The organism is Paludibacterium sp., from assembly GCF_019232825.1.
GTDB lineage: Bacteria > Pseudomonadota > Gammaproteobacteria > Burkholderiales > Chromobacteriaceae > Paludibacterium.
In genome coordinates this window covers 1-48860 of record NZ_JAFAND010000119.1, presented here as the reverse complement: position 1 = coordinate 48860, position 48860 = coordinate 1, and the positions used below count along the sequence as shown (strand labels likewise).

The window sequence follows — 48860 nt, the reverse complement described above, 5'->3', positions numbered from 1 at the left end:
TCGGCAAGTGGGTGTTCGACACCTTCGGTCTGGACGGCGTGGAAGTGACGGAAGACGTGTTCGAGTCGCCGATGGCGCTGCAGTTCGAGCAAGCGGAAAACCGCATGCACACCATCAAGGCCATCCTGGTGTCCACGCTGGGCGACTGATAAGACCTATTGTCGGATGAGACTGAGCCCCCTCGGCATGCCGAGGGGCTTTTGCTTTATGGTAAGCCTAGCGCCGCCGCGTGCTGGCTGCAGAACGCGTGGCCGGCCTCATAGCCGATGTCGTAGAGCCGGGCCAGATTGCTGTGCGACCAGGCGAGCTCCTGGGAGAAATCGTCGGCGCTCAAATAGGCTTCGTAGTTCACCCGCAGTACTTCGCTACGCTGCTTGCCGGTGGCTGGGTCGACGTTGTGCAAGGCTTCGAACAGCTTCAGGTCGTCGCGCGCCAGCTCGATGAGCGGCGTGATGATCGATTGCACCCAGGCATCGTACAGGTCGGTCGGCGGATGCAGAATGTGCTCGCAACCGAGCACGTCGAACACCACCACGCTGTCGATCGGCGCGGTGTGGCGCTGGTACAGGCTTTTGAAGTTCAGCGTGTCGAGCGCGGCGCCTTCGATGTAGTAGTCGCCGTCGAGCAAATAGGGTGGATAGATGAAGGGAAACGACAGCGCGGCGAGAAACTGCTCCTTGCCGATCTGGGCTTTGTCCCAGCATTCCATATGGTGCTTGGACAGGTTGTAGGCATTGAGATAGAACGCCGCGCTGCTCTTGCCCAGCGCGGCGAAGTCGACAATCTCCTCGATGAAGGGAACGTGGGCGCATAGGCCGGTACTTGTTGGGCTAAGATCGCTCGGGCACAGCGAGGCCAGAATCAGCTGTGTCCAATCGCTGAGAAAGCGCGCCTTCTCGCCGTCATCCTGGCGCTGGCGCAGGGCGTTGACCCAGGGGTTGGCCGCGATCAGCTGGCGCCACAGATCGGCCAGTTGCCCGGGCTTGTTGAATACCTTGTAGTTGACCGGAAAGCGGGCGTAGATGGTGTCGTCCACGCCCATGTCGATCAGGCTGCGCAGCGCCGCGCGCGGATCGCCCGATTGCGGTGCCGCGTACAGTAAGCCGATCAACGCGCCGGCGCCGGCGGTGGAGATCACTTCGAAGCGCACGTTGCGGTCGAGAAAGGCTTCGAGCGAGCCGGCCATCAGCGTGGCGTTGGGCGCGCCGCCTCCCAGGATCAACGCGACCGATTTGGTGCTGGCGGCTTTACGGGGCGATGCCATGACGCAACTCCTTGTCGCAGGGATTTACGTCGTAATGTAGCAGGCATGGGGAAAAGCACAATGGCATTTGTGCGGTTGCAGCAACGCCAGAGAGGGTAACGGTAGCCGCCTTTGAGGTGCGGGTTTTACTCCCGCCGTTAGGGTTGTGCGATCTTTACTGCGGGAGTAGTGGCAACACCTTGAAGGCGGGAGTGGCGTGTGGAACACCGCTGCCTACTCCCGCTATCTCTCACAATCCTTCGAATTCGCACACGGTGAAGAGCGGCAAGCCCTCGCGGCGAATCAATTTGCTGCCGCCCAATTCGGGCAGGTCGATGATCGCGGCGGCTTCCAGCACATCGGCGCCTAGTTTTTTCAACAGCTTATAGCCGGCAATCATCGTGCCGCCGGTGGCCACCAGGTCATCGATCAGCACGACGCGGTCGCCTTGCTTGCAAGCGTCGGTGTGCATCTCGACCGAGGCGTTGCCGTATTCCAACACATATTCCTCGGCGACCGTGGTGTAGGGCAGCTTGCCCTTCTTGCGGATCGGCACGAACCCGACATTGAGCTCGTAGGCCAGTACCGAGCCGATGATGAAACCGCGCGCGTCGAGGCCGGCGATCAGGTCGACCTGTTCGGACATGTAGCGGTGCACGAACAGATCGATCAGGACACGGAAGGATTTGGGGTTCTGCAACAACGGCGTGATGTCGCGAAACATCACGCCTTCGTGCGGCCAATCGGGAACGGTACGGATCCAGCCCTTGAGGTAGCTGGCGTAATCCAGGTTGCTTAGATTTTCCATACCGCCATTGTACTCAATCAGAACATCGCCAGCTTGAAAATCCACAGGGCGGCGATGACGAGCACGGCCGGCTTCAGATCGCGGAAACGGCCGGCCAGAATCTTGATCACGGCGTAGCTGATGAAGCCGAAGGCGATACCGTCAGCGATCGAGAAGGTGAACGGCATGGCCAGCGCGGTCATGACGGCCGGTGCCGACTCGGTCAGGTCGTGCCATTCGATCTCGGCCAGGCCGCGAGCCATCAGCACGGCGACGTAGCACAGCGCCGGCGCGGTGGCGTAAGGCGGTACGGTCTTCGCCAGCGGCGACAGCCACAGGCAGGCCAGGAACAGGATGGCGACGACGGTGGCGGTCAAGCCGGTACGGCCGCCCACCGCGGTGCCGGCGGCGGATTCGATGTAGGCGGTGGTGGACGAAGTGCCCATCACGGCGCCGACGGTGATGGCGATCGAATCGGCCAACAGCGCGCGTTGCAGGCGCGGCAGCTTGCCGTCCTTATCCAACAGGCCCGCGCGGTGCGATACGCCGATCAACGTGCCGGTGGTGTCGAACAGATCGACGAAGAAGAACACGAATACCACGCCGAGCAAGCCGATGTTGGCGGCGCCATGCAGGTCCATCTTCATCAGCGTCGGGGCCATGCTCGGTACCGGCGCGACGATGCCTTCGAATTTCGACAGGCCAAGCAGGATCGACAACGCGGTCACCACCAGGATGCCGATGATGATCGAGCCGTGAATGCGGCGGTATTCCAGCGCCACGATCAGGAAGAAGCCGAGAATGGCCAACAGCGTGGTCGGGTTGTGCACATCGCCCAGGGTCAGGTAGGTGACCGGATGCGAGGTGATGACGCCGGCGTTCTTCAGCGCGATGATCGCCAGGAACATACCGACACCGGCGGAGATCGAGAACTTCAGCGACTGCGGGATGGCGTTGACGATCGCCTCGCGCACCTTCAGCAGGCTCACGGCCAGGAACACCAGACCGGAAATGAATACCGCGCCCAGCGCCACTTGCCAGTGCACGCCCATGCCTTTGACCACGGTGAAGGTGAAGTAGGCGTTAAGCCCCATGCCCGGCGCCAGCGCCATCGGGTAGTTGGCGACCAGGCCCATGATGGCGGTCCCCAGCGCGGCGGCGAGACAGGTGGCGACGAACACGGCGTTCAAATCCATGCCGGTGGACGACAGGATCAGCGGGTTGACCAGAACGATGTAGGCCATCGTCAGGAAGGTGGTGAAGCCGGCCAAAACTTCGGTCTTGACCGTCGTATGATGTTCTTTCAGCTTAAAAAAACTGTCTAGTAGCTGCATTGTTTTTCGCTCCCTCAACAACGTGGCATTGCAACAAAACCGGGGATTCTAATCACTAAGCTGGTGATTTTCCTAAACTTTGATGTGAAAATATTTACCCCGATTCCATCAACTCTGACAGTGTGGTATCCTGAAAAATTATATTTTTAGAGTGTATAGCACATCATGACTCAGCCACGCGGTACGATCTTCATCGTCGTGGCGCCCTCCGGCGCCGGCAAGACGTCGTTGGTGGCGGCCCTGCTGGATGCGGAGCCTACGGTCTGCCTGTCGGTGTCCTATACCACCCGTCCGCCGCGCGAAGGCGAAGTCGACGGCAAGCACTACCACTTCGTCTCGCGCGAGGTATTCGAGGCGATGATCCGGCAGGGGGATTTCCTCGAATATGCCGAGGTCTACGGCAACTATTACGGCACGAGCCAAGCTTGGATCCGCGCGCAGCAGGCCGAGGGCCGCGATGTGCTGCTGGAAATCGACTGGCAGGGCGCGCGCCAGGTGCGCCAGGTCTTCCCCGACGCGGTGGGTATCTTTATCGTGCCGCCTTCGATCGAAGAGCTGGAACGCCGCTTGCGCGGCCGCGCCACGGACACGCCCGAGGTGATCGCGCGCCGGCTGGCGTCGGCGCGGCAGGAAATCGACATGATCCCCGAGTACGACTACATGGTGGTCAACGACCAGTTCGAGCACGCGCGGCTGGATCTGATCAGCATCGTGCGCGCTCGGCGTCTGCATACCGAGGCGCAGCGCCAACGCTATGCCGACCGGCTGGCGTACATGGGCACCCGGCATTGAGCCAATTGGTTTGCCGCTGAAATTTCGCTATAGTTTCCCCTTAATCTCTGCTCAGAAAGAATCGACATGGCCCGTATTACCGTAGATGACTGCCTGGATCGCATCACCAACCGTTTCGACCTGACGCTGGCCGCGGCCTATCGCGCCCGCCAAGTGGCCTCCGGCGCCGCCGCCTTTGTCGAAGCTGGCCGTCATAAACCGACTGTCGTTGCCCTGCGTGAAATTGCCGCCGGCCATGTCGGTAAGGAAGTTTTGACCCGCAGCCGCAACTGATCCGGCCCGGTAGCACGCCTCCATGAATGCCGACGCAGTCTCGCCCATTGATTACCAGGCCATCATTGAACGCGACGCAGAGGCTTTTTTTGCCGCGGCGGCGCGCTACCTCAAGCCCGATGACATCAAGCTGCTGCAGCAGGCGTTCGCGCTAAGCCGCGAGGCGCACGAAGGCCAAACCCGCAAAAGCGGCGAACCGTACATCACCCATCCGCTGGCGGTGGCGACCATGCTTACCGACTGGCGCATCGACGCCCAGGGACTCGCGGCGGCATTGTTGCACGACGTCCTGGAAGATACCGGTGTCACCAAGCCCACGCTGAGCGAAAAATTCGGGCGCACCATCGCCGACCTGGTCGATGGTCTGTCCAAGCTCGAGCGCCTCGAATACCAAACGCGCGAAACCGCTCAGGCGGAAAACTTCCGCAAGATGGTGCTGGCGATGGCGCGCGACATCCGCGTGATCATCGTCAAGCTGGCCGACCGGCTGCACAACATGCGCACGCTGGACTCGATGCGCGAGGACAAGCGCAAGCGCATCGCGCTGGAAACCCTGGAGATCTACGCGCCGGTCGCCAACCGCATCGGGCTTAACCGCGTTTACCGCGAACTGCAGGATCTGGCGTTCAAGCATCTGCACTATCATCGCTACAACGTGCTCAACAAGGCGGTGCGGGCGGCGCGCGGCAACCGGCGCGAGGTGGTCAACAAGATTCTGCAGTCGGTCAGTCAAAAACTCGTCAGCTGCAACATCGAGGCGATCATCAAGGGGCGGGAGAAAAATCTCTATAGCATCTATAAGAAGATGCAGGAGAAGCACCTGTCGTTTTCCGAGGTGCTGGACATCTACGGCTTCCGCGTCGTGGTCAACGACATTCCCAGTTGCTATCTGGCGCTGGGCGCGCTGCACAGCTTGTACAAGCCAATTCCGGGCAAATTCAAGGATTACATCGCCATTCCCAAGGGCAATGGCTATCAGAGCCTGCATACCACGCTGTTCGGACCCTACGGTACGCCGGTGGAAATGCAGATCCGCACGCGCGACATGAATCGCGTGGCCGAGGCCGGCGTGGCCTCGCACTGGATGTACAAGAGCGGCGACGCCAGCATGGATACCGCGCAGCAGCGCACCCACCAGTGGCTGCAAAGCATTCTCGACATTCAGGCCGAGAGCGACGATCCGGTCGAGTTTTTCGAACACATCAAGATCGACCTGTTTCCGGACGAGGTCTACGTCTTTACGCCCAAGGGCCGCATTCTGGTGTTGCCGCAGGGGTCGACGCCGGTCGACTTTGCCTACGCGGTGCATACCGACGTGGGGCACCGTTGCATCGCGGCACGCGTCAATCACGCATTGGTGCCGCTGCGCACCGTGCTGCGCAACGGCGACACCGTCGAGGTCATCACCTCGACCCAGGCCAAGCCCAACCCGTCATGGCTCAGTTTCGTGCAGAGCGGCCGCGCGCGCTCCTGCATCCGCAGTTATCTGAAGAGCATGCAGCGCAGCGACGCGGCCCAGTTGGGCGAGAAGATGCTGCGCCAGGCGGTGGGCGCGCTGGCGGCCTCGCCGCTGCAAATCGACGACGCACTGCGCGAGGCGTACCTGCGCGTGCATGGCGACAAGCTCGACAGCTTCCAGGATTTGATGGTGGAAATCGGCGTCGGCAAGCTGTTGCCGGTGGTGGCGGCGCGGCGGCTGATCGAATTGGCCGGCGAACGGCTGGGCGAGGACGTGCACTTGGCGCCGGTCGCCATTCGCGGCAATGAGGGCGGCTCGGTGCAATTGTCCGCCTGCTGCAATCCGATTCCCGGCGACGGCATCGTCGGCGTCATCACCAAGGGGCAGGGGCTGGTCATTCACCGCGCCGATTGCCCGAACGCCAAGCGCGCCGATGCCGACAAGATGCTGGCGGTGACCTGGGAGGCGCAAAAGGACCGCATGTTCGGCGCCACCCTCAGCGTGCTGGCGCGCAAGGAGCGCGGTGCGCTGGCCGAGATCGCCACCGCCATTTCCATGGCCTCGGCCAATATCGAAGGCGTCGACACGCTCGACACCCATATGGGCGACGACTTCCTGCACATTCACTTCCGCGTGCAGGTCGAGGGTCTTGCCCACCTTGAGCGGGTGCTGACCGAAATCCGCCAAGTCGGCTTCGTTCAGCGCGCCGAAAGAAAATAACCATGCTGCAATTGACGATTAATGGCGAGGCGCGCCAGTTCGACGACGTTGTCACGGTGGCCGACCTGATCCGCGTTTTGGCGCTGACGGGGAAGCGGGTAGCCGTCGAGCGCAATGGCGCGATCGTGCCGCGTAGCCGGCACGGCGAGACGCCGTTGAGGGATTGCGACACGCTGGAAATTGTCGTGGCTGTCGGCGGCGGTTGATTCGGGAGGAGTGCAAAGTGTTGCAAAATGACCAATTGGTGATTGCCGGCAAAAGCTACGGTTCCCGCCTGCTGGTGGGGACGGGCAAATACCGCGATTTTCAGCAAACCGCGGACGCTCTGGCGGTTTCCGGTTGCGAGATCGTCACGGTCGCCATCCGCCGCGTCAACTTGGGGCAACATGCCGGCGAGCCAAATTTGCTCGACTTCCTACCGAAAAACCGGTATACATTGCTCCCCAACACGGCGGGCTGCTACAGCGCGGACGACGCGGTGCGAACCCTGCGCCTGGCGCGAGAGCTGCTCGACGATCACCGTTTGGTCAAGTTGGAAGTCCTCGGGGACGCTACCTCGCTGTATCCCAATGTACGCGAAACGCTGAAGGCGGCCGAAACGCTGGTGAGCGAAGGTTTCGACGTGATGGTGTATACCTCCGACGATCCGATCGTGGCGCGCGAGCTGGAAGCCATCGGCTGCTGCGCCATCATGCCGCTGGCGAGCCTGATCGGTTCCGGGATGGGGATCGTCAACCCGTGGAATTTGCGGTTGATTATTGAATCGGCCTCTGTGCCGGTGCTGGTGGATGCCGGCGTCGGCACCGCGTCGGATGCGGCCATTGCGATGGAGCTTGGCTGCGACGGCGTACTGATGAATACCGCGATCGCGGCAGCAAGCGATCCGGTCCTCATGGCGCATGCCATGAAGCTGGCTGTTGAGGCGGGCCGCGCTGCCTATAAGGCGGAGCGGATGCCTAAACGTTTTTATAGTGCTACACCAAGTTCGCCGAGTCTGGGGGTGATTTCGACCCGCAAGGCCTGATCTTGCCTTGCTCTGTCGTCACGGACTTTCCTAAAGTCCGTCAATTGGTTACAATATTGGATTAGTTTGAGCGTCAAGCTCTTCAAGTTATTAAGGATGATGGTTAATGCCTCATATTCGTGTTAAAGAGAATGAGCCGTTTGAAGTCGCCATGCGCCGCTTCAAGCGTTCGGTAGAAAAGACTGGTCTGCTGACCGAACTGCGCGCCCGCGAGTTCTACGAGAAGCCGACCACCGAACGCAAGCGCAAGCATGCCGCTGCCGTAAAGCGCCACTACAAGCGCATCCGCAGCCAGATGCTGCCGCCGAAGCTGTTCTAATCGCTTCGCCATTCGGCAGTCACGCAGGACCGCAGGTTTAGCCTGCGGTTTTGCCGTTTGTACGATCGGTTTTTCGATCCCCCTCTTTTGGACACTCAAGCATGAGCCTCAAAGCCCGTATCCAGGAAGACATGAAGACCGCCATGAAGGCGCGGGAAACCGATCGTCTGGCGGCCATTCGCTTGTTGATGGCTGCGATGAAGCAGAAGGAAGTCGACGAGCGTATCGAGCTCGACGACGCCGGCGTCACGGCGGTGATCGACAAGATGATCAAGCAGCGCCGCGATTCGATCTCGCAGTACGAACAGGCGCAGCGCATGGATCTGGCTGACAAGGAACGCTTCGAGGTCGATACGCTGACCGCGTACTTGCCGCAGCCGCTGACCGATGCCGAGATCGATGCCTTGGTCGACGACGCCGTGCGGCAATCGGGTGCCGCCTCGATGCAGGACATGGGCAAGGTCATGGGCTTGTTGAAGCCGCAGATGGCCGGCCGCGCCGACATGGGCGCGGTGTCCGCCCGCATCAAGGCCCGGCTCGCGCGCTAAGCGCGGCGTGTCGCCGTGATTCCGCAGGATTTCGTCGATCAACTGTTGTCGCGCGTCGACATCGTCGACGTGGTGGATCGTTACGTTCCACTGAAGAAGGGCGGGCAGAACTACCTGGCGTGCTGTCCGTTTCACAAGGAAAAATCGCCGTCGTTTACCGTCAGTCCGTCCAAGCAGTTCTACCACTGCTTCGGTTGCGGCGCGCACGGTTCGGCCATCGGCTTTGTCATGGAGTATCAGGGGCTCGGCTTTGTCGACGCCGTCAAACTCCTGGCCGAAAACGTCGGCATGACGGTACCGCAAGCGGTGCGAAGCGCCGATCCGGTCGCCGAGCAGGCGGCGAGAACACGCCGGATGTCGCTGGAGGAGCTGCTGCAGCAGGCCGCCGGCTACTACAAGCAGCAGTTGAAGTCGTCGCCCAACGCGGTGGCGTATTGCAAGCGCCGCGGGTTATCCGGCGAGATCGCCGCCCGCTATGGACTGGGGTATGCGCCGGATGGCTGGCAGAACCTGGACCAGGTCGTCACCGATTATCAGGATGACCGCCTGATCGAGTCCGGGCTCGTGATTCAGCACGAGGAAGGGCGCCGCTACGATCGCTTCCGCGACCGGCTGATGTTTCCGATCCGCAATCAGCGCGGCGGCATCATCGGTTTTGGCGGCCGCGTGTTGGGCCAGGGCGAGCCGAAGTACTTGAACTCGCCGGAAACGCCGCTATTTGAGAAAGGTCGGGAGCTCTACGGCCTGTATGAAGCCCGGCAGGGCATCCGTGCCCAAAACCGGGTGCTGGTGGTCGAAGGTTATATGGACGTGGTGGCTCTGGCGCAGTTCGGCGTCGATTACGCCGTCGCGACGCTCGGTACCGCCACCACCGGCGAACATGTGCGCAAGCTGATGCGTCACGCCGACCACGTGTATTTCTGTTTCGACGGCGACCGCGCCGGGCAGAAAGCCGCTTGGCGCGCGTTGGAAAACAGCCTGCCGCAATTGCAAGACGGCAAGTCGCTGCATTTTCTCTTCTTGCCGGAAGAGCACGACCCGGACTCCTTTGTCCGCGAAGCCGGCCGCGAGCGTTTCGAGGTGCTGCTCGAGGAGCAGAGCCTGCCGCTCTCGGCCTACTTCACGCGCGAACTCACCACGCGCGTCGATATGAATTCGCCGGAAGGGCGCGCCGACTTGATTCGTCAGGCGATGCCGCTTCTGGCCCAGATTGCGGCTCCGGCCCTGGGACTCATCATTAAAAAGCGGCTAGCGGAACTCGCTGGCATAGATGTCGACGAATTCGACATGCTGATGGGGCAAAAAAAGCCGGAGCGCAAAGGCAAGCGCGAATATCGCCTGCCGACCGGATCGGTCAGACTGATCCAGCCGTCCATCGTTCGGCGCCAGTTGAAATGGCTGCTGATGAACCCGAGTTGGGCCGGGGACGTGCAACTACCGGACAGTCTGACGCTTTCCGATGAATTGGCCTGTTTTGCCATGTTGGCCGAACGCGCCCGCGAGCATGAGGATGAACCCACCACGGCGCAACTGATCGAATCGATCCGTGGCACGCCGTGGGAGTCGCTGGTGGATAGCGTGCTGCAACAGGCCATGCAAGACCCGGAGGAATTCGCCTCTCCTGACGACGATGATCGTATGCAATTTCGCGACGGTAACGAACGGTTGCTGGAACAATTGCGCGACGCCGAATTGGATCGGCTGATACTGAAGTCGAAGAGTGAGCGTTTGACAACGGAAGAATCGAAACTGATGCTTGAATTGTTGAGTCGAAAGACTTGAATACAATCCATCGGTGCTATACTCAACTGTTTTTTTCGGCTTTTTCAAGCAGGAAGCGAAATGGCGGCCTCTCCCGAAAATCAAAAGGAAGTACAGGAACAGGCGATGAGCCTCGAAGAACAGCGTAAACGGCTACGTCAGCTGATTGCGCTGGGCAAAGAGCGCGGTTACCTGACCTATGCGGAAATCAACGACCATCTGCCTGAAGATGTGTCCGACGCCGAACAGATCGAAAACATCGTGACCATGATCGGCGGTCTCGGTATCCAGGTGTATGACGAAGCCCCGGATGCCGACACGCTGCTCATGTCCGACGCGGCCCCTGCCGTGGCCGACGAGGATGCCGTCGAGGAAGCGGAAGCGGCGTTGTCGTCTGTCGACTCCGAATTCGGCCGCACCACCGACCCGGTGCGCATGTACATGCGCGAGATGGGTTCGGTCGAACTCTTGACGCGTGAGGGCGAAATCGAAATCGCCAAGCGTATCGAGGACGGCCTCAAGTTCATGATTCAAGCCATCTCGGCCTGCCCCGGCACCATCTCCGAAGTGCTTGAGCTGATCGAGCGCGTTCAGCGCGAAGAAATTCGCGTCGACGAAGTGGTCGACGGCTTTATCGACCCGAACGCCGAAGACACCGAAGAGGTGCCGTTCGCCGAGCCGGTCGTGGAAGACGACGAGCTGCTCGACGGCGAGGAAGAGGAAGAAGGCGACGAAGAGGGCGATGTCGACTCGAACGCCGGCGCCAATCTGGAAGAACTGAAGCTGCAGGCGCTGGAGCATTTCCAGGCCGTGCGCGCCCTGTTCGACCAGATGGTCAAGGAACTGGCCAAGAACGGCTCGCATAGCGCGGCCTACCTGCAACTGCAGGAAGCGATCTCCGCCGAGTTCATGAATGTCCGCTTCGCTACGCGTCAGATCGAAAGCCTGTGCGAATCGCTGCGCCGCCGCGTCAACGAAATCCGCACCTTCGAACGCGACATCCAGGACATCTGCGTCACCCGCGTACGCATGGAACGGGCGCACTTCATCAAGTGCTTCCCGGGCAACGAATGCAACCTCGACTGGGTGGAGAACGAGATCAACGCCGGCCATGCCTGGTCCGAGTCGCTGACCCGCTTCAAGTACGCGATCATCGAGAAGCAGACCAAACTGGCCGAGCTGCAGGAAAAGGCCATGCTGCCGATCAAGGAGCTGAAGGAAATCAACCGGCAGATGTCGTCGGGCGAATCCAAGGCCCGGCGCGCCAAGAAGGAAATGATCGAGGCCAACTTGCGTCTGGTGATCTCGATTGCCAAGAAGTACACCAACCGTGGTCTGCAGTTCCTCGACCTGATTCAGGAAGGCAACATCGGCCTGATGAAGGCGGTGGACAAGTTCGAATACCGCCGCGGCTACAAGTTCTCGACCTATGCCACCTGGTGGATCCGCCAGGCGATCACCCGCTCGATCGCCGACCAGGCGCGCACCATCCGTATTCCGGTGCACATGATCGAGACCATCAACAAGATGAACCGCATCAGCCGTCAGATTCTGCAGGAAACCGGTCGCGAGCCCGATCCGGCGGAATTGGCCGAGCGCATGGAAATGCCCGAGGAGAAGATCCGCAAGATCATGAAGATCTCCAAGGAGCCGATCTCCATGGAAACGCCGATCGGCGACGACGACGACAGCCACCTGGGCGACTTCATCGAGGACTCGGTGACCTTGGCGCCGTCGGAAGCGGTGATGTATTCGAGCCTGAAGGACGCCACCAAGGAAGTGCTCGACACGCTGACGCCGCGCGAGGCCAAGGTGCTGCGCATGCGCTTCGGTATCGACATGAACACCGACCACACGCTGGAAGAGGTCGGCAAGCAGTTCGACGTTACCCGCGAGCGGATTCGCCAGATCGAAGCCAAGGCACTGCGCAAGCTGCGTCACCCGACCCGTTCGGAACGCCTGCGCAGCTTCCTCGACAACGAACCGGGCAATCAGTAAAGGTCTGGAACCGGGTGGCGGATTTGGTATAATCCCGCCTCCCACGGGCCTTTAGCTCAGTTGGTTAGAGCAGAGGACTCATAATCCTTTGGTCGCGGGTTCGAGCCCCGCAGGGCCCACCAAACGCCTAGACGGCCTGCAGAGAGATCTGCAGGCCGTTTTTCATTCTGTCGGCCACGCTCCCTTGTCATCTCCGCATTTGCCCGATAGGGTTGGCGTTGCGGCGCCAAGCCGCAAAGGGCGCGGGCCTGGGGTCTTGCACACCCCGGGCCCGCTGACCAAACCAACTCCTAACACCTTAAGACAGGAGAAGTTGATATGGCTGTTTACCATCGTACTGTAAACCCCACCACCGCTTCAAACCGCGACCTCCAACAACTGCCGCTGTTCGCTCTGATCTCGGAGCTATGCGCGCCGCGCGCGGGCAAAGCCGATCCCGACGTTTGCCGGCTGATCGTCGACAGCCGCTTGGCGTGGGCGGCGTTGCGCGTCGATTCGGAGCGTTCTTGGATGTATTTGCCGGAGGGGGTTCGAGCCCGGCAGGTGGCGGGATGCATGATCTTAACCGCCGCATAAGGCGCTAACCGGAGGCGGGGCCCCGCCGTGGGCCCCGAACCGGGCGTGATAGAGGACTCTGTCGATCCGCCTGTTCTAAGCGACCGTTCGCTTCAGTGGCGAAGCTGGTCGATTTCTTGAGCGGTTAAGCCGGTGAATTGCATGATGGTTTTGTGGTCGATGCCGCTCGCCAGCATATTGCTGGCCACGCGTAGCACACCTTTTTCGATTCCTTCTGCAATACCTTTCTCGATACCCTTTTTAATGCCTTCCTGGATGCCCTTCTGTCGGGCTTCTTCTCGAAGTCTTTCCGCAATCGTCATGACAACCTCCTCGTACGGCGCTGGGGCCAAGTAGGGCGCAGTCGCGCAGCACTGCGCCAAGCGTCGACTGTTGCGGCGTATTGCCTTCGGCGAATACGCCCTACCGCCCTAGCTACAGTGTTGTGAGAGCACTGGGCGGAGAGAAATGGGCGATGATAGTCGCCCTCACCTCGGATGGCACGTCAGCGTGGTTTGCGCCAAGCACACGTCCGTCACCTCTTTATACAAATGACATATATTGGATATATTGCATGGGGAGCACCCGCGCGCCGACAGGGCGTAGACGGAGATAGCCAAGAAAAAAGGAGGAGACCATGACGTGGACCGCGCAGCAGAAGCAAACCGTGCTGGCCTGCTATCTGGGCTGGACGTTGGACGCCTTCGATTTTTTCTTGATGGTGTTCATCCTCAAGGATATCGCCAAGGACTTCGGCACCGATATCGAGGCCGTTAGCTGGGCCACCATGCTGACGTTGGCGGCGCGGCCGTTGGGCGCGTTGATCTTCGGCCGCTTGGCCGACCGCTATGGCCGCAAACCCGTGCTGATGGCCAACATCGTGCTCTATTCGGTGCTGGGTTTTGTCTCGGCGTTCTCGCCCAACCTGATGGTGTTGCTCATGCTGCGCACGTTGTTTGGCGTGGCTATGGGCGGTGAGTGGGGTGTGGGGTCGTCGCTCACCATGGAAAGCATTCCGCCGAAATCGCGCGGGCTGGTGTCGGGCCTGCTGCAGGCCGGCTATCCCTCGGGCTACCTGCTGGCGACGTTGGCCTTCGGTCAACTGTTCACGCACATTGGTTGGCGTGGCATGTTCATGTTGAGTCTGCTGCCGGCGCTGTTGACGATCTATATCCGTCTCAACGTGCCGGAAAGCCCCACCTGGGAGGCGGAAAAGGAAAAAGCCAAGCCCGGCCTGCTCGCTACCTTTCAAAGCCAATGGCGGCTGTCGGTCTACGCCATTGTGTTGATGATGTGCTTCAACTTCTTTGCGCACGGCACGCAGGACATGTACCCAACCTTCTTGCGCGTGCAGCACAAATTCGATCCGCACACGGTCCAGGCGATCGGTCTGTGGTTGAATATCGGCGCCATCGCCGGTGGTCTGACCGTGGGCTGGCTATCGGAGCGCATAGGCCGCCGCAATGCCATCTCGTTGTCAGCGTTGTTCGCCTTGCCGATCATCCCACTGTGGGCATTTAGTCATACGCCGCTGCAGCTGGCGGCCGGCGCCTTTTTTATGCAGGTCGCGGTGCAAGGAGCCTGGGGCGTGATTCCCGCCTATCTGAACGAGATTTCGCCCAGCGCGGTGCGGGCGACCTTCCCGGGGCTGGTCTATCAGCTCGGCAATCTGCTGGCGTCGATCAATAGCCCGATGCAAGCGCATATGAGTAAAACCAACGGCGGCAATTACGGCTTGTCGATGGCCATCGTCGCCGGCACCGTGGCTATCGCCATTGCCATTTTGATCCGCTTCGGCCGCGAACGGCGCGGCGAGGCGATGCACGAGTCCGCCTCATAACGAAAGAAAACGTCATGACATTGATCGCGAATACCGTTGTGGCACTCGTCGCCGCGCTGCATGTGTATTTCCTCGTGCTGGAGATGTTCCTGTGGGACAAGCCGGTGGGCCTCAAGGCATTCGGCCAGTCGTTGGAGAGAGCCCGAGCGTCGAAGGTGCTGGCCGCCAACCAAGGCTTGTACAACGGCTTTCTAGCCGCGGGTCTGGTGTGGGGGCTGTGGCTGGGGCCGCTGGGGGCCAGTATCAAGTTGTTCTTTTTAGGCTGCGTGCTGGTCGCCGGGGTGTTCGGCGCCGTGACGGCCAGCCGCAAGATCTTGTTTGTACAGGCGCTGCCCGCGGCGTTGGGTATGGCGCTGGTGCTGCTGAGCTAGGGTCGTCTGCAGCCAGACCCTAAACCGTACGGGATGCGTCTCGCGGTTTATTGGATGGCTTCATTAAAGGAAGTGCCGGCGGCGACTTTAGCGACGAGGTTGACCACGGCGGCGTGACCGCCATGGCCGTCGATCCAGCGGCTGGTGGCGCAGGCGGCCTTGGCGTAGAGATGATCGTCGGTCAATGCCCGGCGATTCCATTCAAAAGGACCGGCGGGCAACGAGGCCAAGGCGGGTGCGGGTACCAGACAGCGGGCGCCCGTTCCGGCCGGCGCCAGATAGCGTTGATCGTCGGACGCCACCATCGACACGCCTTCGTTGAACCACACTGGAACCGTCTGGCGGGCGAATCCCATCCAGCCGATGCGATGGATGAGTTCGGCCATCGACATTTCATGCGCGGCAATCACCGGGCTGAGTCCGCGCGGGGATAACACCGCGACCACATCCAAGATCGACATGCCCTTGCGACCGCCGCCCTTCATGCGCTGGAAACAGGCATTGTCGCGGCAGATCAGCATGCGCGGGTGTGACTGCGGTTGCCCCCAGAAGGCACGCACCAAGCGACGGCCTTCATCGACCGCCCGCCTATCCGTTTCGGCCTCGCTGGGGGAGACACCTTGCTGGACATAGACGTCCTCGCCGGCCGGCCGGAAGCCGTAACAGGACGGACAGACCGCGGCGGCGGCCGACGGCGCGGCGAACCCGATCAGGCCGATGCCCGCCAACAGGAGGATCATCGTCAGAACCGATAGCATCAGCGGCAGGCGTGCACGATTGTTCATTGCGGATGTCTCGGCCAGGTGAGCGGCACGTTGCGGAAACTGGACGGCGCATGCGAGAACAGCGCCGACCAGACGACGATCAGCCACATCAGCGGCAGACGCCATGTCGGCATCAAGATCATTCCGGCCACCAACAGCAGTTTCAGCAGCATGCACAGGCTGACGGCTTGGCGCAGGTGGGCGGGATGACGCCAAAGATCGAGTGCCCACAATGCCAAGCCGGTGACGAGCACGGCGAGGCCTCCGGCCGGTTGGCCTGCCTGTGGCTGTACGGACAGCAGGGTGGCGCAAAACAGAATGATGGCCACCAGATGCAGCCCGCGCAGAAAAACGGTCAGCCAGCGCAGAGCGCGGGCATCGCGCTGGAGAAGAGGGTGGCGCATGTGTCGGTCAAAGCGCGTCGGCGGTGGAAAAAACAATGATGCCGTATTATGCGGGCGATGCCGGCAAACGATCAAACGCCCCGCAGAGTATTCTGCGGGGCGTTCGCTATCGCCGCACTAGCGCAGCATCGCCGCACCTTGCAGTTGCGCGAGTACCGTCTTCGGCGCCGCGGCATAGTGCTTGAACTCCATCGAGTAGGTCGCACGGCCCTGGGTCATCGAACGCAGCGTGGTGGAGTAGCCGAACATCTCCGCCAAGGGCGTCTGCGCCTTGACCTGCTTGATGCCGCCGGGCAGGTCGTCGATGCCCTGCACCGTGCTGCGCCGCGTGTTCAAGTCGCCGATGACGCTGCCGAGGAAGGCTTCGGGCGTTTCCACCTCCACCTGCATCATCGGCTCCAGCAACTGCGGCGACGCACGGCGCATGCCGTCCTTGAACGCGATCGATCCCGCCATGCGGAAGGCGTTTTCGTTCGAGTCGACGTCGTGGTAGGAGCCGAAGGTCAGCGTCACGCGCACGTCCACCACCGGGAAGCCGGCCAGGATGCCGGCCTGCAGCGACTCGCGCACCCCTTTGTCCACCGCCGGGATGAACTCGCGCGGCACCACCCCGCCTTTGATGGCGTCGACGAATTCATACCCCTCGCCGGCGGCGCGCGGTTCCAGCTTCAGCACCACGTGGCCGTACTGGCCTTTGCCGCCCGATTGCTTGATGAACTTGCCTTCAACCTCGTCCACCGCCTTGGCGATGGTTTCGCGGTAGGCCACCTGCGGCTTGCCCACGTTGGCGTCGACGCCGAACTCGCGCCGCATGCGGTCGACCAGAATCTCCAGGTGCAGCTCGCCCATGCCGGCGATGATGGTCTGACCCGATTCCTGATCGGTATGCACGCGGAAGGACGGATCTTCCTGTGCCAAGCGGTTCAGCGCCAGGCCCATCTTTTCCTGGTCGGCCTTGCTTTTCGGTTCCACCGCCTGGGCGATCACCGGCTCGGGGAAGTTCATCTTCTCCAGCACGATCACCTGATCAGGCGGACACAGCGTGTCGCCGGTGGTGACGGTTTTCAAGCCAACGGCGGCGGCGATGTCGCCGGCGCGCACTTCCTTGATCTCCTTGCGTTCGTTGGCGTGCATCTGCAGGATGCGCCCCAGCCGTTCCTTCTGGTCCTTGGTCGGGTTGAACAAGGTGTCGCCGGTGCGCACCACGCCGGAATAGACGCGGAAGAACGTCAGCTGGCCGACAAACGGATCGGTCATGATCTTGAATGCCAGCGCCGAGAACGGCTCGTCGTCGCGCGGATGGCGCTCGGCCGGCCGGTCTTGCGCGTCGTGACCGTTGATGGCCGCCACGTCGTTCGGCGCCGGCAGGTAGTCGACCACCGCGTCGAGCAGCGTTTGCACGCCCTTGTTCTTGAAGGCGCTGCCGGCGAGCATCGGCACGATCTCGTTGCGCAAGGTGCGCAAGCGCAACCCTTGCTTGATCTCTGCCTCGCTGAGCGGTTGGCCGTCGAGGTATTTTTCCAGCAGTTCGCTGCTGCCCTCGGCCGCCGCCTCGACCAGACGCTCGCGCCAGGTCTGCGCCAGCGGCAGCAGCTCGGCGGGAATGTCCTCATCCTGGAAGCGCACGCCCTGGCTCGCATCGTCCCAGACGATGGCGCGCATCGTCACCAGATCGACCACGCCGCGGAAATGCTCCTCGGCGCCCAGCGGAATTTGCAGCGGCACGGCATTGCCGCGCAGCCGCTCCTCGATGTGCTGACGCACGCGGAAGAAGTCGGCGCCGACGCGGTCCATCTTGTTGACGAAGGCGATGCGCGGCACGGCGTATTTGTTCGCCTGGCGCCACACGGTTTCCGATTGCGGCTGCACGCCGCCAACGGCGTCGTATACCATGACCGCGCCATCGAGCACGCGCATCGAGCGCTCGACTTCGATGGTGAAATCGACGTGGCCCGGGGTGTCGATGATGTTGATGCGGTGCTCGGGCAATTGCCCCTTCATGCCGCGCCAGAACACGGTGGTCGCGGCCGAGGTAATGGTGATGCCGCGCTCCTGCTCCTGTTCCATCCAGTCCATGGTGGCGGCGCCTTCGTGCACTTCGCCGATCTTATGCGTCACGCCGGTATAAAACAGGATGCGTTCGGTGGTCGTGGTCTTGCCCGCGTCGATGTGGGCGCTGATGCCGATATTGCGATAACGGTCAATGGGGGTTTTGCGGTCCATGGTTGAGGTCTCCACAGCCCGGACTTCCGGTCCGGGGGTCTTGATTCATTCTATTCGCGCCTGCCGCCAAACAATGTGGCCGCGGGCAGGGGATGCAACATGGCGCCGCTTGAGCGCGCGGCGCGGGCGAGGATGGCGGTAGACATCGGAACGCTCCTTAAAGTTATCGTGTAACCAACATAATTACATTAAAGGTCAAAACAACGCGCCCATGCCGGGCAACGTCATACGCCATCGGCGCGGTAAGGCGTGCCGGCGTTGGCTTCCACCCGACCGACGATGTCGGCCATCGTGGTTGCCGCCAGCGCGTCGTCGAGTGCCGCGCTTAAACGGCCGAACTCACTTTCCAATACCGGGATGATATTACGCCCGATATAGCAATCCGGGTTGGGCGGCACGCGGTGCAAGGCAAACGTCGGCGGCTCTTCCACCGCGCGATAAATATCCAACAGCGTGATTTGCGCCACCGGCTTGGCCAACAACGCGCCGCCGCCTTGACCCAATTGCGCCTGCGTCAGACCTGCGGCGGCGAGCGCGCCCAGAATGCGGCGCACCACGGCCGGATTGGTGTTGACGCTGTGGGCGATATCCTCGGACCGCACCGCCTGGCCATGACGTAGGCTGATGTGGGTCAGGATGTGGATCGCCACGGCGAAACGGGTGGATGTGGCCATGCATGCTTCCGGAAAACTATTTGCTACAGTGTAACCAACATAGATACACATTGCAAGCAAAAGGGAGATGGCGAGCCGGGCGCGACCCATTTCGCCGCACCCGGCTCGCTAGCGGTCCGTCAGTCCGGCGGCGGCGTGACCACGGGTGCTGGCGGTGGCGTGACCACGGCTGGAACGGGGGCTGGCGGCGGCGCGGGAATAATGGTTGGGGTCGGAATCACGTCGCCCAGTGGCATGACGATCGAGTCGGGATCGTCGGTGCGATGGTGTGTCATCAGCGATTTCGGTGCGCCAAAATAGTAGCGCACGCCAACGCTCACGGCATGGCTGTCGCCGATTTGATCGTTTGCGACCGAGTGGGTGCCGCGAGCGAATAGCGCCAAACCCGGCACCCCCCAGCGCACCGGTTGCCATTCCACGCCGATGCCGGTGGTGTTGACCACGCCAGGCGAGTGATCGAAGCCAAGGTTGAGCGATAGATTCTGCGTCAGGTACCAGCGCAAGCCCACACCCTCATACGCCCCATGCGGGCCATCGCCGGTTTGCTCGCCCGCGCGCAGGATGACCGTGTAGCGGTCGAGATAAAGCTCGCCTTCGGCACCGTTGCGGCGATTACCCTGGTCGCCAAGTTTCTGGTACGCGCTCGTTATTCCCGCCAGGCCCTGGTCCGGATCGCGCCAGAAGGCATGCCCGCCCAAGCCACGGTAGCTGCGGTCGAGGAAGCGCCCGGACGAGGCGTCGACCTGCAGACCAAACAGTTGCCCGATGGGCAGGGTCAGCGCGCCATCCGCCGACGACGCATCCTTGCCATTCAAGTCGCCGCCTTGCAGCGACACCTTGCCCGCCGGATTGGAAACCGCCGGACCCGCCGCCTGGGCGAGGGGAGACAAGCCGCAGACACCGAGTAGGGCAACAACGAGCCGTGTCGATCTAAAACTGTCGTGGCAACGCTTCATGGGCCTCCCTTTGTGAACGACGCATTCATGCCGCTCCCACCCTGTGGGATATGGCGGTAGCCCGAATGATAGTATTTGTATGTAATTGCAAAACTGTACTATTTATGCATGTTTGTGCCGGGCGGACAGGTGGTGGCCGGCTAAGTCGAGCCCTTGCGGGGATGCGCTCCGCTGCGCGTGTTTGATCGGAGTAGCGAGCGGAAAGACATAGATATGGCGCGTTTTGACGTGCCATTTCATGCTTTGGTCATCAAAACATCATGACAAGGCGGCAGATTGTTAACTCCTTCGGCGTGGCATAGGCCACGCATGATAAATAGGGAGAGGTTAACCATGATGGAAACCCGTAACAGCAGGCGCGGCGGCCGTTTGGTCCGCGCCGTGATCTTGGCGTGGGCGGGGTTGTCCGCCGCCGCCCACGCGGACACCTTTGTCGGCGCCAAACGCGTGTTGCTGATCAGCATCGACGGCCTGCACCAGCAGGACGTGGCCCGCTGCATCGGCGCCAACACCTGTCCGAATCTGGCGCAGCTGTCGCAAACCGGCGCGACCTACACCCAGGCGTATACCCCGGGGTTGTCGGACTCTTTCCCTGGGCTGGCGGCGCTGCTCACCGGCGGCACGCCCAAGACCACCGGACTGTTCTACGACGTGTCGTATGACCGTACGCTGTTTGCGCCGTCCGACACCGCGTGCACGGGGCCGCGCGGGTGGAATGTGGCCTTTGACGAGACGACGGGCATCGACGGCAAGGATGGCGGCGCGCTGGTGCATTTGGACGGCGGCGGCGCGTTCAACCCGCAGGCGATTCCTCATGCGCTGAAGGATGGCGCGTGCGTGCCGGTGTATCCGCACGATTACCTCAAGACCAATACGGTGTTCGAGGTGATCAAGGCCCATCTGCCCGGGGCGCGCACCGCGTGGGCCGATAAGCATGCCTGGGGTTACGACTGGGTCAACGGCCCCTCCGGTCACGGCGTCGATGACCTGGCCCGCACCGAAATCAACGCGGTCGACCCGGCCACCAAGTCCGATTACACCGATGTCTATACCCACACGGAAAAGTTCGATGACCTGCACGTTCAGGCCATCCTGAATCAGATCGACGGCAAGGACGCCGCCGGCGGTCAAGACGGCCTGGCCGTGCCGACCTTGTTCGGCACCAACTTCCAGACGCTGAGCGTTGCGCAGAAAGCGCTGGCGGCCAAGGGCGGTGGTTATCTCGACGCCGATTTCACCCCCAATGCCCAGGTGGCGGCGGCCATCCAATACGTGGACGGCGCGCTGGGCCGCATCGTGGCGGCATTGAAGCAGCGCGACCTCTATGCGTCGACGGTGGTGATCGTCACCGCCAAGCATGGTCAGTCGCCGGTCGATCACCAGACGTTGGTCAAGAATGGCGACACGCTGTCGGCGCTGTTGCAGGCAAACAATTATCTTGATCCGAAAGGCAACTTCGGTCAGAACAACACGACGTCCGGCAATCTGAACGACGGCAGCGGCCAGGCTGGCACCGGCTTCGTGCAGACCGACGACGTCGGCCTTATCTGGCTGCGCGACCGCAGCCAACGCGATGCCGTGCTGGCCACCTTGCAAGCGCACCTCGGCTGCTCGTCCGATGGCCTGTGCGCCGATGGGCCGCAGGCCTACATCCTCAGCGGCGATAAGCTCGCCGCCGCCTTTGGCGATCCGGACGTGGGACGCACGCCGGACATCATCGTCCAGCCCAATCCCGGCGTGATCTACACGTCGAGCAAGAAAAAGGACGGCGAGCATGGCGGCAATGCGCCGGACGACAGCCACCTGGCATTGATCGTCGCCTATCCGGGCATGGCCGGTGGCCGCACCGTTTCCGATCGCGTGCAGCTCACGCAGGTCGCGCCGACCATCCTCAAGGCGCTGGCGCTCGATCCGCAGTGGCTGCACGCCGTGGCGGTCGAAGGCACGCCGGTCTTGCCTGGGCTGGAGTAAACGCCCACGGGCGCGCTCATTGTCCGTATTTGGCCAGAATGGCGGTGATACTGCCATCCGCCTTCATGGCGCGCACGGCGGCGCCGATGCGCGCCGCATCCCCAGCAGGGAAACCGAGACCGGACGCCAGCCAGTTGTCGCTGGCGTAGAGCGGTGCGCCGACGACAGGTCGGCTGCCGTTGAGCTTCGTATAGAGCGGCACAAAGGTGCTGGGCGCGCCGAAGAAGACCGGAACGCGGCCGGCTTTCAACATGCGCGCCATGGTTTCCAATGTGCTTTCCTGCAGCATGGTCGCGGCGATCCCATGCTCGATCAGCCAAGAGCGCACGCTCGATCCGGCGCGAATGCCGATGGCGCCCAACATTTGCGCCTGGGCCAGGGTGTCGACCGGCGGTGCCTGTTCTTTGGTCATGAACGCAAAAGTAGTCTGGTTGGTGATGTCGATCCAGCGGAACGAGGCTTCGCGCTCCGGCGTGCGGGCGAAATAAACGATCAGCGTGTCATTGTGATATTCGGCATCCTGCATGGCGCGCTTCCACGGCACGATGCGTACCTGTGCCGAAAAGCCGGCCCGCCGCAACGCCTCCTGACCGATGTCGATCATGAAGCCAGGGCTGCCGTCCGCCGGGGTGTTGCACGCCGGCGGCAGGTGGTCGCATTCGAGGACGAGTTCACGCGGGCCGGCCCAGGCTGACAGCGGCCCCAGCATCAAGCCGAGGGCCGTCAGGAGGGCCAAGCGCAATTTCCCGGGCATGTCCGTTCGTCATCCATTTTAACTATCTAAGCGTCATGAAGTGGATGATAAGTTATCAACAGAGATTTGCCACTGCGATGGAATACAGGGAAGGACGAATGCCTGCTTGACCCGTCTACAGCTTCATAGCGGAGGATCCCTAACGTTTACGACGCGCGCGGAGGCGAATGCCATGCTGTTGATCAATCGAAATTTCACGCTGCTGTGGGGCGGCCAGCTGGTGTCCCAGCTGGGCGACAAACTCTACGGCATCGCGCTGTTGTGGTGGTTGCTGGAGAAAACCGGATCGCCGCTGACGACCAGCGCATTCATGGTGCTGGCCACGCTGCCGGAGATGTTGCTTGGGCCGTTGGCGGGCGTATGCGTCGACCGCTGGAACCGGCAGGTCATTGTCGTGGCCAGCGATGCCGCGCGCGGCGTGATCGTTGCCTTGCTGGCTTGGCTGCTCTCTGCGCGGGGGCTGCAAGTGTGGCAGGTCTACGTGGCGGCGTTCGGCATTTCCGCCTGTTCGGCGTTGGCCAATCCGGCGATTCAGGCGCTGATTCCGTCGCTGGTCGAGCCTCAGGCGCTGCAAGGCGCCAATGCTCGCAGCCAAATGATTTCCGGCGTCACGCGTATCGTCGGGCCGCTTGCCGGCGCGGCCTGCGTGGCGGCGGTGGGGTACTTGCCGGTGTTGCTGTTCAATGCCGCCTCCTACCTGTTATGCGCACTGGCCGAGTGCGGGCTGCGCTGCCGGCCTGCCGCCGCGCCATGCCGCGCGCCGTGGTGGCAGAGCCTGCGCGAGGGGGGGCGTCATATGGCCGGGGATGTGCGCGTCAAGACGGTGGTGCAGATCGTCGCGCTGGTGCATGTGTTTTTTGGCGCATTGATCGTCATTCTGCCGTTTGTCGCCAGACGGCTTGCCGGACACGGCATCGGCAACCTCGGCGTGCTCGAGTCCGCGCTTGGCGCCGGCATCGTCGTTGGCGCCATGTGGCTCGCCCGCCGTGCCGTTGCGGCGCGCTTCGCGCCGCCGGTGTTCGGCATGGCCGCCTGTGTGCTATCGCTTGGCTTGCTGCAAATGCTGCCGCTCACGTCGCTGACGGCCTGTGCGTTCTGTTGTGCCGGCATCGGGCTTGCCGTGGCTTTTCTGAGTGTGCATTGGCAGACGGCGATTCAGCGCGATGTGCCGGAAGCGTTGCGCGGCCGGGTGTTCAGCGTGCTGTCGTCCACCGGCAACGTATCGGTGCCGCTGGCGATGGGCGCGACCGGACTCTTGCTGCGCGTGGCGTCGCCCGCGTCGCTGCTGGTGTGGGCGGCGCTTGGCTTGTCGGCGGGAGGATGGCTGTTGGCCTATCGGCGCGCCGTCCCGGCGCGGGCCGTTTGATTTATGCTGTCGACGGCAGTCTTGTGCGTATCTGTGGCGCACTGCCTTCGGCGAGTGCGCCCTACGCGAATACGTGTCCGTAGGGTGCAATCGCCGCGCAACGCGGGCATTGCACCAAACACCACGAGCAGGGCCAGGGTGGATGCCACCTAGGAAGGAACCGTGAGATGTTCACCATTACTCAGCTGGCGCGGCAGTTCGGTCTGTCGCGCAGCACCTTGCTCTATTACGACCGTATCGGTTTGCTGCGGCCGAGCGGGCGCAGCCATCAGCTGTATCGGCTGTATTCGGACGAGGATCGGGAGCGGTTGGAGGCCATTTGCCGCTATCGCCGCGCCGGGTTGCCGCTCGAACAACTGCCGGCGCTGCTCGAACCCGCCGATCAGCACTCGGCCCGCGGCGTGCTGGCGCGGCATCTGAACGACTTGAGCCGGCGGATCGACGCGCTGCGTGCGCAGCAGGAAAGCGTCGCCAGGCTATTGCTTTCCGGCCGGCTGACGGACTCGCCGCAGCCACTCGATAAGACCGCGTTGACCGCCATGCTGCACGCGGCCGGGCTGAGCGACGCCCAGCTCGATCAGTTGCACGCCGGGTTGGAGGCCACGCATCCCGAGGCGCATCAGGCCTTCCTCGAACGGCTTGGCGCATCGCCCGCCGACATCGCCGAGATCCGCGCGCATTCGCGCAGGTTGGCCGAGCAGAGCGCTAACGCCCGCTGACGCCGAGCCGCAGTGCGACATCGGCGCACCACAACTGTTTCCAGCGGCGGATTTTCTCTTCGGTCGGCAACGTGTACGGCGATACCGGTTGGCGTTCGCCGAAGGTGTCGTCGAACGCGCTGGCGTTGACCACGGCGAAGAGTCCGTCCTGATCTTGGTAGGTGACGCCTACCAGCACGCCGCAGCGGCCGCACAGCAAAAAATCGACGCTGTGGCTGCCTTGGCGGTATTTGACCAAAGCCGCCGGGTCCTCGGCCGCAATGCGCAGACTGCCGTGCGGGTCGGCCAGATACGCGGCGCCGTGCTTGCGGCAGAAGCCGCAGTCGCAGGCGCGCGGGTGATAGGTGGCGGGGGCTTGCGGCAGCGTGAGCGTCAGCGCGAGGTTGCCGCAATGGCAACCGCCTTTCAGCGTGTGCATGGGGGCGTCCTGTCGTGGTCCAAATAGGGGGAATGGGCGAGCCTGGCCGGATAGCGCGCCATCGCGGTCTTGTGATAGCGGAAGCCTTGCTGGTGGTAAAACGCCTCGTTGCCGAAGGTCGCGGTCAGGTGCACGCAGCTGTCCGGCGCCTTGTCCGTCAAGGCGGCGATGATCCGGCAGCCCAAATGGCGGCGCTGAAACGCGGGGTCGACCACCACGTCGAAAATGGCCGAGTACAGGTCGAAATCGGTCAGCATGCGCCCGAATGCCACCAGTTGGTCGCCTTGCCAGAGCGACGCCACCACCTGGCTGTGGTGAAAGGCCCGGTCGACCTTGTCCGCCAATTCCGGGCCGCGCTTCATGGCCGTTTTATTGAAAACCGCCAGCACCTGGGCGAGCCAGGTGCTGTGGTAACCGTATTCGAGCCGGAAGTCCTGCGCCGTCATCGGAAACTGTCCTGGGGCAAAAGCTCATTGTAGGCGCGGGGATGTGCCCCGGCTAGCCGGGCTTCGGTTTGGCGTCCTCCCGTTCCATCACCGCGACGAAACCGGTGCCGGTGGCGAACAGCACCTGCTTGAGCGCCAGCGGCTCATGGCGCGCGAGCAGATTCACCTGCGTCTCCAGCGCCGTGAGTGTGATGCCGGTCACAAAGCGATAGCGCCCGGGTTCGTCGGGAGGGGGCGCGGCGGACTTCTTGGGTTTAGGCGCAGTCATGGCAGCCTCCTTCGTGAACGTCGAAATGGCGCGGCGGGCGTTCGGTGTCGCAGCAGTGGCAAATCACCTGGTAGCGGCACAGCACGAACATCCGCGCCATGCCGTCGACGCGGTCGGCGAAGGAGAGCGTCAGCCGGTGGCCCGGATGGCAGCCGTCGAGCGGGGCGAGGCGCATCTCGCCGCTGCCGTGATACAGCGTCGGCCAGTCGATGCTCGGTTTGCAGGCGAGCGCCAGCTCACGGCCGGCGCAGTCGTCGTCCTGCCGGTCCACCGTCACCTCGACCACGTGGCAGCCGCGCGCGTCGGGTGTGGCGCAAGGGCAGTCGTCGATGGGCGGGCATGGGGGCTCGGCGCAGTGGTCGCTGTCGAACAGCACGGCGATCTTGGTGATCTCGATCGACGGGTCGCCAGGCAGATACGGGAACAGCTTGCGCGTGATCGGCAGGGTGATGGCGCCGCCGTCGCACGCCTCGCCGGCATGCCGGCGCGTGCGTTGCCATTGTTCCCAGGCGTCGGGGAAGTCGCGTTGCAGGTCGAGGTAGATCCAGCCGTCGCCAGGCAGGCGTTCGCGCGCCGCCTCGCGCGCCGCGTCGCGCAAGGCGCTGCCGCCTTCGCGCGCGGTGTAGTTCAGATGCATCACCACGTCGGTCAGCGACGCCAGGTCGAAATAGTTGTTTTCCGGCGGCAGCTCGATGCGCCAGCGGCTGACGGCGCCGGCATATTCGAACGGCAGATGGCGCTCGTCGTGGAAATTCAATTCGAACAGTCCGGCGTCGTTGCGGCCACTCGAGGTGGCGATCGCCTCGCGCGCGCCGTAGAGCTTCACGCCGCGCGGGTCGCAGCAGTCGGCCCGGTAGTGCTCGTGGCGCGGATGACGGCAGCCGCAGTCGCACTTCGGCTGGTCGCGGCAGCACGGCGTGGTGGGGCAGGGCAGCGATGGATCGACGCGCGTCCAGCTCGACAGCAGCGTCAGCTTGCAGTGCACGCCGCTATACGGGCCGGTGACGCACGGCAGTGTCAGGCTGACGCTCTTCAGGCGTCGCATGTACTGGCCGGGGTAGTCGAGATCGAACAGCCATTCCGGCAACTCGATTTCGCAATAGCCGGTCAGCTTGAGCCGCAGGAAGGGCAATGGGAACTGCAAAGCCAGCGACACGTGCTTGGTCAACTCGTACTCGCGCCGGTTGTCCTGCAGATAGGCCTGCTGCATGCGTTCCAGTGCGACGTTCAACTTCTCGCCGGCCAACAGCCCCTCGCGCAGATTGTCCCAGCTATCGCACGGCAGGAAGTTGCGCCGGCAATAGCCCAGCTCGAAATTGAACGCGTGCTGGGTTTGGCGCGCGAGCTGCATCGACAGTTCGTAGGTCTGCCAGTACAGGGCCATGCCCTCTTTTTGCAGATAGAGCCACAATGCTTGACTAGTGAATTTGTCGCGCAGCGTGTCGAGCGTTTCTCGCGACTGTTCCAGCGTTTGCTGCTGCAAATTCAATTCGATCAGGGTTTCCTGCGACTTGCGCTCGGCGGCGAGGATTTGCAGTTCGAGTTGTTCGATTTCCAGATCGAGCACTTCGACTTGGTGCACCCACTCGTCGAGCCGGCGCTGCCAACCGGCCTGCGTCAGATCGAGCTGGCCGTTCAGACCGGCGATTTCCCCCACTTCGCTGGTGATGTGCGCCAAGGTTTTGAACATGCCCGACAGCTTGGTGCCGATCGGCAGCCATGTCTCCTCGCAGGGGAAGCCGACGAACAAGTCGGGGATCAGCGCCATCGCCTCGGCCACCGCCTCGATTTCGATCGCCGCGCCATGCAGCGCGATGTTGTTGTTCATGTTGTCCTGGTAATCCAACTCGCCGCTGATCAGACCGACATCGATCAGTCGCTTGTAGTAGCGCCGGTTGGTCTGCTGCACCTCCTTGCTGACCCGCAGCGCCTGCAACTGCCAGTCGGCTTCGCGCCATTGCTGTTGGCGCAAGGCGATGCTCATGTCGGCCAGTGCCGTTTCGTGGCGCGCGTGCATTTGCGCCAGATACTCGCTGTCGCCGCGCTCGAAGGCGTTGAGTAGGCCTGTGCCCAGCTCGCGCAGCCGTCCCACGCATTCGACCGCCTTGGGCAGCAGCACATTGAAACGGTACGGCGTGGACGGATGGCAGCCACCCCATTCGCCGCAGCAAGCCGCCTCGTCGCACGGATGGGCCGGCGCCGCCTCGCAGCAGCAGGCCGTCTCGCCCCAGTAGGGCGCCACCTTGGCGTTGGGCTCGACCAGCCGCCACTCGGACAGGCAGCGGTGCACGCGCATGCGGCCGTCCCGCACCTGGCCGTAGAGCTGCATCAGCCGCGGGTTGAGCGGCGGATTGAGCGGGACGAAGCCGCCGACTTGCTGTTTGGCGGGGCGGACGTGGTTGTGCACGATCGCCGGGCAAGGGCCGAGAATCATGGCGGCGGTGTCGAGAATCAGCCGCGCCTGCTCGGCCGATTCGCGCGAATTGTCGCGCAGCCGCGCGCGCGCCCATTCGACCAGCGTGTCCAGATAGTCGAGCACGATGGCGCGCTCGCGCGCCGCCTGTTCGGTGATGTGCGTGCTATCGCAGCAGAAGTTGGGCGGCGGCAGGCGCCGCGCCTCGGTCGAGGTCTCGTCCGTCGTTCCTGGGTTGTGTTGGCCGCCGCACACCATCCAGGTGTTGTCGGCTTCCAGCGGGTTGCGCACGAGCTGATACCACTTCAACGCCGGCTCGAAGCGGCAATGGCAGCGCAGCGCCTCGGCCATGAGCCGCGCCGGACTGAACAGCACATCGATGAATAGCCGCTCTCCCGGCTCGACGAACAGGAAATAGGGATAGGCCGGCAGCCCCGCCGGGTAGGGGCTGGCCACCGGTGAGGGGTCGGCGACGAGCGGCAGTGGCAGGCTGTCGTCCGCCGCCATGTCGTAACGGAAGCCCGGGGCTGCACTGCCGTTGTAGCCGATGGAGGCCACGCCGCCGGAGACGGCGAAGGTGAGCGAATCGGCGCTGCGGCCGACATAGGTCAGATCTGGCGTGGCGCCCGCCGTGAGCGATACCGGCGCGCTACTGTGCCGCGGCTGCTGGAAGTCGCCGTTGTGCACCCGGCACCAGGCCAGGCGCACGGCGGCATCCGTATCCCAGTGAAGCAGTGTGGGCAATTGCGTCGGGTCATGCCAATAGGCCGAGGCCTGCTGGCTCGGGTCGTAATAACTGTCCTGCTCGGGCGCGTTGAAGACGCGCGCCGGCACCAGCCAGAAGTAGTATTCGTCCACCCAGGGGGGATGGGGTTCGGCGCATTCGTTGCAGCAGCTTGGCTCGGGGTGGAAGTCGCCGGGCACGAACGCGGCGGCGGCGGGCGGCACGCCGCCGGCGGCCACGCGGATGAAATGCACGCCCAGGCGGATTGCCGCTTGGATCCAGAACGGCAGCTTGCCGTCGCCTGACGTGGCGGGCGCTGGCGGCACGGCGCTCAGGCCGTTGGCGGTCGGCGGCGGCAATGGATTGTTCGGCGTCGCGCCGGTATCCGGCGCGAGCCAGGAGGGCCGGGCGGTGCGCTCGGGCGTGCCGAGCACGCCCAGCCCCTCGCGCGGCGGCACGAGTCGCCTGAGCGCCGATGGTTCGCATTGTTGCAGCAGCCGGATGGCGGGGTGGGCCGGCGGCAGCGCCTCCGGCCAGTACGCCAGCCCGCCGGGCGCCGCCAGCGACAGCGCCGAACGGCGCAGTTGGTCCTCCAGCAGCTGGAACGCCTCGATGCGGCGCGCCTTGCGCCGTTCGTCCCAGCCGATCCAGTTCTCCCGGTACAGCGTGCGGCAGTGGCAGTCCTTCCACACCGGGTAGCTGGCGAATTCATGCTGCCACAGGCGCAAGAAGCCCGCGCCCAGCACCCAGTCCTCCAGGCCGAGCCGCGCGCGCTCGACGAAGGTCTGCGCGGCCGAGATGGCTTGTTCGATCCGGCTCGCCTGTTCGCAGCAGCCGGTTTCCACATCGATCAACAACAGCGCCGACAGCGCCGCCGGGTCGGTGGCGAAACCGCCCCATGGCAGCGCAACCCGGTTCATGCCGCACAAATAGGCCAGCAGGTGCGCGCGCGCCGCGGCGCGCAAGCCGTCGTTGAGACGGCGCAGGTCATCGTAGCGGCGCAGGTCCGGCTCGTCGGGCTCGATCAGCGCGTCCTCAACCAGGCGCGCCAGATTGACGTTGCCGGTTTGCGTCTCGCCCGGCACGACCGCGCCGGGGTCGTCGGATGCCCACAGGTCGGGGCGCGCGCGGCGAATGTCGTTGGGCGGGAAATGCCGCACGAGATGCTCGATCCACTGCCCCGCGCGCCAGACACGCACGGCCCAGCGGTCGTCGCACAGGTCGAGGCTACTGACCGGATAGACCGGCGTGGTTTGACTGGTGAAATAGGACTGCACGCATGGCGACCAATCCAGGTCGATCGCCAGGTGGCGCAACAGCTGCGCCGGGTTGTCCGGCTGTTTCTCCGCCGCTTCCTCGAACAGCAGCCAGGCGTGCCGGCCCGCCGCGGCGCCGGGGGCGCGCATCCGCGTGTAGTCGAATAGCCGCTCCCAGTTGTCGAACCAGGCCTGACGGCGCTGGTTGCTGGGCGCCACCCGCTGATCCTGGCTTGCCGGCGGCGGCAGGTAGGGGTCGAAGAGCGGCAGCAGATTCATGTCGAAATAGACGGCGTGGCGCGTGAACGCGGGATTGCGGTAGAAGCTGACACCGGCGAACAGGTCGGCATGCGCGAGCAGATAACCGAGCTCGGATTGGCCGAACGGCTGCAATGGGTGGCCGCTGAGCGTAAAGCGGTGCGCGAGCAGCAAGGCCTTGAACGCGCGCTGATAGGTGCGGCGGATGTCGCGCAGGCTGCTGGTGTAGCGCAAGGCCAGGTACGCGGCCGCGGCGCTGTCCGGCGCCAACGGCAGCTTGTCGCCCAAGGGGGCGTCCTTGCTGGCGCTGAATAAGTGTTTGAGCGGCAGGGCCACCAGTTGCCCGTGGGTGTCGGCGCCGGCGTACTTGACCACGAAACCGGTGGCAAGCGGATGCACGTCGTCCGCGCCGGCAAATTCGGGCTTGCTCTGCCAGAACGCCACCTCGATGTCGTAGGCCCCGGCGAGCAAGGGGAGCGACGATTCGTTCTCGCTGTGCTCGTGCGGCCAGCGGTGCGATACCACCGTCCAGGTTTTTTGGCCGCGCGCGAGCCGCACGCGCCAGCGGCGCTCCGGCACGCCGCCGCAGTCGTGGTGCGGCGTGTCGGCGCTGAAGTGGTAATGGCCGGCTTCGTCGATCAGCAGCACGCCGCGCCATTGCACACTGAAGCCTTCGACCCCGCCCAATGCCGTGCCGTGCTGGTTTTGCATGCCGAACCCGTTGCGCACGCCGAAGAGCTTCAACTGCTCGGGCGAGAGGCTCAGGTCGAGCGCCGGCACGATGGTCGGCACCGGCGCGTTCTTGGCATTCCGCTCGGCGCCGAATGCCTGCAGATCGGCCGTCGGCTCGCGCCAGACCAGGCTGCCGCCTTGGCCGTGAAATTCGCCGACGAGCCCCGTGCCGATGAGCCCCAGGAGCGCGGCGAACGCGCCGCCGCTGGGCTGCGGCCGCCACATGACGTCGGGCGGCGCGCCGCTGTCGTTTTCCCATGAGGCCAGACCACGGTTCTCGTCGGCGTACAGCGTGCGCAGAATCAGCCAAGCCGTTTGCGACGCGTGCGCCGCCGGCGGCTCTGCCGCCGCGCACAGCGCGGCGCTTTTCACCGCATCGACGTGACTCGCCAGATGGGCGGCGATCAGGTGGCAGCGCTTGACCGCCAACGCGAATTGGGCGCGGAACCAGTACCAGCGTTTGTCTTCGTCCGCCTCGGCGATCAGGTGGTGTTCGGCCGCGGCGAAATCGGGGAAAAATAAGGCGAACGGCGCCAGGTCGACGCGCGGCAGGGCATAGAGGTTCTGCACCGCCTGGCGCTCGTCGGCGGAGAGGTCGCGCAGGTGACTCAGCTTGTCGATCACCGCGTGATCGGTCAGCGGCAACTGCGTGGTCAGCATGCTGGCCGTGGCGTCATAGCGGAAAGGACCATGCGGTGGCGTGTTCCACATATCGGGCGAGGTGGCGGCAAGCGGCACGCGGTATTGCCGGTCGGTGGCCGCGAGACTGACGCCGGCGCGTTCCAGCGTGTGCGGGAAGAAGTGCTGTCCCAACGATTGCAGGTAATCCTTGCCGCCGACCGGCACGGCATAGCCGAATTGCGCTTTCAGCTCGGTTTCGATCCGATGCCAGGTCCAGGCGTGAATCTCGTGCTCGTCGACGCAGGCCGCCAACAGTTTCTTGCGTAGCGCCGCCAAGCCATGGCGGTCGTGCTCGGCGGCCGTTTCCGGCAAACCGAGTGGATCGTCGCGCGCCTCGTTGCCGTCCTGCAACGGGAACGGATCGTCGCCGTCCAGATGCGGCGCGACGCCGTACAGATACAGCAGCTCGCCGATGCCGAAGCGCGAGGCGGTGATTTTGGCCAGCGCCTCGGCGAAGCGCAGCGTGTGTGTCGGCAGCGCGTGCCAGCTGTCGCTGGCCAAGGTGGTCGAAAAGCCGACGAGCTCCGACAGTGGGTCGAGGTTGTCGGTCAATAGTTTAATGAACGTCGGCGGATGCTTGGGGCAATGATCGATGCGCGTCTGCGCGAAATGCTGAATGCGCTCGACCAGATGTTGTACCGCCCAGGACCATTTGCTTGCCGAGGGGCCGACCCACAGCGCGAGCAGTCCGCTACGATCGGCGCCGTGCGCGCCCTTCTTGGCCGTGCCGTCGGACAGCCGCAGGCCGAACTGGTCGCGCAGGATCTGGAACGATACCAGTTGGCGGATGAAGTCGGGGTTGATGTTGCCGCCTTGATAAAGCTGCAGCACTTCGATGATGTCGCACAGCTGGGCGAAGGTGTAACGCGCGCCGCATACCGCTTGTAGTTTGCGCCATAGCCGCAGATAGACCGCGAGGAAAGCCAGCGCGGTTTGCGGATTGTTTGGCTGGTGGAACACCAATCGATAGTGCTCGGGGCAGCAGGGTTCGCACGCCGGCAGGCGGCCGGCGCGCTGTTCGCCGTCGCCGTTGCCCGGCGCGCGTTGGGCCGGCGGCGTGTTGGCGTCGCGCGGCGGGCTATCCGTTTTTTGCGGCAGCGCGTCGAACTGCACGCAGCTGGCGTCTTGCAATGCCACCAGTTCGCAATAGCTGAGGCCCGTGCGGCGCAGAAACTCGGGCAAGCGCAATACCACGTCGATCCAGTTGCTGCCGTCGGGCTGCGTTTCGGCGACGAAGCCGTATAGCGTATAGAGCGTCAGCTGCCCTGGCGTGGGTGTGAGCGCGATGTTCTGGGTGAACAGCTGCGCGTACTCTTCTGCACTGATGCCGAGATATTCGATACCGATGTCGATTTTGACCGGGTAGCGCCACAGATGGCCGGGAAAGGCCGGCGCCGCCACCGTCTGGTCGAGCGCGAACTCGGTGATTTCCTGGCGGAAGGCGCGCATCACCGCGAAGCGGCAGCTGGATACGGTTTCCAGGTATTGGCGGTTGACGTCGAGCGGTTGGGAATAGGGCAGCGACGGTGCGGAAAAATCACTGCCGAGCGCGGCGTAAGCCGCACCGTTGGCCGGCGGCGTGGCCGGCGAGCTGTATTGCGGCATCGCGGTGAATAGCTGGGCCGGGTGGTGGCATTGGTCGGTATCCTCGATCACCTCGAGGCAGTCGTCGGGCGAGCACAATTTGTGGCCGAACAGCGCGTGTTGCGCGCTGTCGTACACGCCGCCGGCGGCGGATGTCGCCACCAGGTTTTCCAATTGTTCGTTGACGATATCGATCTGCGGCAGCGGCGAGAGCGCGTTGGCGGCGGTCACCTCCAAGAGCGCCGGGTCGGCGCGCCGCCCGGCCAGCATCTGGCCGAGCGTGAAGCGGCCGCTGTCCGTCGGGGCGTCGGGCGCGTCGCAGCTGGCGTTCTCCGACAGCGCAAGCAAGTCGTGCAAGTATTGCACGGTGCCGGTGGGGGAGAGATAGCAGGGCGGCACGCAGTCTTCCAGCCCGCCGGGGTTGATCGGCGTGAACGGGCCTGGCGCGGGTGGCGTCGCCGGATTGACACCGCCGGCCGCGTTCCAGATGGCGGCAGCGCTGTCGAAGGCCACCGTGCCGCGCAAGGCATCGCTAAAACTGTCCTGGCTCAACGCGGCGATGTCGGCGGCACTGGTGAAGCCGCGCGCATACAGCGCCTCGGCGACGGAAAACGTCAGGCTCGGCGCCGGCGGCATCACGTGCGAGGTGACGCCGGCCAGTTGACACAAGGCATTGAGCACCGTCATGCGCTGGGCGAGCCACTGCTGTGCCGGGGTGTCGCTGGGCCAGACGTTTTGCGCGGCGGCGGCGACGTCGCTGTCCACAAGCGGGCCGGCGCCAAAGGTGAACGTGCCGCCGACCAGTGTCTGATAGGCCGCGACCCACTCGGCGATCATATCCTCGGTGGGCAAGTCGAGCGTGGGCGCGGCGTCCGCCGCCGCGGTCGGCGGCGCCGACAGGCCGAAACCCATGGCGAAGAATTTCTGCACGTGGCGGATGAATGCCGCCACCCGCGCCTGCGGCGTGCCCGGGGCGGTGAAGGGCGGCAACAGGGCGGTGTTGGGGGGATTGCCGAACAGATGGTTCCAATTGGCCACGGTCAGCGCCGCCAGTTGTGCCACGCTCGCGACCGGAATGGCGAGGATGGCCGCCGTCAGCGGCGCGAAATCGTTGGTCAGCGCCGCCAGGTCGAGCGCCAAATAGCCTGCCGGTTGCGCGGCGATTTCCGGCGTCCAAAAGCCGGAGTCGTCATCGCCCGGTTGATAGCTCCGCCAGGCCGCGGCGGCGGGGTAGGCGAGCCAATCATGGACGAGCGGCGTCAGCGTGGCGTCGAGCGCGCAATGCGGCGCGGTGCTGTCGTACTGCGCGCCCGGCGCCAACGCCGCCATGCGCCGCGCCGCCTGGGCCGGGTTGACCGTCAGCGTGGCGCTGATCAGGCCGTTGTCCACCGCCGAGGCCAGTGTCGGCAGCGTGCGCTGCGGGGTATCGCGGCAGGCGAGCTGGAACCGTTGCACCGCCGTCATTTGCAGCGGCAGCAGCACCCCCAGCGCATAGAAGTATTCCGCCGGCACCGTGAAGGCCGGCGACAGCGCGCCGCCGCCGCTTTGCAGCAAGAGCACATCGGCCTCGGCGATGGTGGTTTCCGGACTCGACACACCGGGATTCACCGGGAAGGTCAATAGCGCCTGAGTGGCGGCGGTGCTCATCGCCTCGCAGGCCATCGCGGTGCTCAACGCGTACACGTAATTGGCCAGGCGCTGGACGTTGGCATTGTGCGTGGCGTAGTAGCTGTTCAGGTTGCCTTCGAATTGCTGCCGGTTTTGCTCCAGTTGGTTGCTGATGGTGCCGTCGTTGGGCGGGTTGGTGTAGAGCGCGCCCACGTCGTCGTAACCGGTGGTGCTGCTCGCCGGCGGCGCCGGCAGCGGATCTTGCGGTCCCCAGACGATTTCGTTGGCGATATGCGTGGCCTGCGCCGCCGACAGCGCGGTGATCGCCGGCACCGGCCCCTCGTCCGCCGCCAGCACCGTTTCCACCGCGCTTTTGAGCGTGGCGAAATCCGGGATTTGCCCCTGGCTCAGATCGATCTGGGCGAGTCCGGGCGTCAGCGGGCGCGGCAGGGTCAGATACAGCGCCACGTCGCTGGCGCCCAAGGCCGGGTACGTATTCGGCGCCGGCAGCGCGCCGACGGTCAGCGTCTGCACGTCGTAATACACCAGTCTGCTGACAATCGGCGTGCCGCTACGGCTGATGACCAGCCGCAGATCCGATGTGACGTATTCCTTGTAGCCGGCCGGCAGCGAGATGGCGATCACCGCCGTCGCCTCGGCCTCGGGCACCAGCGTCGGCCCAGGCGGCGGCAGCAACGGCGTGTAGTGCTGGACGATGGTGGTGGTCGGGTCGGGGAGCCACGGCGTGGCCACCGGTGGCGCGACGAACGTGGCGTCGCCCAGATGCTGGCCGACTTGCGGATCGCCGACGTTGAGGTCGTAGGCGGACAGGGTCAAGCCGGTCAAGTAGCTGCTGAAGGCGGCGCCGCTGACGGGTTTGTCCGGATGCAGCCGGATGACGATGATTTGTTGCATGGCGAGACTCCTATCGGGACGGGACGCGTACCGGCGCGTTTGGCAATTGGTCGGCCGACCGGCACACGAGATCGAGCGCGTCATCCCCGGTCTGGTAGCCGGGGGCGTCGGCGGCGCGCAAGGAATAAAACGCTTTGACGTCTTCGAACGACTGATTGGGCGTCGGCGCCAGCGAGCCGTCGCCGGTCACCTCGATGGTGACGTTCGGGTCGCCCGGCGTGCCGCCGACTTCCGCCGTGCCGCTGAAGCGGCCATTGGCGGCTTGGTTCAGCGTGCGCTGCACGGTCGAGGCGTTCTGGTGGTCGGCGCCTTGCAGATCGATGCAGATGGCGTCGTTGTGGTTGGGGTTGCCCTTGGCCGACGGTCCGCCGGGCGAGTAGGACGCCGACTGGTGCACGTGATGGCCGGCGACATCGCGGTAGGTGCCGGTTTCGGCCGCGGGCGTGGCAGGGGTGGCCGGCGTGGCGGGATCGGCCGCCGGGTCGACGCAGGTATTGGTGTCGCCACTGGTGGTGCCGCTCGCGTCCGCCGCCGGGTCGGGGGCGGCTGGCGTTTCCGACGCGCCGGCGCTGGGGCCGGACGAACCGCCGCTGCCGCCGCTGGAGGAGCCGCCGCCGTCCATCATCGACATCAATAGCGGCGTGGCCAGCACGCCGGTGCCGACGGCGGCGACCTGAAGCGGCGCCGCGAGCGACGGGGTGGCGGCCACCGCCGGGGCGGGCGCCGGTATGTTGAGCGATGGCACGTCGATGGTGGTGCCATCGGGCATGGCCAAGCGCCCGAACGACGGCGCGGGCGCGGGCTCGCCCAAGCCGGGCGGCGTGCCGCCGGCATCCAAGCCGCGCGCGCCAAGCACGGTGGCCACGGCTTCGATGGGCAGCGCGCCCAGGCGGCGCGAGCGCTCCTGATCGGTCAGCGTGCGTCCGGTGGCCGGATCGACGCCGGTAAACACCGCGGCGGCGGTATCGGCGGTGCCGGCCGCGCCCATCACCACGCCGGTGGCGGCCGCGGCTTCCCCGAGCGTGGTGATGGTGGCCGCGCTGACGCCGGCTTCGGCGAGCCCGGCGGCGATGACCGGCGCCGCGGCGCCGGCGGTGACCACCACCACCGCCACGGTGGCAACCGCGATGGCCGCGCCGATGGCCACATCCGACCAACTGATGTCCCATCGCCCATTTGGATCGACCACATTGAACGGGTCGTTGCCGGCATACAGATAGAGATTGGCCGAATCGCGCAACCCGGCGGGATCGCAGGCGGTCCAGCGCCCGAGCCAAGGCGCGTAGTAGCGCGCGCCGAAATAATAAAAACCGGTTTCCTCGTCGCGCTCCTTGCCGCAATAGCGGTAACGCTTGCGCTTGACCTCGGCGGCGCTCGCCCCGGCCTCGAATGCCGTGGCGCCGTAGGGGTAATACTCTTCGTAGCTGATCAACGCGCCGCGCCAGTCGCACTCGATGCAAGCGGAGCCGAGGTGGTTCGACAGCTGATAGCGCAGTTGAACGCTGGGCGCGGTGCGCGGTGCGCCGTCCTCGACCGTCAGCGCGTCGATCAGCGCGATACGCTGTTGCTGGTCGCAGACATGGCGCGTGCCGCGCTCGGTTTCGATGCGTTCGCCATCGGCGCCGAAGGCGCGCCATACCTCCCAGCCGTTGAGGTAACGCCGCTCGTGTCGGCGCGTGCCGTTGGCGCGCTCGGTAATTTTGCGCACGCGCTGTCCGGCGGCGTCGTACAGATACCAGGTGCGCTCGCCGCCCCCTTCGTGCGTCACCTGACCGGCGCTGGTGTGCAGCTGGTCCTTGAAGTCCCATTCGAGTCGCGACAAATGCGGCAGGGCGGTCAGGTTGCCGTGCGCGTCGTAGGCGTAGCGCTCAGGCGTCTGTTCGCGCGTGAGCCATGTGCGGCTGAGACGGTTGCTGACGTTGTGCCGGTCGAGCTGGCTCGCTTCCTCATAGGCGTAATCACGCGTCCAGCTGCCGCCGTGCGCCTGATGATGCACGCGGGTGAGGTTGCCCGCCGGATCGTAGTCGTAGTGCTCGAGGTACTGGCGCAACGCCTGCAAGTCGGCGGGCGCGGTGAAGCCTGTCTGGGGAAAGTCGCGCAGGTCGCCCACCGGCGTTTGGCCGAAGTGCGCTTGCAGCGCGTGCTCGCGCCCGCTGGCCGCGATCAGCCGGTACAGGGCGTCGTAGGTCAGGTCGGCCACCGGCTCGACCTTCTGTTGATCGAAGTGGACGGTTTTCAGCGCATGGTCGGCGATGCGCAGCATGTGGCCGCTTGGGTCGTAGCTGTAGTGGAGATCCTGCAGCACGTCCGGCGCGGCGAACACCAGGCCTGCGAATGCCGGCGATGCCGGTGTCGCCGACCGGCTGCTTTTCAGGTGAATGAGCCGCCAGGTCAGCGGGTCGTAGTGCGATACCGTGGTCACGCCGTTGGCGTAGTCAATGCTTGTCCGTTGCCCCTTGGGGTTGTAGTCGATGTGGCGGACGAAGGGCAGCGTCTGCTCGGCGCCGTCTTGGCCGGGCCGGCGCACGTCGACGTGGTCGAGCTGGTTGGCGCGGTTGAAGCGCGGCAGATAGACGCTGCCGTCGGGCGCGGTGACGGCCACAGCGCGGTTGAGGGCGTCGAAGCGGCTGGCCTGGGCGAAGATTTCCGCTTCCAAGGCCGGCGGTGCCGACCAGTCCGGCGCATGGTGGTAGTCGCGGCAGAATTGGCGTGTGCTGGCGAGCAGGTTGCTTTTGAAATCGTAGCGCTGGTTATGCACCACGCCGGCGCCGTCCAGATGCCGCACCAGCTGGTTGCGCACGTTGTCGCGCAGGCGCTCGTCCTCGCTCAGCCCCGCCTCCGGGCTGTCGCCGTAGACACTGCGCTCGTATTGCAGCGCCAGCGGAACGTCTCCCCCGTCGACGTACGAGGCCACCGGCCGGCGCAACAGGTCGTATTCGGTGCGGAAGCGGTACCCGCGGCTGTTCCAGCTGCGGATGGGCTTGTTCAGCACATCGTTGAGACTCCAACGCGCGCCGGCCTCCATGCTCGTCTGGTGAATCTGCGCGCCGCCATGCGCGTAGTCGTAGCGCATGACGATGCGTTGTTCGGCGTCGCGCGCGATGCGGCGGTTGCCCTCGATGTCGAACGTCATCCTGCTCTTGTAGTAAACGTCGTCGCCCGGGCGGGTGCGGTTGTGCGACACGCTGAGAAAAAGCCGGCCGCTGCCGTCGGCAAAAGCGATCGTCGGCGTGTCGGCGTGCAGCGCGGTTTTGCGCGCCGCGGCGCGTTCTTCCGCGTCGCCGGCCAAGCGCGCCGCGTACCAGGTCGGCAGGTAGTCGTCAGGCGGCAGACGCGCGAAATAGACGCCGACGTCCGGATCGTCCTGCGGGGCGTCGATCAGCGCGGTGTCGTTGCCGTCCCAGTCGGTCTGCCCCCAGGCGTCGAACGTGGTCTTCTTCCAGCTATGGTCGGGGTTGAGCGTGGCCACCACGCGGCCGACCGGATCGTAGAACAGCGTGGCGCTGACGCCTTGGCGATGGGCGAAACGAAACTGGTGCGATGCCGAGAAGAACGGCTCGTATTCGCGCACCGGCTTGCCCTTGTTGTTGACGATCACCCAGCCGCTGGTGAGCCAGCGGCGCTGTTGCGGCGTCTCTGGCGCCGGATCGGTCTGCAATTGCCGCTGCGCCTCGCGGCCGAAGCCGTCCGAATAGCTAAAGCCGACCTGAACCGGTGTCGCCGTGTCCGGCGCGAGATCGCTGACATGGATTTCGCGCGCGATCACCGCCGCGTAGCACGGCCGCTGTTCGCGATAAAAGCGAAGCGGGTCGTAAACGATGCGCGTGGTCGCCGAGCCCAGCAGCGCGCGCGCGGCCTCGTCGCTCGGATCGGCGAAAAAGGCGTCGCGCGCGCCGGCGGGCAGATCGACCGCGACATGCGCCAGACTGTCGCCTTCGGCCTGGTCCGCCTTGCCCATCACCGCCGTGGCCGCCACCAGGCCGCGAACGTCGAAGGCCACCGCCGCGCGGTTATGGTTGACGTCGGTCATCTCGCACGGCTGCAGCACGCGGTAGTCGTTGCGGGCGCGGATGGTATTGCCCATGGCATCGACGCAGCGCGTGATCAACAAATCGGCGCCGTCGTAGTCGACGCGTTTGGCCTGACCGAACGGGTCGGTGTAACGCCGTGCCAGGAAAAAGTGCGCCAGCGCTTGTTGCAGCTCCTGTGCGCTGCCGGCGGCCGGATCGATGTCATAGAACGCACGGCCGGAAGGGCTCCAGAAACGGCCATCGTTCAACAGGTCGACGTAGCCGCCGCCATCGCCGCCGCGGTCGGTCAGCGTGTCGATGCGCAATAGCGCTTCGCCGTCGCGGCGGTAGACCTGGTCGATCAGCGCTTGATCAAACACCAATTGATAGCTCTCGCCAGGCAGCGCCAGTGATTCGATCTGGCCCAGCGGCAGCAGGCCGTCGAGGCGGTTGCGGCGATAGCGGGCGGCGCTTTGCCGCAGCAGGCGGCGCTTCGGCGCGGCGGGCGTGGCCTGCCAATCCGGGTAGGGCAGATCGTGCTCGCCGTCGCTTACCGCGCGGGCCAACTGGTAGAGCTCGGCAAAACGGTATAGGCGTTCGCGCGCGGCGGCGGGGTCCGGCAGGTGCACTTCGTACACGCTGGCGCCGGCGGGTTGCGGCACGCGCCAGGCGTTGGCTTGATCGATGACGTGGGTGAAGGCGTTGTCGGTCAGCGTCATATGCAGCCGCGCCTGCGCCGCATGATCGGTGGCGTCGAGCAAGGGCGACGGGTCGGGGATGCGGCGGCCGTATTCGATATGCGCGGCTTGCAGCGCATTGCCGAAGGCATCGAGCTTGAGCGTGCATTTTTGCGTGATGCGCGGCGCCGTGCAGCGCCGGGGAGTGCCATCGCCATCGTCCACGCGGTAGAGGCGGCGCTCGTAATCGAGCCGCAGCATCTCGCGCTCGGTACGCAAAAACACGGCGTAGCGGTGCTCGCCGCGCGCTTGCAGCATCTCGACGCGGTAGCCCGCCTCGTCGACCGTGTACGGCCGCTCGGCCGCCGCGGTGCCGTCCTGCGCATACACTTCCTGGCGCAGCACGCTGCCTTTGAGCGCGCGGCAGGCTTCGCGCAGCTCTTCGCCGGTCACGTGCGTCGGCAGCTCGCTCTCGTCGCAACGCAGCGTTTTGTCCACCGGCCAGTATTCGTGGGCGAGCAGATGCACCAGCGACTCGCCGCCGAGATAGGCGCCGGTGTGGTACCAAGTGCGCGTCAGCACCGGCGGCACATAGGAGGCGGCGTCGATATTGGCGGTCGTGTCCAGTTCGCCGCGCGCGTTCAGCGCGGCGAGCTCCTCGGTATCGGTGCGGTCGACGCGGGCAAAGCCGCGGAACTCGCGCTCGACGCCGTCGTAATAGCCATGGTGGTAGCTGTAGCGCGAGACGAAGCGGTTACGGTTGATCAGATCGTGGGTCTCGCTGCGGCAGACGACGTGCACCGGCATCGGCAACCGCGTGAGCCAGGGCGTGCCGGCGGCCTGATCGGCCAGGTAGAACGCGGTCGAACTCTGATAGTGCAGCAGGCTCAGCGCGCCCATGTTGTTGGTCACGCGGGTCAGCAGATGCGGTTTGCGGCCGTCCATCAAATCGACGTAGACCAATTGCCGCCCGGCCGCGCGCGGCAGCGGCGACGACCACAGCAGACAGGTGGTGCCGTGGCCGAGCAGATCGGCGGCGCTGACCGTCGCCACGTCGTCGATGGCGGGGAATTGCGTCAGCGCATGCGCCTCGCTCCAGCCGTTGCCGCTTTGGTTCAGATAGATGCGCACGGCATCGCGGCCGAGATAGAGGATGTCGGTCGGGCCGCTGCCGTCGGTGTCGGCGAGCCGGAGCCGCGCCGGGTCGAACTGGTCCGGCATGTCGAACACCGGCGCGTTATGCATGCGCACCTGCGGTCCGAACCGGCCGTAGCCGAGGCTCGGCCAGTAGCAGATGTCGCGGTGGCGGATGCGCACCAGATCGGCCAGGCCGTCGCCGGTCATGTCGGCCAGAAAAATCGATTGCTCGCCATCGTCGAAAACCACGCGCGGGCCATGCTGCTCGTCGGTCGGGACGGATACCACCACGCCGCGGGCGAACCCTTCCTGTTTGAGCGATGCGTGCCACGTCAACGTGTCCGCCTCGGTGATCAGGATGTCGGCGACGCCGTCGCCGGTCAGGTCGACAAAGCGCAGGTTAGGGCTGGCGAAATCCGTCGCCGGCATGTTGCGGAACGCGCGAAAACCCGCCCAGCCGCGCTCGGCGGTACGCTCCTGAAACCCGGCGGCGGCCGGGGACAGGTCCACCAAGTCCAGCTGACCATCGCCGGCGACGTCGGTCAGCAGCCATTGGCGCGCGTCGGTATCCGACAGCGTCGGCTGCGTGCGCACCCGCTCGGTGGCGCCAAAACGGCCATCGCCCAGATTGGGCTTGTAGAACCAGGCCTGCGCCTGCACGGCGAGAATGCCGGCGATGCCCTCGCCATCCAGATCAACCAGCCGAAACAGGCTGTCGTCGATGCCCGGCAGGCTTTGCAGCGTGGCCGAGTCGAGCGTGCGCGTGGCGAGCGTGGCGGTAGCGCCTTGTTCCAGCGGGCTCGCCGACCAGCCGAATTCGCAGGGCGCCAAGCGCGCGCTGTCGAACTCATCGTGTTCGCGATGGCGGTGGCTTGTCTGGGTGATGCGCGTGAGCAGCGAGACGGTGGGTTTTTCCTCGTAGTCGAACGCCAGCGAGCGCACCAGATAATCGTCAACGCCGGTTTCCTCGGCGACATGATGGAACATCAGCACACGCCGGCACAGCCGCTCGGTGCGGACCGGAAAACCGGCGCGGCAGGACAGAAAGGCGTCGCGCCGGCGCGGCGCGGGCTGGGTGGCGGCAAGCTGCGCGCGCGCCAGACCTTGTTCGCGATCGAGCCATTGGTAATGGCCTTGGCCGTAGTCGAACACCAGTTCGAACAGCCATGACTGCGTGTCGGCGCGGCGGTACCAGTCGAGATCGTCGGCGCGAAAGTCCGGCCGTTCGGCGTCGAGGCCCAACGGCTGGCGGTTGCCGTAGCGCACGCGCTTGGGATAGCGCTGCGCCGTCCCGGCGTCGCCCTCGTAGTCGTAGACGATGGCGTTGCCGCGGTCATCGAGGCTTGCGCAGATCAACCAACTGAAGATCTGCGCCGGGTCGTCCGGATGGGCGATGCGCGCGGCTTCGTCATAGCCGTAAAGACTCAGCACGTTGTCGCGCGACAAGGTCCGCCAGTGGGCGATGCCGTTGTCGCGGCGGGTCCAGCGTTCGATGCGGGTGAAGGCGGTTTCGATGCGCGGGCGGAAACGCTCGACGCGATAGCCATCGCGCGCTTGCGGCTCGCCGGTCGGCACCAGGTCCTCGCAGCCGGCCAGGATGAAAATGTCGGTTTGCAGGCCGTCGGCGTCGTCGCGATAGCGTGGCACGCCTTTGTCGGTGCGCCGGGTGATGCTGGCGAGCGAGACCTGCCAACCGACGCCGAACGGGCCGTTGCCGGCGCCGGAGTCGTAGTCGAGCGTCAATGTCGGCTGGAAGCCGGCGCGCGAAGGGCTCAGCGGCAGCGGTATCGTCAGCGTGGCCGCGCCGGTGACCGGGTTGACCGCCAGCTTCTCGTCCAGGCCGCGGATGGCGCCGCCGCCTTTGGGCAGCGACACCTGCGGCGCGGCTTGCGGCTGGCCGGCGGCCGATGCGGCGTCGGACGCGGGTGGCTGCGCCGCACCCTGGTCTTTATGGGTCTCCGGGCCTGCCATGTCGAACGGATCATTTCCTGCCATTTCACACCTCGACGCATCGGGTCGCCTGTGCGACGTCCGCGCGAATTCGCGGCCGGACGTGAGTCAGGCGAGGGAATCACTGCAGAAAATCGTGCGAACGAAACAGCGGCACCAATTGGGAGGGAGGCGTCTGGTGTCCACGGAGGGAATGGTGGAGGTGGCCGCTATGTAGCCATGCTAGGCTGGCTTAACGGGTTGCGACTTGTCCTTTAGTACAGGGGGTGGCGTCAAACGGCCGGCATGGCCCGGCTGACGTGATCCTCAGGCTTTCGTGTTATTTCGATTAGTGAGCAGCGATCTCGGTCACGGACAGGCGTAGACCCATGACGCGGAGTATTGCGGTTAAGCTGCTTAAGGCTGGATTCCCCGTTGCGGATAAGGTCCGATACAGCTGTGTTGGGTTGAGATGCGCCTCGGTCGCCACGCAGCGTACGCCGCCAAAGGCTTTGGCCATTTGCCGTAGGGCAATCATGAGTTCAGCTTGTTCGCCCTCTTCTAGGATGTTGTTCAGAAGCTCAGCCGCATAGGCCGGATCGGAACGGAGGGCCTCAGCCATCGCGTCGTCGTGCGCTCTGTCTCTCATCGTTCACTTTCCTCTTCATAACGACGCTGCCAATCGCGCCAGAATTCACAAGCCAGATCGATATTGGCGTCTTGTTGACGTTTGTCGCCGCCACAAAGCAACAGGACAACTGTTCGTCCTGACTTTGCGTAATAGACCCGATAACCAGGTCCAACGTCGATGCGCAACTCCCATATCCCTCCGCGTAATGGCTTGTGATCGCCAAAGTTACCCAGCTCAACGCGCATGATGCGGCGGTCAATGGCTATCTTGGCTTTGATATCACGAAGCTTTTCTCGCCATTTCGCGAAGTGGTCGCGGCCTTCTCGATCAAGGTAGTGCCGAATCTCATTCATGATCGAGATTGTCGTTTATGAACGAATTATCGTCAAAAGAGGATGGTCAAGCAAGCCGGAGGGTGGACTCAGCGTTGTTTGCAAACAGCCCCTAATGGATTCGGCGGCTTGGAATTTAAGTCTGTCTGCTTGCTTGGATCTGCCGCAGCACCTCGTGATACTGGCGCGCAATGCGCGCGCCAAGCCACGCCAGTGTGCCGGCCAAGAGCGCGGTCGTGGCGGCGAACAGCCACTGAGTGAGCGTCGGCGCCAGGCACCATAACAGGCCGGAGGCGAGCCACAGCGCATGCAGCGCGCCGACGCGCGCGTGCTGGCGTTCGGGCAGGAAGCCGTGCGTCGACGGCAGCAAGCCGCGTGGCGGTTGCGCCGCTTTCAGGTGCAGCCAGCACAGAAACGGCACGATCTTGCCCAGCATGGCCAGCATGACGCCCAGCCCCAGGCCGCCGAACCAAAGCAAACCCGTCAGCAGCGGCAGTGCCGCGCGGTCGGGCCAGGCGAGGCAAGCGAGCGCGACGAGTCCCGCGGCGAGCAGGCACCACATGGCGCGTTGCCATTGTGCCCGCGCCGGGTCTTGCGGCCGGCGGCCTTGGCGCAGTTGGCGCAGCGTCAAGAGGGCGTAGGCGCTGATGCCTAGCCACAGCAGGATGCCGAACTCCGCCGCGCCGGGCAGCGGGCGGAGATTGCGCACGGTGATGACGGCCAACAGCGCCGGCAGACCGAGGTTGAGCCAGCGTGTGGCGCGCGGGTAGGGCGGGGTGATCAGGAACATTGGCACCACGGTCTGGCTGATGGCGATCAGCAGACACAGCAGCCAGCCGACGGCGGCCCACAGGACATGGCTGTGCAACAGCGGCAACAGCGGCCAATCGACGCGGCCGGTCAGCGCCGCCACCATGGCGAGCCCGAGCGTGGCGGTCACGGCGAGTCCGCACAGCGCGTGCAGCATGCCGCGGCTGCCGCTGTCGCGCGCCGGCGAGCGCAGCAGGCCGATGACGCCGTGCGCGAGCAAGGCGGCCAGCGCCAAGGTCAAAAGGATCGCGCCGGCCGGCAGGCAGCACGGATCGAAGCCGAGCGCGAAGCCCGCGCACAGCAGGGCGGCGCCGAGCTGCCATGGCAGCCAGACCGCCCACAGCATGCGCGCCGGATGCTTCAGCGGCAGGCCCGCCAGTACGGCCAGCAACTGCAGCGCCGCGCCGAGCATGATGTTGCCGAGCACGCCCAGCGCCAATTCATGCGTCAGCGTCACCGTCAGCGGCAGATAGCGGTTGGCCGCCTGCGGCGCCGCCAGCGCCAGGGTCAGGGTCAGCGCCAAGACGCCAAGCCAGCCGACCGCCGCGGCGAAGAAGCGCATCGGTACGCCGATCGGCGGCGCATTGTCGTAGGACAGCCAGGCTTGGCTCATGCCAGTTCGATGTGCAGGATCACGCCGCCGTCGTCGGACAGTTCGCAGCGGTAACGTATTCCCTGCTGTTCCAACAGCGGATAGAGCGGTAGCGGATGATGCGGCAGCACGTAGCTGAGCGTTTGGCCCGGTTCCAGGGTTTCCGCCGCCTCGAGGATGATCTCCATCGGTTGCGGCGGCACCAGGTGGCGCAGGTCTTGCGCGCTCATGCTCGGGCCACCAGCGCGTCGAAGTCCGCCACGTGCTGGGCGCACATCGGATAGAGCACGTTCTCTTCCTTCATGTTGTGCTGCTGCATCAGAATCAGCAGCGTTTCGCCGTGGCCGACGAAGGCATCGGCATCGCGCGCCGCCAGCGCGGCGCGCAGGTCGATGAACAGCTCGCGCATTTCTGCGTGTTCGCCGCGCATCACCGCGGTCGGACCCATGGTCATGCCGGTGGCCGACTCGAAAGCGGGAAACAGCTGGCTTTCCTCCAAGGTGAAATGCTGCTCCATGTCGGCCTCGAACGGCGTCCAGGCTGCGGCTGTCGCGTCCCAGTCGCCGGCGCGCGCGGCGGCCTCGGCGCGGGCGAACCAGTCGTCGCAGCCGCGGTGTTGTGCGATCAGTTGGGGGATGGCGCTCATGATGAAATCGTCCCTGCAATGAAAAAACGTGAAATGATGGCTATGGCATGGCAGTATGTCGAAACGCCTAGTCCGGCTAGAATGATTTGCGTCAAGGATTTCACAAGCCCGTCACGCCATGCCCCACGTCGATATCCCCACTTTATTGCGTCATCAACCGTTATTCCAAGCGCTTTCGCCCGAGCAATTGGCCGTGCTGCTGCCGCATGTGCGCGAAGTGCGCTGCGACAAGGGCCGCGTGTTGTTTCAGAAGGGCGATCCGTGCGACGGCATGTACGTGGTGGTGTACGGCCGCGTCAAGCTGTCGCTGTTTTCCGCTCAGGGCAGCGAGAAGGTGGTCGAGGTGATCCAGCCCGGCCAGAGCCTGGCCGAGGCGGTGATGTTCCTGGGCTACGCCTACCCGGTGCTGGCGCAGTGCCTGGACGACACGCTGCTGCTGAAGATCGATTCGGCCGGCATCCTGGGCGCGCTGGGGGGGGATGGCGATTTCGCCCGGCGGCTGCTGGCCGGCATGTCGATGCGCCTGCACGGCCTGATTCGCGACGTCGAGCGCTATTCGACCGAAAGCTCGCTGCAGCGCGTCAGCGGTTATCTGCAGCAGGCCTGGGTCGATGCCGGCGAGCCGGATTCGGCGTTCCCGCTGCCGCTGAACAAAAACCTGATCGCCTCGCGTCTCAACCTGACGCCGGAAACCTTCTCGCGCGTGCTGCAGCGGCTGATGACCGCGCAACTGATCCAGGTCGCCGGGCGCGAAGTGCGCGTGCTCGATCCGGAAGGGCTGCGCGAATTCGCCGGCGAGGAAAAGGGATAGCGTTCTTCTGTGCGTCTCAGCCAACCGCGCTGACGTGCTCGCCAAGCCATGGGCCGCTATCATCGGCCCATGCCCATCTCCACCCCACACGACGCCGTCTTCAAACAATTCCTGACCGACCCGGCCACGGCGCGCTGCTGCGCGACGCCCCCTACGTGTGCCCGGGATTGTAGGGTGCAATCGCCGTGCAACGCGCGGCATTGCGCCAACGCCGGCGGGGGAGGTCGCATTCATCAGTCGATAGCGTGAAAGATGGCGCACTGCCTTCGGCGAGTGCGCCCTACTGATCAATTACATGCTGCTGGCTGGCGATACGACCCAGCCGAACGTCTTGTTGGATGCTCTGGCGCACAGCGCGCCGCAGTACGAGGAGGTTGTCATGACCATTGAAGAAAGACTCCGTGAGGAGGCCCGGCAGAAGGGCATCCAGGAGGGCATCGAGAAGGGCGCGCAGAAAGGCCGTCAAGAAGGGCGGCAAGAAGTGGCGCGTGCCATGTTCATGAACGGTATAGACCGTATTGTCGTCATGCAATGTACTGGCCTCTCCGAGCAAGAACTCGACCAGCTCAATCACTGATTGTCAGCAAAGGCGCAGGGCAGCCGCGTTTCGGCAATCGTCAGACCTGGCCCTCTCGAATTATCCTGATCTCGCGAAGCATTTTTACTTTGTGTCGAATCGGTGTATTTCTGCCATTCGGTGATACTTAATGTTTCGTTACAGCGATTGTGTTCTTCCGCCTGTCCTTATCTCCGGCTATCTGTGCATTGAATGACAGAGGGCAGCTCCGCTGCTGCCCTCTAGCCTTGGCACACTTATAGCAAGGCGAACAGCAAGGGGGAAATCATCCCGGGCGCGAAGTGCACGTGCTCGACCCGAAAGGCTCGCGTGAATTCGCTGGCGAGGAAAAGCGTTGAGATGGCATAACAGGGCAATGATTGGAAACTAAGAGAGCTGTTAATCATCCTATTAACAGGGTTAATTATGGTGTGTTTAAGTGTGGAATGACCTATAATTCGTTCGCATAAATAGGTCTTTGCGAGGTGGGCATGTACAAGATATTGGCTAACAAAGCAGTCGGCATCAGTGAGCTGAAGCAAAATCCCGGCGCCGTTTTGACTGCTGCCGA

38 protein-coding genes, 1 tRNA gene and 1 pseudogene are annotated in these 48860 nt (G+C 64.3%); 19 read left to right on the top strand and 21 right to left on the bottom strand.

Annotated features, from left to right (window positions below; translation table 11 throughout):
* Nucleotides 1-149: pseudogene (locus JOZ06_RS15830) on the top strand (ornithine carbamoyltransferase subunit F); the annotation flags it as partial.
* A gap of 56 nt (nucleotides 150-205) precedes the next feature.
* On the opposite strand, the gene JOZ06_RS15825 reads toward JOZ06_RS15830, so the two are convergent.
* The 3 genes from JOZ06_RS15825 to JOZ06_RS15815 form a co-directional block, all read right to left on the bottom strand.
* On the bottom strand, nucleotides 206-1264 hold the full coding sequence (locus tag JOZ06_RS15825; protein ID WP_293234138.1) for a patatin-like phospholipase family protein: 1059 nt from the start codon (nucleotides 1262-1264) through the stop codon (nucleotides 206-208).
* A 229-nt stretch (nucleotides 1265-1493) separates the two neighbouring features.
* Nucleotides 1494-2051 carry an adenine phosphoribosyltransferase gene (locus JOZ06_RS15820; protein WP_293234136.1) on the bottom strand — a complete coding sequence of 186 codons (558 nt, stop codon included), beginning with the start codon at nucleotides 2049-2051 and terminating at the stop codon, nucleotides 1494-1496.
* Nucleotides 2052-2068: 17 nt separating this feature from the next.
* Nucleotides 2069-3364, bottom strand: coding sequence for an NCS2 family permease (locus JOZ06_RS15815; protein WP_293234134.1), 1296 nt, complete (start codon nucleotides 3362-3364; stop codon nucleotides 2069-2071).
* Between the two features lie 165 nt (nucleotides 3365-3529).
* Here JOZ06_RS15815 and gmk point away from each other — a divergent pair, with 165 nt between their 5' ends.
* From gmk to JOZ06_RS15760, 11 genes are all read left to right on the top strand, one after another.
* Nucleotides 3530-4156 carry a guanylate kinase gene (gene gmk / locus JOZ06_RS15810; RefSeq protein WP_293234132.1) on the top strand — a complete coding sequence of 209 codons (627 nt, stop codon included), beginning with the start codon at nucleotides 3530-3532 and terminating at the stop codon, nucleotides 4154-4156.
* 66 nt (nucleotides 4157-4222) lie between these two features.
* Nucleotides 4223-4429 carry a DNA-directed RNA polymerase subunit omega gene (rpoZ, locus tag JOZ06_RS15805; protein WP_293234130.1) on the top strand — a complete coding sequence of 69 codons (207 nt, stop codon included), beginning with the start codon at nucleotides 4223-4225 and terminating at the stop codon, nucleotides 4427-4429.
* Nucleotides 4430-4451: 22 nt separating this feature from the next.
* Entirely contained in the window at nucleotides 4452-6608 is a 2157-nt protein-coding gene (locus JOZ06_RS15800; RefSeq protein ID WP_293234128.1) for a bifunctional (p)ppGpp synthetase/guanosine-3',5'-bis(diphosphate) 3'-pyrophosphohydrolase, read from the top strand.
* Between the two features lie 2 nt (nucleotides 6609-6610).
* Nucleotides 6611-6814 carry a sulfur carrier protein ThiS gene (thiS, locus tag JOZ06_RS15795; RefSeq protein ID WP_293234126.1) on the top strand — a complete coding sequence of 68 codons (204 nt, stop codon included), beginning with the start codon at nucleotides 6611-6613 and terminating at the stop codon, nucleotides 6812-6814.
* A gap of 17 nt (nucleotides 6815-6831) precedes the next feature.
* Nucleotides 6832-7632 carry a thiazole synthase gene (locus JOZ06_RS15790; protein WP_366515108.1) on the top strand — a complete coding sequence of 267 codons (801 nt, stop codon included), beginning with the start codon at nucleotides 6832-6834 and terminating at the stop codon, nucleotides 7630-7632.
* A 106-nt stretch (nucleotides 7633-7738) separates the two neighbouring features.
* Nucleotides 7739-7951 (top strand): 30S ribosomal protein S21, encoded by a 213-nt coding sequence (gene rpsU / locus JOZ06_RS15785; protein WP_133678739.1) that lies wholly within the window; start codon nucleotides 7739-7741, stop codon nucleotides 7949-7951.
* Between the two features lie 101 nt (nucleotides 7952-8052).
* Complete coding sequence (locus tag JOZ06_RS15780) at nucleotides 8053-8499, top strand: GatB/YqeY domain-containing protein (RefSeq protein WP_293234124.1); 447 nt, start codon at nucleotides 8053-8055, stop codon at nucleotides 8497-8499.
* A 15-nt stretch (nucleotides 8500-8514) separates the two neighbouring features.
* Nucleotides 8515-10281 carry a DNA primase gene (gene dnaG, locus JOZ06_RS15775; protein WP_293234122.1) on the top strand — a complete coding sequence of 589 codons (1767 nt, stop codon included), beginning with the start codon at nucleotides 8515-8517 and terminating at the stop codon, nucleotides 10279-10281.
* A 60-nt stretch (nucleotides 10282-10341) separates the two neighbouring features.
* Entirely contained in the window at nucleotides 10342-12258 is a 1917-nt protein-coding gene (gene rpoD / locus JOZ06_RS15770) for an RNA polymerase sigma factor RpoD (RefSeq protein ID WP_293234120.1), read from the top strand.
* 45 nt (nucleotides 12259-12303) lie between these two features.
* Nucleotides 12304-12380: transfer RNA gene (locus JOZ06_RS15765), tRNA-Ile, on the top strand.
* 196 nt (nucleotides 12381-12576) lie between these two features.
* The gene (locus JOZ06_RS15760) at nucleotides 12577-12834 is read left to right on the top strand and encodes a hypothetical protein (protein WP_293234118.1); all 258 of its coding nucleotides are present in this window, start codon (nucleotides 12577-12579) and stop codon (nucleotides 12832-12834) included.
* Between the two features lie 92 nt (nucleotides 12835-12926).
* Here the strand turns inward: JOZ06_RS15760 and JOZ06_RS15755 are convergent, their stop codons facing one another.
* Complete coding sequence (locus JOZ06_RS15755; RefSeq protein ID WP_293234116.1) at nucleotides 12927-13136, bottom strand: hypothetical protein; 210 nt, start codon at nucleotides 13134-13136, stop codon at nucleotides 12927-12929.
* Between the two features lie 314 nt (nucleotides 13137-13450).
* Here JOZ06_RS15755 and JOZ06_RS15750 point away from each other — a divergent pair, with 314 nt between their 5' ends.
* Entirely contained in the window at nucleotides 13451-14653 is a 1203-nt protein-coding gene (locus JOZ06_RS15750; RefSeq protein ID WP_293234114.1) for an MFS transporter, read from the top strand.
* A 14-nt stretch (nucleotides 14654-14667) separates the two neighbouring features.
* Complete coding sequence (locus JOZ06_RS15745; protein ID WP_293234113.1) at nucleotides 14668-15024, top strand: DUF1304 domain-containing protein; 357 nt, start codon at nucleotides 14668-14670, stop codon at nucleotides 15022-15024.
* Nucleotides 15025-15071: 47 nt separating this feature from the next.
* On the opposite strand, the gene JOZ06_RS15740 is transcribed toward JOZ06_RS15745, so the two are convergent.
* From JOZ06_RS15740 to JOZ06_RS15720, 5 genes are all read right to left on the bottom strand, one after another.
* Nucleotides 15072-15809, bottom strand: a complete 738-nt coding sequence (locus tag JOZ06_RS15740; protein ID WP_293234111.1) for a hypothetical protein — start codon at nucleotides 15807-15809, stop codon at nucleotides 15072-15074.
* The gene (locus JOZ06_RS15735; protein ID WP_293234109.1) at nucleotides 15806-16192 is read right to left on the bottom strand and encodes a hypothetical protein; all 387 of its coding nucleotides are present in this window, start codon (nucleotides 16190-16192) and stop codon (nucleotides 15806-15808) included. Before JOZ06_RS15735 ends, JOZ06_RS15740 begins: the two co-directional genes overlap by 4 nt.
* Nucleotides 16193-16309: 117 nt before the next feature.
* Nucleotides 16310-18415 carry an elongation factor G gene (gene fusA / locus JOZ06_RS15730; protein WP_293234107.1) on the bottom strand — a complete coding sequence of 702 codons (2106 nt, stop codon included), beginning with the start codon at nucleotides 18413-18415 and terminating at the stop codon, nucleotides 16310-16312.
* Nucleotides 18416-18639: 224 nt separating this feature from the next.
* Nucleotides 18640-19089 carry an Rrf2 family transcriptional regulator gene (locus JOZ06_RS15725; RefSeq protein WP_293234105.1) on the bottom strand — a complete coding sequence of 150 codons (450 nt, stop codon included), beginning with the start codon at nucleotides 19087-19089 and terminating at the stop codon, nucleotides 18640-18642.
* A 119-nt stretch (nucleotides 19090-19208) separates the two neighbouring features.
* Entirely contained in the window at nucleotides 19209-20045 is an 837-nt protein-coding gene (locus tag JOZ06_RS15720; RefSeq protein ID WP_293234103.1) for a hypothetical protein, read from the bottom strand.
* 333 nt (nucleotides 20046-20378) lie between these two features.
* On the opposite strand from JOZ06_RS15720, the gene JOZ06_RS15715 reads away from it, so the two are divergent.
* The gene (locus JOZ06_RS15715) at nucleotides 20379-22016 is read left to right on the top strand and encodes an alkaline phosphatase family protein (protein WP_293234101.1); all 1638 of its coding nucleotides are present in this window, start codon (nucleotides 20379-20381) and stop codon (nucleotides 22014-22016) included.
* Nucleotides 22017-22032: 16 nt separating this feature from the next.
* On the opposite strand, the gene JOZ06_RS15710 is transcribed toward JOZ06_RS15715, so the two are convergent.
* On the bottom strand, nucleotides 22033-22752 hold the full coding sequence (locus JOZ06_RS15710) for a transporter substrate-binding domain-containing protein (protein ID WP_293234099.1): 720 nt from the start codon (nucleotides 22750-22752) through the stop codon (nucleotides 22033-22035).
* Between the two features lie 190 nt (nucleotides 22753-22942).
* Here JOZ06_RS15710 and JOZ06_RS15705 point away from each other — a divergent pair, with 190 nt between their 5' ends.
* Together JOZ06_RS15705 and JOZ06_RS15700 are read left to right on the top strand one after the other, a co-directional pair.
* Entirely contained in the window at nucleotides 22943-24136 is a 1194-nt protein-coding gene (locus JOZ06_RS15705) for an MFS transporter (RefSeq protein ID WP_293234097.1), read from the top strand.
* A gap of 167 nt (nucleotides 24137-24303) precedes the next feature.
* Complete coding sequence (locus JOZ06_RS15700) at nucleotides 24304-24855, top strand: MerR family transcriptional regulator (protein WP_293234095.1); 552 nt, start codon at nucleotides 24304-24306, stop codon at nucleotides 24853-24855.
* Here the strand turns inward: JOZ06_RS15700 and JOZ06_RS15695 are convergent.
* The 10 genes from JOZ06_RS15695 to JOZ06_RS15650 all read right to left on the bottom strand — a co-directional run bounded on the left by JOZ06_RS15695 (nucleotide 24842) and on the right by JOZ06_RS15650 (nucleotide 46922).
* Nucleotides 24842-25273, bottom strand: coding sequence for an aldehyde-activating protein (locus JOZ06_RS15695; RefSeq protein ID WP_293234093.1), 432 nt, complete (start codon nucleotides 25271-25273; stop codon nucleotides 24842-24844). The genes JOZ06_RS15700 and JOZ06_RS15695 overlap by 14 nt on opposite strands.
* Complete coding sequence (locus JOZ06_RS15690) at nucleotides 25261-25719, bottom strand: GNAT family N-acetyltransferase (RefSeq protein ID WP_293234091.1); 459 nt, start codon at nucleotides 25717-25719, stop codon at nucleotides 25261-25263. The genes JOZ06_RS15695 and JOZ06_RS15690 overlap by 13 nt, the downstream gene beginning before the upstream one ends.
* A gap of 52 nt (nucleotides 25720-25771) precedes the next feature.
* On the bottom strand, nucleotides 25772-25987 hold the full coding sequence (locus JOZ06_RS15685; protein WP_293234089.1) for a hypothetical protein: 216 nt from the start codon (nucleotides 25985-25987) through the stop codon (nucleotides 25772-25774).
* Nucleotides 25974-36158, bottom strand: coding sequence for a neuraminidase-like domain-containing protein (locus JOZ06_RS15680; RefSeq protein WP_293234087.1), 10185 nt, complete (start codon nucleotides 36156-36158; stop codon nucleotides 25974-25976). The genes JOZ06_RS15685 and JOZ06_RS15680 overlap by 14 nt, the downstream gene beginning before the upstream one ends.
* Before the next feature lie 10 nt (nucleotides 36159-36168).
* On the bottom strand, nucleotides 36169-43977 hold the full coding sequence (locus JOZ06_RS15675; RefSeq protein WP_293234085.1) for a SpvB/TcaC N-terminal domain-containing protein: 7809 nt from the start codon (nucleotides 43975-43977) through the stop codon (nucleotides 36169-36171).
* Between the two features lie 283 nt (nucleotides 43978-44260).
* Nucleotides 44261-44560, bottom strand: coding sequence for an addiction module antidote protein (locus JOZ06_RS15670; RefSeq protein WP_293234083.1), 300 nt, complete (start codon nucleotides 44558-44560; stop codon nucleotides 44261-44263).
* On the bottom strand, nucleotides 44557-44895 hold the full coding sequence (locus JOZ06_RS15665; protein ID WP_293234081.1) for a type II toxin-antitoxin system RelE/ParE family toxin: 339 nt from the start codon (nucleotides 44893-44895) through the stop codon (nucleotides 44557-44559). The genes JOZ06_RS15670 and JOZ06_RS15665 overlap by 4 nt, the downstream gene beginning before the upstream one ends.
* Nucleotides 44896-45010: 115 nt before the next feature.
* Nucleotides 45011-46297, bottom strand: a complete 1287-nt coding sequence (locus tag JOZ06_RS15660) for a hypothetical protein (RefSeq protein ID WP_293234079.1) — start codon at nucleotides 46295-46297, stop codon at nucleotides 45011-45013.
* On the bottom strand, nucleotides 46294-46506 hold the full coding sequence (locus tag JOZ06_RS15655) for a DUF2249 domain-containing protein (protein WP_293234077.1): 213 nt from the start codon (nucleotides 46504-46506) through the stop codon (nucleotides 46294-46296). Before JOZ06_RS15655 ends, JOZ06_RS15660 begins: the two co-directional genes overlap by 4 nt.
* Nucleotides 46503-46922: a hemerythrin domain-containing protein gene (locus JOZ06_RS15650; protein WP_293234075.1), complete on the bottom strand. Its 420-nt coding sequence runs from the start codon at nucleotides 46920-46922 to the stop codon at nucleotides 46503-46505. The genes JOZ06_RS15655 and JOZ06_RS15650 overlap by 4 nt, the downstream gene beginning before the upstream one ends.
* Nucleotides 46923-47040: 118 nt before the next feature.
* Here JOZ06_RS15650 and JOZ06_RS15645 point away from each other — a divergent pair, with 118 nt between their 5' ends.
* Together JOZ06_RS15645 and JOZ06_RS15640 are read left to right on the top strand one after the other, a co-directional pair.
* Nucleotides 47041-47733 carry a Crp/Fnr family transcriptional regulator gene (locus JOZ06_RS15645; RefSeq protein ID WP_293234073.1) on the top strand — a complete coding sequence of 231 codons (693 nt, stop codon included), beginning with the start codon at nucleotides 47041-47043 and terminating at the stop codon, nucleotides 47731-47733.
* A gap of 295 nt (nucleotides 47734-48028) precedes the next feature.
* Nucleotides 48029-48310 carry an Rpn family recombination-promoting nuclease/putative transposase gene (locus JOZ06_RS15640; RefSeq protein ID WP_293234071.1) on the top strand — a complete coding sequence of 94 codons (282 nt, stop codon included), beginning with the start codon at nucleotides 48029-48031 and terminating at the stop codon, nucleotides 48308-48310.
* Between the two features lie 236 nt (nucleotides 48311-48546).
* On the opposite strand, the gene JOZ06_RS15635 is transcribed toward JOZ06_RS15640, so the two are convergent.
* Nucleotides 48547-48860 (bottom strand): hypothetical protein (locus JOZ06_RS15635; RefSeq protein WP_293234069.1); only part of this gene is annotated, 314 nt, incomplete at its 5' end.

What these genes read in the sequence shown, in the direction of transcription:
- JOZ06_RS15825 (WP_293234138.1), bottom strand. Translation starts at nt 1,264, where the DNA reads ATGGCATCGCCCCGTAAAGCCGCCAGCACCAAATCGGTCGCGTTGATC.
- JOZ06_RS15820 (WP_293234136.1), bottom strand. Translation starts at nt 2,051, where the DNA reads ATGGAAAATCTAAGCAACCTGGATTACGCCAGCTACCTCAAGGGCTGG.
- JOZ06_RS15815 (WP_293234134.1), bottom strand. Translation starts at nt 3,364, where the DNA reads ATGCAGCTACTAGACAGTTTTTTTAAGCTGAAAGAACATCATACGACG.
- gmk (WP_293234132.1), top strand. Translation starts at nt 3,530, where the DNA reads ATGACTCAGCCACGCGGTACGATCTTCATCGTCGTGGCGCCCTCCGGC.
- rpoZ (WP_293234130.1), top strand. Translation starts at nt 4,223, where the DNA reads ATGGCCCGTATTACCGTAGATGACTGCCTGGATCGCATCACCAACCGT.
- JOZ06_RS15800 (WP_293234128.1), top strand. Translation starts at nt 4,452, where the DNA reads ATGAATGCCGACGCAGTCTCGCCCATTGATTACCAGGCCATCATTGAA.
- thiS (WP_293234126.1), top strand. Translation starts at nt 6,611, where the DNA reads ATGCTGCAATTGACGATTAATGGCGAGGCGCGCCAGTTCGACGACGTT.
- rpsU (WP_133678739.1), top strand. Translation starts at nt 7,739, where the DNA reads ATGCCTCATATTCGTGTTAAAGAGAATGAGCCGTTTGAAGTCGCCATG.
- JOZ06_RS15780 (WP_293234124.1), top strand. Translation starts at nt 8,053, where the DNA reads ATGAGCCTCAAAGCCCGTATCCAGGAAGACATGAAGACCGCCATGAAG.
- rpoD (WP_293234120.1), top strand. Translation starts at nt 10,342, where the DNA reads ATGGCGGCCTCTCCCGAAAATCAAAAGGAAGTACAGGAACAGGCGATG.
- JOZ06_RS15760 (WP_293234118.1), top strand. Translation starts at nt 12,577, where the DNA reads ATGGCTGTTTACCATCGTACTGTAAACCCCACCACCGCTTCAAACCGC.
- JOZ06_RS15755 (WP_293234116.1), bottom strand. Translation starts at nt 13,136, where the DNA reads ATGACGATTGCGGAAAGACTTCGAGAAGAAGCCCGACAGAAGGGCATC.
- JOZ06_RS15750 (WP_293234114.1), top strand. Translation starts at nt 13,451, where the DNA reads ATGACGTGGACCGCGCAGCAGAAGCAAACCGTGCTGGCCTGCTATCTG.
- JOZ06_RS15745 (WP_293234113.1), top strand. Translation starts at nt 14,668, where the DNA reads ATGACATTGATCGCGAATACCGTTGTGGCACTCGTCGCCGCGCTGCAT.
- JOZ06_RS15740 (WP_293234111.1), bottom strand. Translation starts at nt 15,809, where the DNA reads ATGAACAATCGTGCACGCCTGCCGCTGATGCTATCGGTTCTGACGATG.
- JOZ06_RS15735 (WP_293234109.1), bottom strand. Translation starts at nt 16,192, where the DNA reads ATGCGCCACCCTCTTCTCCAGCGCGATGCCCGCGCTCTGCGCTGGCTG.
- fusA (WP_293234107.1), bottom strand. Translation starts at nt 18,415, where the DNA reads ATGGACCGCAAAACCCCCATTGACCGTTATCGCAATATCGGCATCAGC.
- JOZ06_RS15725 (WP_293234105.1), bottom strand. Translation starts at nt 19,089, where the DNA reads ATGGCCACATCCACCCGTTTCGCCGTGGCGATCCACATCCTGACCCAC.
- JOZ06_RS15720 (WP_293234103.1), bottom strand. Translation starts at nt 20,045, where the DNA reads ATGAAGCGTTGCCACGACAGTTTTAGATCGACACGGCTCGTTGTTGCC.
- JOZ06_RS15715 (WP_293234101.1), top strand. Translation starts at nt 20,379, where the DNA reads ATGATGGAAACCCGTAACAGCAGGCGCGGCGGCCGTTTGGTCCGCGCC.
- JOZ06_RS15705 (WP_293234097.1), top strand. Translation starts at nt 22,943, where the DNA reads ATGCTGTTGATCAATCGAAATTTCACGCTGCTGTGGGGCGGCCAGCTG.
- JOZ06_RS15700 (WP_293234095.1), top strand. Translation starts at nt 24,304, where the DNA reads ATGTTCACCATTACTCAGCTGGCGCGGCAGTTCGGTCTGTCGCGCAGC.
- JOZ06_RS15695 (WP_293234093.1), bottom strand. Translation starts at nt 25,273, where the DNA reads ATGCACACGCTGAAAGGCGGTTGCCATTGCGGCAACCTCGCGCTGACG.
- JOZ06_RS15690 (WP_293234091.1), bottom strand. Translation starts at nt 25,719, where the DNA reads ATGACGGCGCAGGACTTCCGGCTCGAATACGGTTACCACAGCACCTGG.
- JOZ06_RS15685 (WP_293234089.1), bottom strand. Translation starts at nt 25,987, where the DNA reads ATGACTGCGCCTAAACCCAAGAAGTCCGCCGCGCCCCCTCCCGACGAA.
- JOZ06_RS15680 (WP_293234087.1), bottom strand. Translation starts at nt 36,158, where the DNA reads ATGCAACAAATCATCGTCATCCGGCTGCATCCGGACAAACCCGTCAGC.
- JOZ06_RS15675 (WP_293234085.1), bottom strand. Translation starts at nt 43,977, where the DNA reads ATGGCAGGAAATGATCCGTTCGACATGGCAGGCCCGGAGACCCATAAA.
- JOZ06_RS15670 (WP_293234083.1), bottom strand. Translation starts at nt 44,560, where the DNA reads ATGAGAGACAGAGCGCACGACGACGCGATGGCTGAGGCCCTCCGTTCC.
- JOZ06_RS15665 (WP_293234081.1), bottom strand. Translation starts at nt 44,895, where the DNA reads ATGAATGAGATTCGGCACTACCTTGATCGAGAAGGCCGCGACCACTTC.
- JOZ06_RS15660 (WP_293234079.1), bottom strand. Translation starts at nt 46,297, where the DNA reads ATGAGCCAAGCCTGGCTGTCCTACGACAATGCGCCGCCGATCGGCGTA.
- JOZ06_RS15655 (WP_293234077.1), bottom strand. Translation starts at nt 46,506, where the DNA reads ATGAGCGCGCAAGACCTGCGCCACCTGGTGCCGCCGCAACCGATGGAG.
- JOZ06_RS15650 (WP_293234075.1), bottom strand. Translation starts at nt 46,922, where the DNA reads ATGAGCGCCATCCCCCAACTGATCGCACAACACCGCGGCTGCGACGAC.
- JOZ06_RS15645 (WP_293234073.1), top strand. Translation starts at nt 47,041, where the DNA reads ATGCCCCACGTCGATATCCCCACTTTATTGCGTCATCAACCGTTATTC.
- JOZ06_RS15640 (WP_293234071.1), top strand. Translation starts at nt 48,029, where the DNA reads ATGCTGCTGGCTGGCGATACGACCCAGCCGAACGTCTTGTTGGATGCT.